This is a genomic window from Brevundimonas sp., assembly GCF_030656255.1.
Classification (GTDB): Bacteria; Pseudomonadota; Alphaproteobacteria; order Caulobacterales; family Caulobacteraceae; genus Brevundimonas.
The window spans coordinates 1-44,410 of the sequence record NZ_JAUSOE010000029.1; the positions used below are offsets into that span (position 1 = coordinate 1).

The window sequence follows — 44,410 nt, forward strand, 5'->3', positions numbered from 1 at the left end:
TCTTCGCCACCACCGAGATCCGCAAGGTGCCGGTGACCATCCTGAGCCGCTGCCAGAGGTTCGACCTGCGCCGGGTCGAGCCCGAGATCCTGGTCGATCACTTGGGCCGGATCGCCGAGCGCGAGGGCATGAAGATCGAGCAGGACGCCCTGGCCCTGATCTCGCGCGCCGCCGAAGGCTCGGTCCGGGACGGCCTGTCCCTGCTGGACCAGGCCCTGGTCCAGGCCGAGCGCGGTCAGATGGTGAAGACCGAGACCGTGCGCGACATGCTGGGCCTGGCCGACCGCAGCCAGACCATCGCCCTGTTCGAGTCCGTCATGGCCGGCCGCACGCCCGAGGCCCTGGAGAATTTCCGCACGCTTTACGGTTTCGGCGCCGACCCGGTGCAGGTGACCAATGACCTGCTGGAACACTGCCACGCCGCCTCCGTGGCCAAGATGCTGGGTCCGAACGCGACGCGCCTGCCCAACGACCAGGCGCAGAAGCTGGCCGCCCTGGGCGCCGCCATCCCGGCCGCCACCCTGTCGCGCACCTGGCAGATGCTGCTGAAGGCGTTGGACGAGGTGCGGCGCGCGCCCAATCCCGCCGACGCCGTGGAAATGGCCATTGTCCGACTGGCCTACGCCGCCGACCTGCCCGGGCCGGAGGAGGCGCTGAAGCGGCTGCAGTCGGGCGAACCCTTCGGCGGCGGATCGGCCCCGCGCGGCGGCGGTGGTGGTGGAGGCGGCGGAACGTCCGCGCAACTCGCCGCCCGTCCCGTCATGGTCCCCGCCCTGCCCGATCCCCAGTCCTTCGAACAGGTGGTCGCCCTGATCGGCGAGAAACGCGAAGTCGGGCTGCAGATGGACGTCGAACGGTTCGTCAAACCCGTCTCGTTCAAGCCCGGCGCCATCGTCTATGAGAGCGTCGAGGGCGCGCCGGTCGAACTGGCGCGGCGTCTGGCCGGCCGACTGCGGGAATGGACCGGCCGCACCTGGCTGATCGCCGCCAACGGCCAGGGCGGCGGCGAAACCCTGATCGAACGTCAGAAGAAGGATCGGGCCGCCGAGCGCGAGAAGGTCGAGGCCGATCCCTTCATCAAGGCGGTTCTATTGGCCTTCCCCGGCGCCAAGCTGGGCGAGATCAAGACCATCGCCCCCACCGTCGTCACGCCCGAAATCCCCGACGCGTCCGAGGACGACGACGAGGACTGACGGCCGGTCTCTGACTCAGGCGTCGCCGCTCAGCCTTCGATTGAGATCACAGGCCCGGCTTCGGGCGCGACTTGGCGACGCTGCGTCCGACGTCCCTTCAGCCAAGCGCGGATGCGCGACTGGATCCGGTCGTCGACGACGAAGTGGAAGGCGAAGGCGAAGGCGACCGCCGCCAGCACGCCGGCGCCCCACAACGCCCACTGCACCGGCTCGGACAGGGCGAATCGGACGACGGCGACATTGACCACGCCGAACCAGGCGATGCGGACCACCTCGTTGGAAATGAACATGGAGAAGGAGACCATGGCGGCGGTCTCCACCAGTTTCGACGGCTTGCGCACGGGCACGGCGCCGGCGGCCAGGATGATGACCGAGATCATGGCCAGGGAGATCAGGGCGTTCTTGTCGAAATACTGGGCGACCGCCAGGCCGCAGAAGGCGGCCACACCGGCCCAGCCGGCCAGGCGCGGATCAATCCAGACCTTCTGGGCGAACCAGGCCAGGCTCATGCCCAGGAAGAACAGCGGCAGGGCGCGGATGAAGCCGTAGCCCATCGGCATCTGATAGACGGGATAGCCCAGCAGGCTCCAGCACAGCTGATTGGCGACCAGATATGCGCCGATCCCCACACCCAGCGCGGCCCACGGCCCCAGACGCATCAGGCCCCGAATGATCCAGGGGAAGCACAGGTAGCAGCCGATCAGGGCCGAGATCGACCAGGTCGGGGCGTTCCAGCCCAGCCCCCCATGAACGCCGTAGGCCTGCAGCAGCAGCAGCTGGGCCGGCAGCTGGTCCCAGCGGAACCATTCCGGATTGCGGGGCATGAGCCCAACCGTCAGGCTCAGGACCACCAGGGCCGTCAGCGACAGCCCCATGATCAGATGGGCGGGAACCACGCGCAGGAACCGCTTCAGGAAGAAGTCGCCGGGCGACATCCGCCCCTTGTCGACCGCCGCCCCATAGACCCGCATCAGCACATAGCCGGAATCGATCAGGAAGAAGTTGGTCAGCAGAAAACCGCCCCGCTCGAACACCGGATGAAGGGCCTCGGCCAGCGGAACCGGACCGGCCGCCTGGTAGTGATGCAGGATGATCAGAAAGGCCACGATGAAACGCAGCGCGTCCAGCCAGCCGCCGCGCGCGATCGGGGTTGTCTCGTTTCGGGTCGAAAACAGGGTCCACGGCATCGAAAACGCCTCCTACGACCCACAGATCGCAAGAGACGGGCCGGAACGGAGAAACCTCAGCCGCGCACGAGGCGCAGGAATTCCTCGCGGGTGCGGGGGTCGTCGCGGACCACGCCGATCAGGTGGCTGGTCGACAGACTGGCGCCGGGGGCGTTGACGCCGCGCAGGGTCATGCAGCTGTGTTCGGCCTCGATGACCACGCCCACGCCGTGCGGCTTCAGGACGGTCTGGATGGCTTGGGCGATCTCGGAGGTCATCTTCTCCTGGATCTGCAGGCGTCGGGCGAAGCCGCGCACCACGCGCGCCAGTTTGGAAATCCCGACCACACGGTCCGTCGGCAGATAGGCGACATGCGCCTTGCCCACGACCGGCAGCATATGGTGCTCGCAGAAGCTGACGAACCGGATGTCCTTCAGCACGACCAGCTGGTCGTAACCGGCCGTCTCCTCGAAGGTCTTCTCCAGATAGGACAGAGGATCGACCTCGTAGCCCGAAAACAGCTCGCGATAGCTGCGCGCCACCCGCGCCGGGGTCTCCAGCAGGCCCTCGCGGTCGGGATCGTCGCCCGCCCATTCGATCAGGGTGCGGACGGCGGCTTCAGCGTCGGCCTGGGTGAGTTTGGAGGCGGGGGCGTCGGTCATGGCGTCTACATAGCGAGGCGGATGGGAGAATGGGAGGGGGCGACGGCGGCCATCGGTGCGAACCGATTGGTCAATCAGGGAACTTTCACCGTCATGGAGTGTTTTCGAATGGAAGCGGAGCCGCCATGAACTCGACATCAATGCCGGTCCTTGCTGCGGCTCCGGCCGATCCGCTGCGCATACTGGTGGCCGAGGACGAGTTTCTGACTCGCATGCTGGTCTCCGATCACCTCCGCGAAGACGGCTTCGTTGTTCTTGAAGCGGCCAGTGGCGACGAGGCCATAGACATTCTCAAGTCCGGAGCCCTGATCGACCTGGTCTTCACCGACGTGCAGATGCCGGGCTCCCACGATGGGATGGCGCTGCTCGACTTCGTCAAAGGCGCCTGGCCTGAACTTCCGGTCGTGATGACCTCGGGTCATCTGGAGTCGGCTCTAGCCTACGCCGGCGGTGCGGCTGATTTCCTGACCAAGCCGTGCGATCTGGACATCGTCGCCAACGCCATCCGCACGGCGCTGCAGGTTTCGGCTTGAACGATTCCGCCGACGCAAAGATGATCGAGGAGGCGGTGCTGGTGATCGACGGCGACGTGGTCTCGCGCCATGCCATCGCCGACTACCTGCGGCATTGCGGATACGCCGTCGTCGAGGCCGCAAATACCGACGAGGCCATGACGGCCCTGGCGGAACGCTCGCTGGGCATCGACGTCATTCTCTGCGACGTCGCCGCGATCGGCGCGGCGTCGGGCTTCGAACTGGCGCAGTGGGTCAGGGACAATCGCCCGGGGCTGGAAGTCCGGCTGGCCGGCAGCCTGGACGGCGCGGTCAAGACGGCCGCCGACCTGTGCGAGACCGGCCCCCATCTGAGCCGGCCCTATGAACCGGACGCGGTGGTGGACTATATCAAGAAGCTCAGGGCCGCGCGGGACCGTCCCTGAGCGATAGACCTCTCGTCCGCACAGGGCGTCAGGCGGCCAGCCTGATCGGATCGACCCGCAGGGTGACGATGATCCCCTCCTCAGCCCAGTCATAATGGATCGAACCGCGCAGGTGTCCATTCACGCTGCGCTCGATCAGCTTGCTGCCATAACCGGCCAGTTCCATCGGCCCCGGAACCTTCGGCCCGCCGCTTTCCGTCCAGACGATCGTCACCGCCTCGTCATAGGCGGAGCAGGACACGTCGAGCATGCCGGTTTCGACCGAAAGAGCGCCGTATTTCAACGAGTTGGTCGCCAGTTCGTGGACGATCAGGGCGACGATGGTCGTCGCCGCCTCGCCCACGCTCATACGCGGGACCGACACGCGGATGCGACCGCTGAAGGCCGCGAGATCATCGTAGGGCGCGAGCAGGACCGTCAAGAGATCGCCCAGAAGGGCGGACGGCGCCTCCGTCTGTCCCGGAACGGGACGCACCAGGTCGTGAGCGCGGCCCAGGGCGGTCAGCCGCAGGGTAAGTTCGCGCGCCATGTCGTCGACGGTGTTGGTCGATCGTGAGGTGATGGCGGTCAGGCCGGTCGCGATCGCCAGAAGATTCTTGACCCGGTGGCTCATTTCCCCGGCCAGAAGCTCACGCCCCTCTTCGGCCTGTTTGCGTCCCGTGACGTCGATGAAGATGCCGAACATCAGGCGTTCGACCATGCCCGCGTCATCGCCCTGTCCACGGGCCGAGATCCATTTGACGTCATCCCCGATCAGTATCCGGAAATCGATCTCGTAGGCGCCGATGATGGCGCGGGTCGCCGTGAAGGCGGCGCGGACCCTGTTGCGATCGGCTGGGTGGATGCGCGCGGACAGATCTTCGAACCGGACGTCCGTGCCCCTCGGAATCCCCCACAGGTCGTAGGCGTGGTCGTCCATCGCCAGGGCGTCCGTATCGACGTTCCAGGACCATAGGGTGACGCCGGCCGCCTCGACGGCGCGTACCAGGTTCCTCTTTTCCCAAAGAAGGGGCTTGAGCTGTTCGGGCGTCGTCGTCATCACAGGTCCGGGTCACGTCGTGCGCACACTGTCGGCGCGCAATCATGGGCGCTCTTAACGTCCGTAATCGCACTTTTCCATGACGTTCGATTCGCGGCTCAGGTTCGCGCCGCTCAGGGCTCGAACGTTTCGGCCCTATTCCGCACCGGTCCGGCCCGTATCGCTCGCTGTTTCGTCATCGGTTAGCGACCCGTTAACCATCCTCCCGGCATTTTCTGCCCAGTGATTTGCGGGAGCGTGGGCCGATGAACGGCGCGGAAGTTCTGGATGTGGGGCGCGACGCCATCTGGCTGACGATCCAGCTGTGCCTGCCGGTGCTGCTGGTCGGCTTGGTGGTCGGCGTGGTGATCGGCCTGTTCCAGGCCCTGACGCAGATCCAGGAGCAGACCCTGATCTATGCGCCCAAGATCATCGCCATCTTCGTGTCCCTGCTGGTGTTCCTGCCGCTGATGGGCGCCCTGCTGGGCGGGTTCATGCGCCAGATCGCGGCGCGCATCGCGGGCATGTAGTGGAGGCTTACGCCACCGCGGATCAGGTCTGGGCCGGGGGGCTGATCTTCGCCCGCATCGGGGCGATCCTGATGCTGATCCCCGGCTTGGGGGAAACCTATGTGCCGCCGCGCATTCGCCTGTCTTTGGGCCTGCTGATCAGTCTGGCGCTGTGGCCCGTGGTCCGCGACAGCCTGCCGGGCCTGCCCGAAACCCTGGGCGGCATGACCGGCTGGATCATCCGCGAGGTGGTGGTCGGCCTGATGATCGGCATGCTGCTGCGCATGTTCCTGACGGCGCTGATGACGGCGGGCGAGATCGTCTCGCTGCAGACCACCCTCAGCTTCGCCCAGACGGCCAATCCGCTGCAGGCCCAGCAGGGATCGACGGTCGGTTCGTTCCTGCTGCTGTTCGGGGTGACGCTGATCTTCGCCACCGACACACACCACCTGTTCATCGCCGGCATGGTCGGTTCCTACACCCTGATCGCCCCGGCCAACCCCCTGATCATGGGCGACTTCACCGAGATGGCGGTGCGAACCCTGGGCGACAGCTTCCTGCTGGGGGTGCAGCTGTCGGCGCCGGTTCTGGTGTTCGCCCTGATCTTCAATCTGGCCTCGGGCCTGATCGCGCGGGTCATGCCGTCGTTCCAGGTCTATTTCGCCGCCGCGCCGCTGAGCGTCATCCTGGGCCTGTCGATCTTCGCGCTCAGCCTGGGCGCCCTGGGCACCGTCTTCATCGACCGCTACCGCCGCCTCGCCGAGGTGTTCGCGGCCGGCGCCTTCGGAGGAGGGGCGGGTGGCTGACGACACCGATCCCGAGTCTAAAACAGAAGACGCCACCCCTCGAAAACTCGAGGACGCGCGAAAAAAGGGCGACGTCGCCAAATCGCAGGACGTCGGCCAGGTGCTGTCCCTGGCCGGGGCGGCGGCGGTGATCCTGGGGGCCGGGGGCTGGTTCGCGGGGTCGATGGCGCAACAGCTGCTGCCCTTCATCGCCACCCCTCATCAGATGCTCGGCATGCTGGATTCAGGGGCGGGGTCTCAGATCCTGGCCCAGGCCCTGTGGGCCATGACCCCCTTCCTGGGGGCGGTCATGCTGGCGACCATCATCGGCGGGGCGGGCGGACACCTGGCCCAGTCCGGCCTGATCTTCACCGCCGAAAAGCTGAAGCCGAAATGGTCGTCGGTGAACCCTATGTCGGGGTTCAAACGCATCTTCGGACCCGACGGCCTGATGCAGTTCGTCAAGACCTTCCTGAAGCTGATCGCGGTCTGCGTGGTCTGCTGGATGGTGCTGAAGCCGCATGTGCGCGAGTTCGAGAACATGGTCACCCTGAGCCCGGCGGCCCTGCTGCCGCTGGCGCGGGACATGTCCCTGGCCCTGTTCATGGCGGCCATCCTCCTGTTGGGGGCGACCGCGGGAGCCGACTTCGTCTGGCAGAAGATGCGCTTCGCCAAACGGATGCGGATGACCAAGGAAGAACTGAAGGAAGACTACAAACAGTCCGAGGGCGACCCCCACATCAAGGCCAAGCTGAAGCAGATCCGCATGCAGCGCAGCCGCCAGCGGATGATGGCCAATGTGCCCAAGGCCACGGTCATCGTGACCAACCCGACCCACTATTCGGTGGCCCTGCGCTACGAACCCAGCGAGGGCGACGGCGCGCCGGTCTGTGTGGCCAAGGGGGTCGACGCCCTGGCCATGCGGATCCGTGAAGTCGCAAAGGAACACGGCGTGCCGATCGTCGAGAACGTCCCTCTGGCCCGCGCCCTGTACGCCTCGGTCGAGATCGACTCCGTCATTCCCAAGGAACATTTCGAGGCCGCCGCCAAGATCATCGGCTTCGTGTTCCAGTCCCGCAAACGTCGGTAAGACCCCTGTAAGGCTTGGCGCCGGATTTGGGGGTATGATCAGATCACTGATTCGCGAGGCCGCATGACGCCCACCCGACGCCCTTCCTTCGATCTGCTCTCCGCCGCCACGGCGTTTGGCGTCGTCGTGGCCGTCGCGGCCCTGGCCTATCCGGCCTTCAAGGCCAATCCGATGTCGGCGCCGGGCATGATCCTGATCGTCACGGCGGGTCTGATCGCCCTGATCGGCCTGTTCGGTTTCCGCCGCGCCGAGACGGCCAAACCGTCCAGCGACGTGGCCGTGGACATGCTGGACGCCATGGCGGAACCGGCGGCCCTGGTGTGGGAAACAGGTCAGGTCCTGGCCTTCAACGGCGCCTGGGCCCAGTCCAACGGCACGACCACCGCCCTGCCCCGCGGCAAGTCGGCCCAGGCCCTGTACATGGCCTTCGCCCAGGCGCGTCGGGGCGAGCCGGGGCACGCCATCGTCCAGATCGGCGCCCGCGAGGTCGAGGTGGTGATCGGCAAGGCCGGCCCCGATCGGTATCTGATGCGGGTCGCGCCCGAGGCCGTCCTGCCCCTGCCCGTGGCGGCGGCCCCGACGAACGGCGCGGCGGCGGGCGAATCCCGCGCCATGGCCGCCGGCGCACCGTTCGGCTCGGCCGTCATCGACGGCCCCGACCTGTTCGCCGGCCGGGCGCAGGAGGCCAACGCCGCCCTGGCCCTGCTGACCGGCCCTAACGCCGCCCGTGACGCCGCCTTCGGCCATCTGTTCGATCCTATGGGCGTGGCCGAGGCGCGGGTGAAGCTGGCGGCCGGGTCGTCCGGCCCCATCGAACTGGTCGCCCGCGCCTATCCCGATAAGATGCTGCACCTCTATGTGGCGCCCGAGGGCGACCAGAAACGCATCTGGCTGTTCGACGTCTCGGCCCAGAAGTCGATGGAGCTGCAGCTGTCGCAGGCCCAGAAGATGCAGGCCGTGGGCCAACTGGCCGGGGGCGTGGCGCACGATTTCAACAATCTGCTGACGGCCATCCAGCTTCAGCTGTCGGGCCTGCTGGAGCGGCACCCGGTCGGCGATCCCTCGTATGAGGGGCTGAACGAGATCCGCCAGACCGCCATCCGCGCCGCCGACCTGGTGCGCAAGCTGCTGGCCTTCTCGCGCAAATCGACCGTCCGGCGCGAACGTCTGGACTTGGGCGAACTGGTCGGCGAGTTCGCCATCCTGCTGCGTCGCCTGCTGCGCGAGGACGTACGGCTGGAGACCGACTATGGCCGCGATCTGCCGGTGGTCCTGGCGGACAAGAGCCAGCTTGAGACCGCCGTCATGAACCTGGCCGTCAACGCCCGCGACGCAATGCGCGGCGTGGTCGAGCCCGGCGACGCGGTCGTCACCATCACGACCCGCCGCCTGACCGGCGACGAGGCCCGCCACCTGGGCTGGATCGACGCCCCGACCGACGAGGTCGCCCTGATCGAGGTGTCCGACACCGGCCCCGGCGTGCCGCCCGAACTGGTGGACAAGATCTTCGAACCCTTCTTCACCACCAAGGCGGTGAACGAGGGCACGGGCATGGGCTTGGCCACCGTCTACGGCATCGCGCAACAGGCCGGCGGCCATATCTCGGTCAGCAATATCGAGGGCCCCCACGGCATGAGCATGGGCGCCGCCTTCCGCATCTTTCTGCCTGCGGCGGGCGAGGCGGAACTGGCCGAGGTTCAGCCGGTCGAGGTCAAGGTCAAGGCGCCGCGCGACCTGTCGGGCGCCGGCCGCATCCTGTTCGTCGAGGACGAGGACGCCGTGCGCGGCATCGCCGCCCGCCTGCTGCGCCAGCGCGGCTATGAGGTGATCGAGGCCGCCGACGGCGAGGAAGCCCTGATCCTGGCCGAGGAATACGCCGGTCAGATCGACATGATGATCTCCGACGTCATCATGCCCGGCCTGGACGGCCCGTCCCTGCTGAAGAAGGCGCGCAAATACCTGGGCGACGCCCCGGTCATGTTCATCTCGGGCTATGCCGAAAGCGACTTCTCGGACCTGCTCCAGGACGAGGTCGGGGTCTCCTTCCTGCCCAAGCCGCTGGACATCAAGACCCTGGCGGAACGGGTGAAACAGGAACTGCACGCGGGCTGAACGGCCGCTGAGGTCGCCCTGCGACGGTCGGCGGGCTTGCCAGACCGGACGGGGCGCCGGCCAATGGCCTTTCTGATTCCAGAGAGGGTTCCGTCATGTTCGATCGCCGCCGCCTGATGTTGTCCGTCGCCGGGGCGGGACTGGTCTCAGCCCTGCCGGCCTTCGCCCAGACGCCGACCGACGCCGATGCGCGGCTGGACGCCTTGCTGACCCGTTGGTTCGACGAAAATATCGACGAAAGCCCGGAAAGCGCCACCAGCCTGGGCCTCGACAAGGGCGACCGGGCCGGACTGGCCGCCCGCCTGTCGCAGCGCGGTCCCGCCGATGTGGCGCGTGACAAGGCAAAGGCCGTCGAACAATGGCGCGTGCTTCAGGCCTTCCCCAAGGGCGAACTGAGCCCCGCGTCGCTGATCACCTATGAGATCGCCGCCTTCAGTGCGGAAACCGGGGCGGCGGGCGCGACCTTCGACTACGGCAATGTCGGGGGCGGCGGGCGCCAGGGGCCTTATGTCGTGACCCAGATGTCCGGCGCCTATTTCAACGTGCCGGATTTCCTGGAGAACCAGCACCGGATCGAGACGACGGCGGACGCCGAGGCCTTCTTGTCCCGGGTCGAGGCCTTCGGCGTGGTGCTGGACCAGGAAACCGAACGGGTCCGCGCGGACGGGGACCGGGACATCGTCCTGTCGACCGTGTTGATGCAGAAGACGCTGCGTCAGTTGGACGCCCTATCCGGCCAGTCGGGTGCGGACATGGCCTTCGTCAAGGCGCTGGGCCGCAAGACCAGCGAGAAGGGGATCGCCGGCGACTGGAGCGCCCGCGCCGCCGCCCTGGTCGAGGCCAAGGTCAAGCCGGCCCTGGCCCGTCAGGCCGAGACGCTGAAGGCGCAGCAAGCCAAGGCGTCGCAAGACGTCGGCGTCTGGCGTTTCCCGCGCGGCGACGAACTCTACGCCCAGAACCTCAAGACCTATACGACCACCGATCTGTCGGGCGCCGAGATCCACCGGATGGGTCTGAAACAGGTGGCCGAGATCAGCGCCGAGATCGACGCCATATTGAAGGCCCAGGGCATGACCCAGGGCACGGTCGGCGAGCGGATCGCCGCCCTCAACGCCGATCCCGCCCAGCTGTGGCCCAACACCGACGCGGCCAAGATCGAACTGATCGCTTCGCTGAACGCCCAGGTCGAGGCCTTGCAGCCGCTGCTGCCCCGCGTGTTCGGCCATCTGCCGAAATCCAGGGTCGAGGTCCGCCGCGTGCCCCCGTCGATCGAGGTCGGGGCGCCGGGCGGCTATTACCAGGCGCCCACGCTGGATGGGTCGCGACCGGGGGCCTATTACATCAACCTGCGCGACACGGCGAACTGGCCCAAATTCGCCCTGCCGACCCTGACCTATCACGAGGCGTCGCCGGGCCATCACCTGCAGGTCGCCCTGGCCAGAGAGATGGTCAGCCTGCCGATCTATCGCCGCGCCGGCGGCTTCTCGGCCTTCAACGAGGGTTGGGCGCTGTACGCCGAAGGCGTCGCCGCCAATGATCTGGACGTCTATGCCGACAATCCGCTGGGCCGGGTCGGATTTCTGGGATCCTACCTGTTCCGGGCCGTGCGCCTGGTGGTCGACACCGGCCTGCACCATGAGCGCTGGAGCCGCCAGCAGGCCATCGACTATATGGCCGCGTCAGGCGCAAAGCCGGGCGACGCCTCGGCCAGCGAGATCGACCGCTATTGCGTGATGCCGGGCCAAGCCTGTTCCTACAAGATCGGCCACACCGTCATCGCCGGTCTGCGCCGGGAAGCCGAGGCGCGTCCGGGTTTCGACCTCAAGGCCTTCCACGACAAGGTCCTGGCCAACGGCTCGGTCCCCCTGTCGGTGCTGCAGAAGATCATGACAGCCTGACCGGCCGCCCCTTCCGCACAGGGGCGCGTTCAGGCGGCTCGGCGGACGGCGGAGGGGGATTTTACATACAGGCCCTTGCGGCCGTTGACGGGGCGGAAGGCGACGGTCTCGCCTTCCAACCGCTCATCCACGCCCAGGAACAGGCAGCCGTCATCGACCAGACGGCGTTCCAGCCCGTCCAGCACGCGGGCGCGGCGCGACGGCTCCATGTCTCCGAGCACGTAGCGGCAGAAGATGACGTCGAAACGGGCCTCGTCGGTCGGCTCGTCCAGCAGGTTGGCGCGTCCGAAACGGACGGTGTCGGCCAGTTCGTCGCGGACCCGCCAGTTATCCTCGACCGGTTCGAACCAGCGCAGCATGGTCTTGGCGGTCAGACCGCGCTGGATCTCGAAACCGGTATAGAGGCCCGAACGCGCCTTCTCGATCGCACGCTGCGACAGGTCGGTGGCCGTAAGATCCAGCGGCACGCCGATGTCCAGCCCCGCCATGGCGATCGACCAGGCCTCCTGTCCCGTCGAACATCCGGCGGACCAGACCTTCACCCGACCGTTCGGGCGGGCGCGCGACAAGGCCGGCAGAAGCTCCTTCTCCAACACGGCGAACGGCGCGCGGTCGCGGCGGAACCAGGTCTCGGCGTTCAGCAGGGCCTCGATCACAGCCCAGCCCAGGGAGGCGACCGGATTGGCCCACAGGTTCGTCAGCAAGGCCTCGACATTGGCGTAGCCTTCACGGCGCGCGATCGGTCCCAGCCGGTGTTCGGCCAGGTGAATGCGATCCCGCGCCAGCCGATAGCCGGCGCGGGTGGCCAATAGTCCCTGAAGCTTGTCGAAGTCCTCGGGTGTCATGCCGCGATCGCGCCGACCTCCATCAGCTTGGACTGAAGAATCTCGCCGTCAAAAGGTTTCATAACATAGTCGTCGGCGCCGGCGGCCAGGGCCTCGGCGATCCGTTCTGGACGGGTCTCGATGGTGCAGAACAACACCTTCGGAACATCACCACCGGGCGAGGCACGCAGGCGGCGCAGGAAGGTCAGCCCGTCCATCACCGGCATGTTCCAGTCGATCAGCAGCACATCGGGCATGACGCCTGAACAATAGGCCAGGGCTTCGGCCCCGTCCGCAGCCTCGTCGACCTCGTAACCGAGGCCCTCTAAGATCCGGCGGGCGACCTTACGAATGATCCGGCTATCATCGACGATGAGGCAGGTTTTGAAATCCAAGACGGGCTCCCCGGCGCCGGACCTCCAGCAGAAGTCGCGCGTCGTAGCAGCATCGCCCGATTCCAGTTAACGAGTCGTTGGGAAACGCCTCAGACGGGCATTCGCGCGACCATCACGACGCGGCCGTCCTCAACCGTCACATGCAGCGAGCCGCCAGCCTCGACGACCGTCAGCCACAGCCAGTAGGGCTGAATCCATTGTCCCGCCAGCCCTTCAATCAGACGCTCGCCGGCCAGGCCAGTGACCGCCTCGGGTTTCAGCCGGGCGCGAGCGCCCTCGGCGAATCCCTCGATGAACAGGGCGCCGTTCTCGACGTGCGACTGGATCACCGCATTGCCGCCCATCGGCAGGGCGCCGACGGTCAGATAGGCCAGATTGGTCAGGGCGCGCGCCTGGGGCTTGGAAAACTCGCCCTCATGGATGCGCCAGTCCAGCGAGGCGCGCCCGCCCTCGGTCAGACCCGCGACCAGGGACTGAAGCTCGCGGGCGGTGAACCGTTCGCTGGTCGTCGCCGCGCCGAAGGCGACGCGGGCGAAATGGACCAGGGCGACCATCTTGCGGGCGCTCTGTTCGATCAGGGACAGGGCGTCCTCGCGCATGTCCTGGGCCGAAGGATCGCGCATCAGATCCAGGCCCGAGACGATCGCCCCCGAGGGACTGATGAAGTCGTGGCACAGTTTGGCGGCGACGTAGGTGGCCAGTTCGATTCCGTCGACAGGCAGGTCCAGCGGGGCTTTGGCGGCGTCGGTCGAATTCATGGAGGCCAGCATACTCTCGTCGGCGTTCAGGTCACAGTTCATGTCGTGTGCGAGGCTGACGTGATTTGCCGGTTCATGGAACCGCCGCAATGGTCTATCGAGCCCATAATGACGACCTCCCCCACGAACACCCTAGCCCTCGACCTCGAGTCCGGCGCCCTGTCCCTGGCGATCGCCCAGGTCGCCGAAGACGCCGCACGCCTGATCCTGCCCTACTGGCGCAGCGACACGGCGGTCGAGACCAAGTCGGACGACAGTCCGGTGACCCAGGCCGACCGCGCCGCCGAGGCCCTGATTCTGGAGCGGCTCGCCGCCCTCTATCCCGGCGTCCAGACAGTGGCCGAAGAGGCCGTGGCCGCGAACGGCGCCCCGGATTCGGCCGACGACTGGTTCTGGCTGATCGACCCGCTGGACGGCACCAAGGGATTCGTGCGCGGCGGCGAGGCCTTCACCGTCAACATCGCCCTGATGCACGCCGGCTATCCGGTCGCAGGCGTGGTCACCGCCCCGGCGACGGCGACGACCTGGCGCACGGACACCCCCGGCGGCGGCGCCTTCCGTCGTCAGTACGGCGAGCAGCAGGAGGGCGAGGCCCACGCCGGCGCCGAATGGCGGCCGATCAAGGTCCGCGACCGTCCTCAGGAGGGCATGGCCCTGCTGAGCCACAGCGTCACCGACGAAGAGGCTGCGCGCCTGGCCGCGCGCCACGGCTGCACCCGCTGGCAGGGCACGGATTCGTCGCTGAAATTCTGTCTGATCGCCGAGGGCCGGTTCGACGCCTATCCGCGCTCGGGCCCGACCTCGGAATGGGATACGGCGGCCGGTCAGGCCGTGCTGGAAGCCGCGGGCGGCCGCGTCCTGGCCGACGACGGCCAGCGCCTGGCCTACGGCAAGCCCAAATTCCTCAACGGGCCCTTCGTCGCCATGGGCGGCTGAGGCTTAAACCTAAAGCCCCGCCTTCCACAGCAGCATCCCGGCCCGGTCGGCCAGGGCCGGCACGCCCAGTTCGCGCGCGGTCAGGACGGCTTCGTTCAGGATCAGGTGCAAATGGGTCGGCGCGGGGCCGCCCAGGCGGTGGCGGGCCAGGGCCAGTTCGGCCAGACCGATCTGGTCGGCGGCCCAGTCCAGCGGCGTGGCCGCGGCGAGGCGGTGGCGCAGACGGGCCTCCAGAAGCTCCAGCCCTGTCAGGTCGCGCACGGCCTCGGCCAGGGCGATTTCGCGCGATACCCGGCGTTCGCGCACCAGGGCGCCGATGATGAGGCCGCGCCCCTGGGTCAGGGCCTCGGCCTGATTCAACAGCATCAGGGGCGTGGCGTCGTCGCCGGCGCGCAGCACCTGAATGACGGCCCAGTCCAGCGGGCTGTGGTCGGGCGTGAACTGGTCGCCGGCGGCGTCGAACATCATCCGACCCTGGGCCTGGGCCTCGGTATGACCGGCGACGGCGGCCAGGGCCGACAGACCCGCGCCGCACAGGGCCAGGGCGCGGGCGCGCGTCAGGGGGCGATAGTCGGGCGAGGCGTTCTCGACCAGGGCGCCCAGATCGCGGCCGGCCTGGTCCAGCAGACGCGCATCCCGCTTGATCACCCCGGTCTCCAGCGCGAGTCCCGCCCGATCCAGCCGCAGTTCGACGTCGTTCGCGCCCGCCTCGTGCTGGGCCAGGTCCATCAGGGCGGCGGCGTCCATCAGGGCGGCGGGGTCGCCTGACAGACGGGCCTTGCGCGTCTTGAGCCGGGCATGGATCGAGGACAGCTCGCCCGCGACATGAGCCCGGCGCGGCCGCCCCACGGCGTCGAGCGCGGTCAGGGCGCGGTCCAGGTGAATGGGGTCGCCGCACAGGTCGAAGCGCAGCATCAGGGCCTGGGCCTTGTCGATCGCGGCCCGCGCCGTCTGGTCTTCGCCCACGGCGGCGCGCACCAGGCTGTCTGCGCAACGGTCGGCGCGGTCCAGGCTGTCGACGGCGCCGCTGCGGCGGGCGTGTTCGCGCCACAGGGCGGCGGCGCGGCTCTCGGTCTCGAACGGGCGGGCGCAGGAGACACGACCCGCGTCGGTGGTTTCGCGGCGCGCCTCGGCCGCCAGCAGATCGACGCCGATCAGCTCGACCCAGCCCAGGTCCTCGCTCTCACGGGCCTGGGCGAACAGCTTGCGTAGGTCTCGGCCGAACTCGAACATGCGATGGACGCCTCTAAATCCCGCTTCGGGACGACCGGTGCGTCCCCCTGGGGTTCCAATGCAAACGCGACGCCGCCAAGGGGGTTCAGCCTGGCCTTAAGGATGATTTTCTCAGTTCAGGTCGGGCGTCTTCTGACGGCAGCGCTGCAGGGCGGTGCGGGCGGCCGGCGCATCGGCGTTCAGCTGACGCACGGCCTCGATCCGGGCGCGGGTCTGATCGGCCTCGGCCGCGCGCGATGGCTTGCCGGCGGCGGTCGCGGCCTGCATGGCCGCCAGGGACCAGAACAGGGCGGCGTCGTACAGGCGTCTGCCCTCCGCGCTCTCGCCGCCTTCCAGTTCGGATGCGGCCTGGGTCAGGCCGGCGCAGCGCACCGCTTCCTCGTAGGAGACGAGGCCGACGTTCGGCGCGTGCTGCATCAGCAGGCTGGCGATGGTCAACAGGACCAACATGGGAAGGCTCCATAGACGTCCCCCCGGACATCGAAGACATCAGATCACGTTCCGACGCCGGGGAGAAGGTCGAACCCGGGCGGGAATTGGACAGGATTGCGAATAACTGCCGCGTCGGGATGAAACCCTGTATGCTGCTCTGCAGCAAACGGCCGGGACCCGGTTTCCGGTCTCGGCAAGACCCGCAATGGATCGTCATGCTCTACGCCTTTCATGAACTCGCCTATCAGTCGGCCCTGCCGTTTCGGGTCGGCGCCCAGATGGCCCGACGCTTCTGGACCTCGCCCTTCAATCCCGCAGCGGACACAGCGGTCGGGCGCACCGCCTACGCCTCGGCCGAACTGTTCGAGAGCGTCACCCGGCGCTACGGCAAGCCGGACTGGAAGCTGGAGACGATCGACATCGGCGGCAAGCCGGTGCGCACCGTCGAACAGGTCATCTGGCAGAGCCCCTGGTGCCGCCTGGTCCGGTTCGCCCGCAATATCGGCGACCTGAAGCGCGCCGGAAAGCCGCCGTCCGGTCCCGCCGTCCTGATCGTCGCTCCCCTGTCGGGCCACTACGCCACCCTGTTGCGTGGCACGGTCGAGGCCTTTCTTCAGGACCACGACGTCTATGTCACCGACTGGGTCAACGCCCGACAGGTGCCGGTGCTGGAAGGCCGGTTCGACTTCTTCGACTATATCGACCACGTCCGCCTGATGCTGGCCGAGATCGGCGGCCGGGCCCATGTGGTCGGCGTCTGCCAGCCCGGCCCGCCCGTCCTGGCCGCCGGGGCCGTGATGGCCGAGGACGGGGATGAGAACCGCCCCCTGTCCATGACCTTCATGGGCTCGCCCATCGACGCGCGCCTGTCGCCGACCGTGACCAACCAGTTGGCGGAGGAAAAGCCCTTCACCTGGTTCCGGTCGAACATGATCCACACCGTCCCCCTGCCCTATGCCGGCTTCGGGCGACGGGTCTATCCGGGCTTCGTCCAGCTCTACAGCTTCATGTCGATGAACGAGACGCGCCACCGCGACGCCCACTGGGACTATTTCAACAGCCTGATCGACGGCGACGGCGACGGGGTCGACAAGCACGAGGAGTTCTACGACGAATATCTGTCGGTGCTGGACCTGACCGAGGAGTTCTACCTCCAGACCATCGACATCGTCTTCCAGCAGCATCTGCTGGCGCGCGGCCTCTTGGAGCATCGCGGCCGCAAGGTGGACCTGACCAAGATCACCGACATCGGCCTGATGACGGTCGAGGGCGAGAAGGACGACATTTCCGGAGTCGGCCAGACCCAGGCGGCCCATGGCCTGTGCCCCAACATCCCCGAAGACCGGCGAGTGCTGTACGTCCAGCCGAGCGTAGGCCATTACGGGGTCTTCAACGGTCGTCGCTTCCGTGACGAGATCTATCCCCGCGTCCGCGATTTCATCGCCCAGAACGAGGCCCTCGGTGGCGTATCGCAACGGTCAGCGTCTGCCGCTTGACGACAAGGGTCCGAACTCAGGTTCAGGTCCCGTCCTGAGACTGTCGGTCAATCCCCGCGCCCGACGCCTGTCGGTGCGGATCGACGCACGCGCGGGCGAGGCCGTGGTCATCGCCCCGACCGAACGCGGCCTGGTTCAGGCCGTCGCCTTCGCCCGCACCAAGGGGGTGTGGATCTCCGAACGGCTGGCGGTGCGACCCAAGGGCCGCCCGCTGGAGCCCGGCCAGGTCCTCTCCCTGCGCGGCCGCCCAGTCCGGCTGGAGGCGACGCCGGGGGCCGGCGCGGCCCGCCTGGTCGAGGAGGGAACCGTTATCCGCTCGGGCGGCGAGGGCGAGGCCTATGCCCGCCGGGTCGAGAACCTGCTGAAGCGCGAGGCGCGCAGCACCCTGTTGGAGCGCACCGACCACCATCTGCGCGCCCTGGGCCAGGCGCCGGTCACGGTGTCCATCGCCGACACCAGATCCCGCTGGGGCTCGTGCAGCCCGCACAACCGCACCATCCGCTATTCCTGGCGGGTCATCATGGCCCCGCCCCCGGTCATCGACTATCTGGCCGCCCACGAGGTCGCCCACCTGGTCCACGCCGACCACAGCCCGGCCTACTGGTCGGTCGTCGAACGCCTGGTCGGCGACCACAAGCCCTGGCGCAAATGGCTGAAGGACTACGGCGCGGCGCTTCACGCCGTGGGGCGATAGCCAGACTTAGAAGAACAGCGGGTCGCTGCGTTTCTCGGCCGGCAAACGGCCTTCCAGCTGTTGGTCCGGCGTGTCGCGCGGGGCGGGCTGGGGCGAGGTGGGACGGACGACCGGCGGTCTCGACGCCGGCTGAGACGGTTGCTGGGCCGGCTGTTCCACATAGGGATCGCCCAGGCTCGGATCGACCGGTTCGACCGGCGTCCCGCCTTCACCCAGGCCGCCCTGGTCCAGACCGGACATCAGATCGCCGACGGGATCGGGCGCGGTCCAGCCTTCGGGCATGGGGGGGCCGTTGGGGATGCGGGGCGCATTCAGACGCGGCAGGGCCGCCTCCATAAAGCCCTTCCAGATGGCGGCGGGCGAAGAGCCGCCGGTCACGCCGCGCATGGCGGTGTTGTCGTCCTTGCCGACCCAGACGGCGGTGACGAAGCCGCCGGTGTAGCCCACGAACCAGGCGTCCTTGTAGTCCGATGTCGTGCCCGACTTGCCGGCCAGGTCGCGCCCGGCGATGGCCGCGCTGCGTCCCGTGCCCGAGGTCATGACCCCGCGCAGCATCTCGTTCATGTAATACAGCGACGGATTATTGATCGCCTGGCCGTTCTGGCCGCTGGCGCGCTGATAGATGACCCGCCCCTGGGGGGTGCGGATGCGGCTGATGCCATAGGCCTCGACCCGGCGGCCGCCGTTCGAGAAGGCGTCATAGGCGGTGGCCATCTCCAGCGGCGACACCTCGACGGCGCCCAGCGCCATGGCCGGCTCAAGGCCGATCCGGCTTTCGATGCCCAGGCGACGGGCGGCGCGGGCCACGCTGTCGCGCCCGATCTGGTCGGCGACATAGGCGGCCACCGTATTGGTCGACTGGGCCACGGCCTGGGCCAGGGTCATGTTGCCGCTGAAGGTGTTGGAATAGTTCTTGGGCGACCAGTTTCCGATGGTGATCGGCTGATCGACCACCGGGGTCTGGGGCGTATAGCCGGCCTCGACCGCCGCCAGATAGACGAAGGGCTTGAAGGCCGAACCCGCCTGGCGACGGGCGTCGACGGCGCGGTTGAACTGGCTGTCGGCATAGGAGCCGCCGCCGATCATGGCCCGCACCCGGCCGTCGCCGTCCAGAGCGACCAGGGCCGCCTGGTCCACGCCCTTGCCCTCGTCACGGTCCAGAATGCGGCGCACCGACCGTTCGGCGGCGGTCTGCAAGGTCAGGTCCAAGGTGGTCTCGACCACCATGTCCTCGGTCGGTTCGCCGACCAGGCCGCGGATCGACTTGTCCAGCCAGTCGATGAAATACTGGGCGTGCTGGGTCGCCAGGGTGCGCGAGACGATGATCGGCTGGGTCACGGCCTCCTCGCGCTGGGCGGCGGTGATGACCCCGGCCTCTTCCATCTCGTTCAGCACGACGGTGGCGCGGGTGGCGGCCCGCTCGCTCTCGGACACGGGCGAATAGCGCGACGGCGCCTTCAGCAGCCCGGCCAGCAACGCGGCCTCGCCCACGGTCAAATCCTTGGCCGACTTGTCGAAATAGCGTTGCGACGCCGCCTCGATCCCATAGGCGCCGGCGCCGAAATAGACCCGGTTAAGATACAGGGCCAGGATCTCCTTCTTGGAGAACTTCATTTCCAGCCAGACCGCCAGCATCAGCTCCTGCACCTTGCGGCGCAGGTTCTGGTCGGGCGTCAGGAACAGGTTCTTGGCCAGCTGCTGCGTCAGGGTCGAACCGCCCTGGACCACCCGGCCGGCGCGCATATTGGTCACCGCCGCCCGCATCATGCCGATCGGGTCGAAACCGGGGTGGTGATAGAAGCGCCGGTCCTCGATGGCGATGAAGGCCGCCGGCACATAGTCGGGCAGGGCGTCCAGATCGGCAGGCGGCGCCATCTGGGTGCCCCGCGTCGCGATCAGGGCGCCGTTACGGTCCAGATAGGTGATCGAGGGCTGACGATCGACATTGTACAGGCTGGACGTGTCGGGCAGGCCGCGCGCGAATACGGCGAAGAAGACCACCAGGAAGATCAACCCCCAGACGGCCAGCACCGCGCCCCAGTAGAGCGCCTTCTGCAACGGCGTCCGGGCCGGCTTTGCGCCGCCCTGCTGCCCGCCCCCGTACCCTGGACCCGCCATGACTTTCCTTCAGATGCCGCGTTCAGCGGGATTAAGCTCTACGGACATGTATCGCGTATGAACCGCCGCCGAAACGGCTCCGCCGGTATCACGCGACCGTGAGCGGCTATTTCGCCGAAAGAAAGGCGCGTCGCGCCAGCCAGACCCCGGTCTCGGCGCCGTCGGCCTCCATGGTCAAGCCCGCCGCCGCCAGCATGGCGCGATAGTCGGTCGGGTCCAGACTGCCATGATAAAGCGGTTCGCCGCGCCATTCGCCGATGGTCTCGCCATGGGCGGGGCCGCTGGTGAACATCAACCGGCCGCCTTCGCCGACCTGTCGGGCCAGGGCCGGCAAGACACGCTGCTGATCCGCGGGCGTCAGGTGGAACAGGCTGTGCCAGGCCAGGACGCCGTCGAATGCGCCGTCCGGCGGCGGGTCGCGCATGTCGGCGGTCTCCCAGACGCCGCCCGGCAGGGTTTCCCGTGCATGAGCGATCAGGGCCGACGAGGAATCACGCCCCAAGACTCTGAACCCCCGCTCCAGCAGAGCCGCGCCGATTGGCCAGCCCGAGCCGCATCCTACGTCCAGAATGGACGCGCCCGGCGGCAGGTCGGCGACGAAACGATCCAGCCATTTCGCCTCGTCCAGCCCGCGCGACCCGGAATACAGGGCCGCGCCGCGATCCCTGATCCAGTCGGCCGCCCTGTCCTCGTACAGGCCGACGATCCGATCCGCCGCCGGATGGCTCATCGCGCCAGGAAGGCGTCCAGTTCGCCGTAGAAGGCCTGGGCCTGGTCGAACATGATGAAATGGGCGCTGTCGTCGATCCGCTTCAGCGTCACGCCCGGCAGGCCGGCGAAGGACATCTGATAGACGGCGTCGGTGATCTGGGGCGTCATGCGCGGGTCGTTGAACTTGACGTACAGCACCTCGGTCGGGGCTGTGATCTTCGCCAGTTCGGGCCGCAGATCGGTCGTCACCAGTTCGCGGAAGGCGGCGGCCGAGACCTTCTGGTCGCTGCCGCGCATGTCTTCCAGCGCCTCTTCGCGGCGGCTCTCGGTATTGATCATGCCGGTGATGGCCGTGGTCGCCTGGGCGACATAGGCCTCGCGCGGGCTGTTGGCCTGGGCGGCCCAGATCTGGTCCGCGACCGGAACTACCGCCTCGGCCGTGGTTCCGGGCGGGCCGAACATGGCGCCCATGAAGGGGATCATATCCACCACCATCAGCTTGCCGACACTGTCCGGATGCCGGGCCGCCAGCATCAGGCCGATAGTCCCGCCCATCGAATGACCGACGACGGCGGGCTTGATCAGCCCCTGCTCGCGGATGTAGCGGGCGATTTCCTCCGCCACCGGGGCTGCGACCGGCGTCGGGGTTGCGCCTTGAGCATTGGCTTCAGCCGGTGCGCCGGCGAAGCCCTGGACATGGATGCGATGGACGCGCCAGCCGACGCCGTCCTGAGCCGTCAGGTGATCCACCGTCCCCTGCCAGATCTCGGGCGAGGAGCTGAGGCCGGGGATCAGAATGATGTCGCGCCCGTCCATGTCGCCGTCGATACGGACATGGATGCGGTCGGAGGCGAAGTTCGCATGCTGATGGCCGTGCGCATGCCCCTGTTCAGAATGAACCCCGTGCCCGTCCTGGGCCCGAGCCTGAGTTTGGGCGGCGGAGGCGGCGAACAGCATGGCGGCGAAACCTAGGACGCGAAACATGGCGAAACTCCCCTGTGAGACGGTCCTTATGCCGCCTCTACTTTGTTTTGTAAAGTTCTCTACAGACTGCGAGAGGACAGACCCCGCGTCCCTCTGTTAGAAGGCGCTCATGAAGCCCGCAGACGCTCCTCCCGTCCAGCCCCCGCAAGCCGAAGCCGCCCCGTCCAAGGCGGGCGCCAGTCCGTTCGGCAAGGGATTCGTCACCGACGCCTGGCATTTCGTCGCCCTGTCGCGCGACGTCGCCCCAGCCGGTTTGAAACGCTACGAGATCATGGGAGAGCCGGTTCTGGTCGGCCGCACCCGCGCGGGCGCCGTCTATGCGATGCGCGACATCTGCCCCCACCGCGCCGCGCCGCTGTCAGCCGGGAAACTGGTGGAGAAGCCCGGCGAGGGCGAGACCATCGAATGCCCCTATCACGGCTGGCGTTTCCGGCCCGACGGCGTCTGCGCCGCCATTCCGTCCCTGGTCGAGGATCAGGCGTTCGAGGCGAACCGCATCCAGGTCCGGTCCTATCCGGTGCGTGAAAGCCAGGGGATGGTCTTCGTCTGGATGGCGTCGGACGCCCGCAATCCGACGGCGCCGGACCACGAGCCGCCGGTCTTCCCCGGCGTGGTTGGCGGCGAGGCCAAACTGGTCGAGGCCATGGAGTTCGACAGCCATATCGACCACGCCGTTGTCGGCCTGATGGACCCGGCCCACGGCCCCTATGTCCACCAGCAATGGTGGTGGCGGTCCGAACATTCGATGCACGAAAAGGCCAAGGCCTTCGCACCCGCCGAGTTCGGCTGGGCCATGGTGCGTCACGCCCCCTCGTCGAATAGCCGCCTTTACAAGATCCTGGGCGGCGCCCCCGCGACCGAGATCACCTTCCGCCTGCCGGGCTTCCGCTGGGAACATATCCAGGTCGGCGAGAAACAGGTCCTGGCCCTGACCTGCCTGACCCCGATCAGCGAGACCAAGACCCGCATCACCCAGATCTTCTGGTCGGACCACTGGGTCTTCGACCTGGCCAAGCCCTTCCTGCGCATGGGGATGGTCGCCTTCCTGAAACAGGACGGCGGCATGGTGAATCTGCAGAACGAGGGCCTGCGCTACGATCCCGCCCTGATCTGGATCGACGACGCCGACAAACAGGCCAAATGGTACCAGCAGCTGAAGCGCGAATGGGCGAAGAGCCGCGCCGAAGGACGGCCGTTCGTCAACCCGATCCAGCCGACGACGCTGCGGTGGAAGAGCTGACTCCGAGAGGTCGGATGAGGGGTCGGCAGATGCACGACGACCCTGTCCGACCCAACATCTAACAACCCCTCATCCGGCCCTTCGGGCCACCTTCTCCCGCAAGGGGAGAAGGAAGAGGTCTACAGCCTCAACCCGGCTTCACCGGCCAGATCGGCCAGTTTCACCATCGGGCGCGGGCCCCAGTGGGCGATGACTTCGGACGCGGCCAGCGAGCCCAGTTTCCCGGCCTCTTCCAGCGTCAGACCGCGCGCCAGGCCCAGCAGGAAGCCGGCGGCGTACTGGTCGCCGGCGCCCGTGGTGTCGATCACCTTGGCGACCGGATAGGCGGCGACCACGACGCGCTCCTCGCCACGGATCACGACCGAGCCGTGCTCGCCGCGCGTGACGGCGGCGATCTCGACGATGGCGGCCAGTTTCGATGCCGCCGCGTCAAAATCATCGGTCTCGAACAGGGCGCCCAGTTCGGCCTCGTTGGCCAGGACGATGTCGGCGGACTGTTCGATGAAGCTCAGCAGTTCGGCGCGCCAGCGGGCCACGACGAAGGTGTCGGACAGGGTGATGGCCACCTTGCGGCCGGCCTTGTGTGCGGCGGCGGCGGCGCGTTCGAAGGCGGCGCGGGCCGGGGCCGGGTCGAACAGATAGCCTTCCAGATAGACGATCTGGCTGGCGCCGATCAGGGCCTCGTCGATGTCGTCCGCGTACAGCTGATTGGCGGCGCCCAGGAAGGTGGCCATGGTCCGCGCCCCGTCCGACAGGACGTTGATCAGGCAGCGGCCGGTGCCGAAGCCGTTGTCGGCCCCTCCGGCCAGAACCGGGGTGTCGAAATGGACGCCGGCGGCGCGGATATCGTGGCTGAACACCTCGCCCAGGACATCGTCGGCCACCTTGCCGATATAGGCCGCGCGCCCGCCGAACGAGCCGACGCCCGCCACGGTGTTGCCGGCCGATCCGCCCGAGGCCTCGACCCCCGGCGCCATGGCGTCATACAGGGCGGCGCTGCGTTCGGCGTCGACCAGTTGCATGGAGTTGGGGGCCAGGTCCTGGGCCGTCAGGAAGGCGGCGTCACAGGGGCTGAGCACGTCGACGATGGCGTTGCCGACAGCGCAGACGTCATATTGGGCGGTGTTCTGGGTCATGGTCGCGCCTTAGCGGTTGAAGGGCCGAACGTCACCTGAAAACATATAAGGAAGCCCTTATATGCGTCGGCGGGTTGCCATACGGAGGCGTCATGACCCAGATCGCCGTCCTGATCCCCGACCCCGCCGACAAGACCTACGCCGGTCGCTGGCCCGAGGTCCTGACCCGGCTGACGGCGACGCTGGAAGGAACCGGCGCCACGGTCGTGGCCACGCCCTGGACCGAGCATGTCGAGGACGCGTCCGGCCTTGCGGCCTACGATCTGATCCTGCCCGTCATCGCCTGGGGGTATCACCGCGACCACGCCCGCTGGCTGAAGGCCTGCGCCACCTGGACCGGGGCCGGCCTGCCGGTCGCCAATCCGGCGGCGGTGCTGGGCTGGAACTCGGACAAGACCTATCTGGCCCGGCTGGCGGACAAGGGCGTGCCCATTCCGCCGACCCGCTGGAGCGAGGCTATCACTCAGGACCAGGTGGATGCGGCTTTTGCGGAAACCGAAGCCCCAGTGCTGATCGTCAAGCCGACGGTTTCGGCCGGCGCCTTCCGCACCCTGCGTCTCACGCCCGGCCAAGCTCTGACCGATGCGCCGGAAGGCCCGGCGATGATCCAGCCCTATCTGAAATCCATCGAGACCGAGGGCGAGACCTCTCTGCTCTTCTTCGGCGGCCGGTTCAGCCATGCGGTCAACAAGCGGCCGGTCCCCGGCGACTTCCGCATCCAGGTGCAGTTCGGCGGCCTCTATACGGCGGTGACGCCGGACGCCGAAGCCCTGGCCCTGGCGCGACAGGTGCTGGCCGCCGTCAATGAGCGGCTGCTCTACGCCCGCATCGACCTGGCCCGCGACGACGCGGGCGCCTGGGTGCTGATGGAGGCCGAACTGATCGAACCCGACTTCTATCTGGACCACGATCCGGCGGCCGGCGCGGGCTTCGCCCGCGCCGTCAGCGAACGGCTGGGCGGCTAGAAGCCCGCCTGGCGCGATCGGGCCGGGGCCCGGTCGGCCGCGAAGGCTGCGATCCGGGCGTGAGCCTCGCGGATCGGCGCCGGCGCGCGGTCGGCGCCGTCTTCGCTGACCTGGAACCGTCCGACCAGTTGCGTCAGGTCCGACGCCTCGCGGCTCAGGCTCAGGCTGGCGGCGGTCGATTCCTCTACCATGGCGGCGTTTTGCTGGGTGACCTGATCCATTTCGTTCACCGCCGTATTGACCTCGGCCAGGGCCAGAGCCTGTTCCTGGGTCGAGGCGCGGATTTCGCCCATCAGATGGGTGATGTCATTGATGCGGACGGCGATGCCCGACAAGGCCTCGCCCGACTCCCGCACCAGCACGACCCCGCTCTTCACCTGGGCGCTGCTGGTCGAGATCAGGGTCTTGATCTCGCGGGCCGAGTCCGCTGACCGCTGGGCCAGGGCCCGCACTTCGGAGGCCACCACGGCAAATCCGCGACCGGCCTCGCCCGCACGCGCCGCCTCGACGCCCGCGTTCAGAGCCAGAAGATTGGTCTGGAAAGCGATTTCGTCGATCACCCCGATGATCTGGCCGATCTGGTTCGAGGACGCCTCGATCTCGCCCATGGCCGTAACGGCGCGCTGAACAACGGCGCCGCCGGTCTCGGCCTGGGTGCGGGTCTGGCTCACGACCACATCGGCGGCCTGGGCGTTCTCGGCCGCCTTGCGGACGGTGGCGGTGATCTCGTCGAGGGCGGCGGCGGTCTGTTCCAGGCCGGCGGCCTGACGTTCGGTGCGACGCGACAGGTCCTCGGCTGCGCTGCTGATCTCATTGGCGCCGGACTGCATGGATCCCGCGTTGCCGCGAATGACGGCGACCGCCTCGTCCAGGGCCGCCATGGCGCGATTGAAGTCCTCGCGCAGAATGGCGTAGTCGCCGGGGAAGGTTTCGGCGATGCGATAGGACAGGTCGCCGGCCGCCATGGCCGACAGGCCGCGCCCCGTGGCCTGGACGACCGAAGCCTGAACCTCGGCCGCCACACGATCGGCCTCGGCGCGGCGCTCGCGCTCGACCTCCGCCGCCGTGACGTCGGTCGCGAACTTGACCACCTTGTAGGGCTTGCCGTCGGCGCCGAAGATCGGATTGTAGCTGGCCTCGATCACCGCACGGGCGCCGCCCTTGCCGTAGCGGACGAACTTGTCAGCGATGAATTCGCCCGCGTTCAGCCGTCTCCAGAAGTCCGTGTAAGCGGGCGAGGCGGCCTCGGCGGGGTCCATCAGCATGCGGTGATGGCGGCCCTTAACCTCGGCCAGCTCATAGCCGATCACCGCGGGGAAGTTCGGATTGGCCGTGATGATGGTGCCGTCCAGCTCGAACTCGATTACCGCCTGCGACCGCTGAACCGCCGCCATCATGCTGCGCAGCTCGGCGGCCTCCACCGCTTCGGGGGAGGGTCGGGTCTGGAAGAAGGATTTCATGACAGTCGTTCTACGCGAGTAGTTGATGGCCTTAAGCTTGGCATCAAATCGTTACGACACGGCGCCCATATATTTAGCTTCGGCAAGCATCCAAATACAGGCGTTATCCGTATTGTGATTAAGCGCGGCATAGCGCGATAAGCGATCAATCGATCCCGAACATCTCCGTTCAAGGACCTGTCATTGTTACAGTTGCTCTCTACAGGATTTTCATCCCGTCAGATCCTGCAACTTCAAATCGCCTTCGCCGTAACCTTGACGTCGCGTCGCTTTCAGACTGCGGCCGCCGAAGTCCGACGCGCCTGCGGGCAAGAATCAGCGCGGACCAGTCTGCTCTACTTCCTTGAGCAGTCCCCCAAAGGTCTGACACAGACCGAACTGGCTGGGCGTCTCGAGATCTCTGGCCCCAGCCTGACCCGGCAGTTGGACAAGCTGGAAAGTCTGGGCTTCGTCAGCCGTCGCCGCATGATCGGGGACGGTCGGGTTCGTCTGATCATGATCGAGCCGGCCGGGCGCGAAGCCTTGCAGGCGCTGGACGTCCTCGCCTCCGAAATGCGGGACCGCATATTTGCGGATATTCCACTGGCGGATCTGGAAACGACCCTGCGGGTGTTGGACACCCTGGCCGCCCGGCTGGCCGCAGACCCCGTCGCGGTTGTTAAACGGTCCTAGCCCGCCTCCCCCAGCGCCATCAGCCCCGCTCGGGACGGGCACAGGTCGGCGATGACACAGGCCAGGCATTTCGGCTTTCGCGCCGTGCAGGTGTAGCGGCCGTGCAGGATCAGCCAGTGGTGCGCCTTGGGCAGCCATTGGTCGGGCACGACCTTGAACAGCTGGGCCTCCACCTTGTCCGGCGTGCCCGCATTGGCCAGGCCCAGCCGGTGCGAGACGCGGAACACATGGGTGTCCACGGCGATGGCGGCCTCGATGCCCAGTTCGTTCAGCACCACCGAAGCGGTCTTGCGCCCCACGCCGGGCAGGGCCTGAAGGTCGGTCCGGTTCAGCGGAATCTCGCCGCCATGCTTCTCCAGCACTAGGCGGGACAGGGCGATGACGTTCCGGGCCTTGCCGCGATACAGGCCGATGGAGGCGATATAGGAGACCAGACCTTCCTCCCCCAGCGCCAGCATCGTCTCCGGCGTATCGGCGACCTGGAACAGCCGGTCGGTGGCCTTGTTGACCGCGACGTCGGTGGCCTGGGCCGACAAGGCGACGGCGACCACCAGGGTGAAGGGGTTGGAGAAGTTCAGCTCGGTCTTCGGCTCGGGCATGATCCCGGACAGCCGCTCGAAAATGGTCTCGACCCGGTCCTCGTCCGGCGGCCAGCGCAGCACGGGCACGGAGGCGCCGGTCATCACCGCAGGGCGTTTCGGGCCGGGTTTGAGCGGCTTGGCGGCGGGTTTTCGGGCCTTAGTCGGCTTCATGCCTCGCTGTCGCCGTCGTCGCGGCGCGGGTCAAGACCCAGGCTCCTCAGGGCCGCATCCGCCGCCCGTTCGCCCTCCATCCAGGCGCCGTGGGCCGTGCCGTAATAGACCGGCGCCGTCGCCTCTCCCGCCAGGAAGATCCGGTCCTCGACCGCGATCCGTAACTTGGCCCGGTCCCCCGCATGGCCCGGCAGGGCGTGGGAATAGGCGCCGCGCGACCAGGGATCGACGCCCCAATTCGACACGGCCACGGCCTCCAGCCGCCGCCGCATATTCGACCCCAGGGCCGCGACCAGTTCGGACACGGCGAAATCGACCAGGGCGGCGGGCCCCTCCGCCTCCAGCCCCCAGGCCAGTCCGGCCCCGAAATAGGCCTCGATCATCGGCCGCCCGAACGGCCGCAGATGATAGCCGCCGGTCTCGGCCGTGTCGGTACGCGTCCATAACTGGGTGTCGGGCTGAAAGTCCCCCGCGCCCCGCACCGTCATATGCACCTTGGACGCCAGCCCCAGGGGCACGCCCGCCGTCGCCTCCAGCCAGGCCGGAACCGGCGGGTCGATCCGCACCGCCTCGGTCGCGATCAGGCTGTTGGGAACCGTCAGGATCACGACCCGCGCCGTCAGCTCGCCCCGGCTGGTCTCCAGCCGCAACAGGGGGCCGGACCGGTCGATCCGACGCACGGCGCAATCGCGCACCACCGCGTCCGACACGGCCTCGCCCAGGCGGGCGATCAACCGGCCATAGCCCTCCCGGACCCGCCAGTTCACCCCGGTGTCGCCGTAGGCGTCATAGTCCAGGCTCGACACCTCGGCGAACCGCGCCCCGTTCAGCGCGCCCGAAATGGCGTCCATCCGGGCGTTCCAACGGCAGTCGGGTTCGAAGAAATCGGAGGCGGGCCGGTCTTCGCCCCGCCCGGCTGCTTCCGTCACGCGCTGATCGAAAGCGGAGAAGGCCTCGCCGAACTCCGCCAGGTCAGCGCGCGTGATCTCGTGATCGAAGGCTTGGGTCCGCCACGGCGGCGGGGTCTGGTCCAGCGTCAGCCCCTCGGCCTCGACCCGCCCGGCCAAAACATTGTCGTCGGCCGAGTGCAGCCAGCCGCACCCCATGTCGAGACCCTCGCCCTCGACCCGCGCCGTCCAGGCGCGGCCGCCGACCCTGTCGCGGGCTTCCAGCACCAGAACCGACAGGCCGGGCCGGATCAGCCGGCGCGCGGCGGCGATCCCGGCGGCGCCCGCGCCGACGATCACCACATCGACCTCGGACGGCAGCGGATTCGAGGCTCGGGCGTGGTCGTTCATGAGGCGGGGGCATACACGAAAACCACGCGTGATTGGGCATCTGTCGATTGGACATTGATTTTTGGACGGCGACGTCCATTTTAGCCCCGCTTCAAAACGCCGCACCCTCCCCCCGGATGTCCCATGTCGCCTGAACTGAAGAAACGCCTGCCGCTGTTCGCTGCGGTCCTCGTCGGCCTCGCCCTGATCGCGGGCGGGATCGTCTGGTGGATGAACGGCCAGCGGTGGGAGAGCACCGACAACGCCTTCGTCCAGGCCGACACCACCCTGATCAGCCCGCAACTGGCCGGCCGCGTGACCGAGGTTCTGGTCGGCGACAACCAGAGGGTCGAGGCCGGTCAGGTCCTGGTCAAGCTGGACGACGGCGATCAGCGCGCCGAACTGGCCCGCGCCGAGGCCAATCTCCAGGCCGCGCTCGCCGCCGTCGGCAATGTGGACGCCCAGTCCGCGCAGGAACAGGCCGCCATCGCCGCCCGCGCCGCCGCCGTGACCCAGGCCCGCGCCCAGGCCGGACTGGCCCGCGCCGAGGTCGACCGCTACGGCAAGCTGGCCCAGCAGGGCTGGGTCTCGCAGCAGCGGATTCAGACCGAACGCGCCTCGGCCGCCACCGCCGACGCCAGCGTGCAACAGGCCCAGGCCGCCCTGGTCGCCGAACAGCGCACCGCCGGTGTGCTGGGCTCGACCCGCGAACAGAGCGTCGCCGCCGTCGAACAGGCCCGCGCCGGGGTCGAGACCGCCCGCATCGCCCTGGAACGCACCGTCATCCGCGCCCCCATCGCCGGCGTCGTCGGCGCCCGCAGCGTTCGCCCCGGCCAGTATGTCAACGCCGGGACCCAGCTGCTGTCCATCGTGCCCCTGACCCAGACCTATGTCGTGGCCAACTTCAAGGAGACCCAGCTGGACCGGATGCGTCTGGGCCAGACGGTCGAGATCTCCGCCGACGCCTTCCCCGGTCGCAAGATCGAGGGCCGGATCGACAGTTTCGCCCCCGCAACCGGCTCTGAATTCGCCCTGATCCCGGTCGAGAACGCCACCGGCAACTTCACCAAGATCACCCAGCGCGTCCCCGTGCGCATCGTCGTCGGCGGCGCCGACCGCGGCCTGGCCCTGCGTCCCGGCCTGTCGGTGGACGTCAAGGTCGATCTGAAGAGCGACGGCGGCCAGAGCTTCGCCGAGGCCTCCATCGGGGCGCCCCGCCCGTGACCACAGCCAACCCGCCCACGGCTGGAGGCGGGGCTGGGGGCGGGGTCACGCCGCAGAACCCCGTCGCCGGCCATCCAGAGATCAACTGGACCATGCTGCTGCTCGGCTTCGCCGGCATGGTGGTGGGCCAGTTCATGGCCATCCTTGACATCCAGATCGTCGCCGCTTCCCTGCCCCAGATCCAGGCCGGGGTCGGCGCCTCGGCCGATGAGATCAGCTGGATCCAGACCGCCTATCTGATCCCTGAAGTGGTGATGATCCCCCTGTCCGGCTTCCTGTCGCGACTGTGGGGCACACAGAAGGTCTTCCTGGCCTCCTGCGCCGGCTTCGTCCTGATGAGCATCGCCACCGGCCTGTCGAACTCCATCGACACGATGATCCTGTTCCGGGCCATCCAGGGCTTTGTCGGCGGGGCCATGATCCCGACCGTCTTCGCCGTGGCCTTCACCGCCTTCCCGCCGGACAAGCGGGTCACGGCCAGCGTGGTCATGGGGCTGATCGTCACCCTGGCCCCGACCGTCGGCCCGACCCTGGGCGGGCATTTGACCGACTGGCTCAGCTGGCGCTGGCTGTTCTTCATCAATGTCGCGCCGGGCCTCTTGGTCCTGTTCCTGGTCGGCCGCTACGGGAACTTCGACAAGGGCGATCCGTCCCTGGCCAAGGGGTTCGACTGGTGGGGCCTGGGCTTCATGGCGACCTTCCTGATGAGCATGCAATATGTGCTGGAGGAAGGCTCCAAGAACGACTGGTTCGACGACACCCACATCCTGTTGCTGTCGGTGGTCGCCGCCGTGGCCGGGCCGATCTTCATCTGGCGGTCCCTGGCCTATCGCCAGCCGATCGTCGAGCTGCGCGCCTTCGCCAACCGCAACTTCCTGGTCGGCTTCATCATGACCTTCATCGTCGGCTTCGCCCTGTACGGCGGCACCTTCCTGTTGCCGTTGTTCCTGGGTCGGGTGCTGGACTATTCGTCGTCCCAGGTGGGCACCACCATGGTCGTCTCCGGCCTGGCCATGTTCGCCACCGCCCCCTTCGCCGGGCGGCTGGTGCGCCAGATGGACGCGCGGATCCTGATGTTCGGCGGCTTCATGCTGTGCGCCTGGGGCATGTGGGAGGCGCGGGTCGTCACCGACGACTGGGGCTTCTGGGAGTTCGCCTCGGTCCAGGCCTTCCGCGGCGTCGGCGTCATGCTGGCCATGATCGCCTCGCAGCAGGTGACCATGGCCACCCTGCCGCCGCATATGGTCAAGAACGCCTCGGGCCTGGTGAACCTGGCGCGCAACGTCGGCGGCGCCTTCGGCCTGGCCATTCTGAACACCAGCCTGACCACCAACACCGCCGTCCATATGGGCGAGTTGACCAGCGGCATCGCCCAGGGCGACCAAGCCATGCGTCAGATGATAGCCGGCATGGCCCAGCGGTTCGCCGGCACCATCGACCCGGCCGCCTCGGCGATGAAGGCCGTCTATGGCCTGTTGCAGAAACAGGCCACCACCATGGCCTTCGGCGACGCCTTCGCCCTCTTGGGCATCATGTGCGCCGGCGCCGCCTTCGTCACCCTGCTGGCCCAGCCGGTGAAGGCCCAGCCGGGCGCGCCGCCGTCGGACGTCCACTGATGGCGCGCCGCCAGGGTCAGGTCGATGAGAAGAAGAGCGAGGCCATTCTCGACGCCGCCGCCGCCCTGTTCGCCGAAAAGGGCATGACCGCCTCAATGGAGGAGATCGCCCGCGTCGCCGGGGTGTCGAAACAGACCCTGTACAACCGTTTCGCCTCCAAGCTGGAGATCGCCAAGGCCATGGCGAACCAGCGCTCGGACGCGGTCGCCGCCCCGCTGAAGGGAACGGGCGAACCGGTCGCAGTGCTGGAAGCCCTGGCCGTCGGCCTCCTGGACCGAGTCTGCCATCCGGACAAGGTCGGGTCGATGCGCGGCGTGGTCCTGATGTCCGCCGACGCCCCCGAGATCGCCCAGGCCGTCTATGAGGCCGGGCCCCTGCGCAGCCTGAAACTGCTGTCGGCCTGGCTGGCGGACCAGACCCGCGCGGGCCGGCTGGACGTGCCCGATCCAGACGAGGCGGCAGAGATGTTCACCGGCCTGGTGCTGGGCCACGGCCATCTGCGGGCCATGCTGAACGTGCCGCAAATCGATGCGGCGCATCGCGCTCGCCGGGCTCGTGAGGCCGCCAGGGTCTTCGTCGCGGCCTATGCGCCTAGGCGTATGGGGCGGTTCGCGCTAGGTGAGACGGGTGCGTAAAGGAGTTCGCCCATGCTGATCCACCTGTCGTCCTGGCCCGAGATCGACGCCCAGATCGCGTCGAGCCGGCCCCTGTCCAAGACGGTCGTGGTCCCCATCGGCTCCAATGAGCAGCACGGGCCGACGGGCCTTCTGGGCACCGACTGGCTGTGCCCCGAGATCATCGCCCACGAGGCCGAGCGTTCGGACGCCGCCCTGATGGTCGCCCCCACCTTCAACATCGGCATGGCCCAGCATCACCTGGCCTTCGCCGGCACCATCAGCTTGCGGCCCTCCACCTTCATGGCCGCCATCACCGACTGGGTCTCGTCGCTGAGCCGGCACGGGTTCGAGCGGATCTATTTCCTCAACGGCCACGGCGGAAACGTCGCCACCATCGAGGCGACCTTCTCGGAAATCTACGCCGAATGGAGCTTCGTCGAGGAGGCGCCGCCCTTCGTTCTCAAACTCAAGAACTGGTGGGACCTGCCGGGCGTCCAGGGCCTGTGCAACTCGATCTTCCCGACCGGCCACGGCATGCACGCCACCCCGTCCGAGATCGCCGTGACCCAGGCCGCCTATCCCGACCGGATCAAGACCGCCGAGTACTCGCCCCAGATCGCGCCCAGCGGCCCTATCCGCGACGCCCTGGATTATCGCGCCCGCTTCCCCGACGGCCGCATCGGCTCCGACCCGGCCCAGGCCAGCCCCGAAAAGGGCCGCCGCATCATCGACCTGGCCGTCCCTGCCCTGCTGTCCGACGTCGCGGCCTTCGCCGCCGAAGTCCGGCCGGGAGACGCGTCCTGACCCGCAAGGCCTGCGCGCCCGCCGCCCCTACCCCGGCCATTCTGGGCGCCGAGACATTGGCGGCTTCGGCCGAGGTGATCGCGGCCCGCACCGCGCTGATGGTCAAGGGACTGACGGATCCGGCCGGTCAGGACCCGGTCGAGCTGTCGCTGATGAGCTCGGAAAAGACGCAGGCCATGGCCGCGTCCGCCGGCGCCCTGGCGGCCAACGCCGGGGCCATGGGCGAGCGCCTGGGCCGCGACGCTCTGGACGAGGGCGCGCGAGCGATGCAGGCGGCGACCGAGGTGGCGGGCGCCCGCACCCCGGCCGAAGCCGCCCAGGCCCAGTTCCGCTACGCTATGGGCTGGTGGAGCCGCGCCGCCGGTCAGGCCCTGACCCTTAACGGGGAACTCACCAAGGCCCAGACCGAGGCCTTGACCCCGATCCACAAGACCGCCGTCGCCAATGCGACCCGGCTGAGGAAACGCTAGGACAGGAACAAGGTGATGACCGTAGCGCAGGAAGAACCGATTGCGCCCCGCCTCACGCTCCTGGCCCTGTTCCTGAAATTCCTGCACTTCGGCGTCCTGGCGTTCGGCGGGCCCGTGGCGCAGATCGCCATGATCCGACGACAGCTGGTGGAGCGGGAGGGCTGGATTTCAGGCGCGCGATTCAACCGCCTGCTGGCGGTGATGCAGGCGCTTCCCGGTCCAGAGGCGCACGAGCTTTGCGTTCACATGGGGATGCTGTCGCGCGGCCGCATAGGGGGTGTTCTGGCGGGGCTGGGGTTCATGGCGCCGGGCTTTGTCCTGATGATGCTGGCGGCATGGGCTTATGACATCCTGGTGGCCGGTCGCACCGTCTGGGCCGGCGCCCTGCTGGGCGTGCAGATCGTCGTGGTGGCGCTCATCATCAGGGCGGTGCAGCGGATCGGGCGGCACGTCCTGGAGGACCGACTTCTGTGGTTGATCGCAGGCCTGGGGTTTGCGTCCAGCCTCATCGGCGCGCCGTTCTGGATACCGCTCGTCGCGGGAGGCCTGATCTACGGGTTCAGCGATCGGCCCTGGATCGCCTTGGGCGTCGGCGTCATCGCCGTTGCCCTGTCCGTGGCCCTGCACACAGCCGGCATGACGGCGGCGATCCCGGTCAACGCCCCCATCACGGAAGCCGGAACCCTTGATCTGTTTGTCGCAGGCCTGAAGGGCGGGCTGCTGACGTTCGGCGGGGCCTATACCGCCATTCCCTATGTTCGCGCCGACACCGTGGGGCGGGGATGGCTGTCCGACGGCGCCTTCCTCGACGGCGTCGCCCTGGCGGGAGTCCTGCCGGCGCCCCTGGTGATCTTCGGGACATTCGCCGGCTATGTCGCCGGGGGCTGGACCGGCGCCCTGGCGGTGACGGCGGGCATCTTCCTGCCGGCCTTCGCCTTTTCCCTGATCCTGTTCGAACGGTTGGAGGCCGTGGTGGACAATCCGGCGCTGCATCGCGTTTTAGCGGGGATCGCAGCGGCCGTCGTCGGGATCATTGGCGCGACCGGCCTCCAGCTGACGGGGTCGACACTTGAGCGTGCGCCGATCCTCTGGGTCGCCGTCCTTGTTTTCCTAGCAGCCGTGGCGGCGGTCTGGCTGGCGAAGGGAAGATGGACGCCGCCGCTTCTTATCGTGGGCGGCGCCCTCGCCGGGAGATTGGTCTTCGGCTGACGTCCACCGGGCGGGAGGGGCGCCGCTCAGGCCGTCTCTACCACCTTGAGGCGGGGTTTCTTGAGCTTGGAGGCCTTGGCCGGGCGAACCGCCTTCTTGGCGGCCTTGTCGGCCCTCTTGGCTTCCTTCTCGGCCATCTTCAGCGCCTTCTTGGCGGCCTTGGCCTCGGCCTTGGCGGCGTCGGGGGCGGCGTCGGCGGCGGCGGCCAGTTCGGCCAGCTGGACCAGGAAGGTCTCGCGCTGGCCCTTGGGCAGCAGGCCCATGATCCGCTTGTCGGCGGCCTCGACCAGGGGACGGGCGGCTTCGAGCCGGGCCGCGCCCTCCGTGGACAGACGAACCGCCTTGGCGCGGGCGTCCAGGGTGGAGCGTTCACGCTCCAGCAGCCCCTTGGCGGTCATGCGGGTGACCAAGTCGGCCAGGGTCGAGCGGTCGATGCCGGTCATCCGCACCAGTTCGGTTTGGGTCAGGCCGGCCTTCAGCGAGGCGGCCTCAAGAACCGCGAACTGGCGCTGGGTCAGGCCGTCGGCGCCCATTTCCTCGGAATAGATGTCCAGGGCCAGTTGCAGCGCGCGGTGCATCAGGTGACTGGGCGAGGTGGCCAGAGGACCGACCTTGCGCAACGCCTTGCCAGACTTGACCATATCGACCGTCCCCCGATTGTCTTTCATCCGCATGCGTACCAGCCGCGTTTTAAGATTTGACGCGACACGTATGTCACTTCCGCGACATTTTGTCTGTAGGCTCCCGTGGTTCCGTCAAGTCCGCGCTAAAGTCCCGTGTCGGGAGAAATGGGGCCGGGCTCCTCGTCCTTGGTCATGTTCTTCATGATCAGCGGCACCTGAGACAGGCCGAAAACCGAGGCGGCGATCCAGAGGACGCCCCGGAAACTGGTCCAGACGTCGTTCGGATTGGGCGCATCGCGGCCCAGGGCGTGCCAGAGGGCGGTCACGGCGGCGGGGCTGCGGAAGATCTCGTTCAGGATCGCCACCGTCAGGAAATACAGGCCATAGCGCACAGTCAGCGTCCGCCAGGCGGCGTCATTGACCTTGATGGCCGAGCCGAGCAGGGCCTTGAACGGATATTTCTTCAGCGGGATCGAGCCAAGCAGGACGACGGCCAGAAGCCCGTTCTGCACCGTCAGCTTCAGCTTCACATACAGGTCGTCGTGGGTGAAGACGGTCAGCAGACCGAACACCAGGGCGAACAGGCCGGTGATCAGCGGCAAGGGGGCGAACCGCCGCTCGACCGCATAGCCGACCCCCAGGGCCAGGGCCGAGGCGCCGACCAGCACCCAGGTCGCCAGGATCATGTCGCGGCTGACGAAATAGCTGATCATGAAGGCGGCCAGGGCGCCGAAATCGACGGCCTGGCGGATCCACTGGCGGTTCTTCTTCGGTTCGGGAGAAGCGGTCGTGTCGGTCATGTCAGTCTTCCAGTCCCACCAGCGAGCGGGAGAAGGCGCGGGCGTCGAAGGGTTGCAGGTCGTCGATCCCCTCGCCCACGCCGATCAGCATCAGAGGCGCGTCGGACGCCTGGGCCACGGGCACCAGCACCCCGCCGCGCGCCGTGCCGTCCAGCTTGGTCATGACGATGCCGGTGACGAAGGCGGTGCGGCCGAAGATCTGTTCCTGGGCCAGGGCGTTGCGCCCGACCGTGGCGTCCAGCACCAGAAGCGTGTCGTGTGGCGCGTCCGGATCGATCTTCTTCAGCACGCGCACGATCTTGAGCAGTTCGTCCATCAGGGCCGACTTGTTCTGCAGTCGGCCGGCCGTATCGACCAGGACGACGTCGAACCCCTCGGCCCGCGCCTTGGCGTAGGCGTCGAAGACCAGGCCGGCGGCGTCGGCGCCGTCGCGGCGGCTCTCGAACTCGGCGCCCGCCCGGTCGGCCCAGACCTTCAGCTGTTCGCGGGCGGCGGCGCGGAAGGTGTCGCCGGCGACGATCATGACCTTGGCGCCCTTGGCCGTCAGGTCGGCGGCGATCTTGCCCAGGGTCGTGGTCTTGCCCGAGCCGTTCACCCCGACGAACAGGACCACATAGGGTTTGGGTCCGCTCAGCGGGTCGAAGGTCGCCTGGCGCGGCGACAGTTCGGCGGCGACGGCCTCGGCCAGGGCCTCCTTGACCTCACGCTCCTGGGCGTCCTTGCCGAACTTCAGCGCGCGGAAGCGTTCGACGATCCGGGCCGAGGCGGCGGGGCCGAGATCGCTCTCCAGCAGATGCTCCTCCAGCTGCTCCAGCGCCGCCTCGGACAGAGGTTCCTTGACGAAGCTGGCGACGACCTGGTCGGTCATCTGTTTGGAGGAGCGCGAGAGCCCCGCGGACAGGCGCTGGAACCAGCCCTTTTTCGGCGTATCGGTCATGGGATGGCTTTAGCGAGGGCGGAGGCTGGCGTCATCCGCATTCGCATACAGGCGGCGGACTGCGTCATCGGGCGCCGGGGCGGGGATTTCAGACTCTCGGCTGAAAAACATAGTCTGAATAGTATGAATTGTCTGAAATCCGCCCGCTCCGCCGTGCTCGCTCTCTGGACCGCAGACTATGAGGCCGCCGGGAGGCCCGGCTGGGAAAAGACCCCAAGAATTCGACAAGGCCCTGAATTCATTGGCCGAGGACCAGCGTCATTGTGACAGTCGGCGGAGGTGGCGCGGCACCGAGACGGCAGAAACCGCCGCTTGCGGCGCCCGAACGACAAATATACATTACATATACGAATCATATAGTCCGGAGTCAGGCCTTGGGCATCGTCAATATCGAGGACGCGCTGCACGAACAGCTGCGTCGCGCCAGCAAGGCCTCCTATCGGTCCATCAACGCCCAGGCGGCCTTCTGGATAAGGATCGGCCTGTTGTGCGAGACCAATCCGGGCCTGACCTTTCAGGACCTGGTGGCGCGCGAGCTGAAGGCGGCGGGCGTGGACGCGACGGCCCTTATGGACGCCCCGACCCTGGCGGACGCGACGGCATGACCAAGACCCCCGCCGAGGTCGAGTTGATGGCGGAGGCCGGGCGCCGGCTGGCCTCGGTCTTCACCCATCTGGACGGGCTGGCGCTGGCCGGCATGACCACGATGGAGATCAATGACCGCGTCGAAGCCTTCATCGTCGATGAACTTCAGGCCAGGCCCGCCAGCAAGGGCCAGTACGGCTATGGTTTCGTGCTGAACAGCTCGCGCAATCAGGTCGTCTGCCACGGCGTGCCGTCGGCGGACGAGGTGCTGAAAAGCGGCGATATCGTCAATCTGGACATCACCCTGGAGAAGGACGGCTTCATCGCCGATTCCAGCAAGACCTATCTGATCGGGACCGTGGGGCCCCAGGCGCGGCGGCTGGTCCGCACCACCTATGAAGCGATGTGGAAGGGTATTCAGGCCGTGCGGCCGGGAGCGAAGCTGGGCGACATCGGCTTCGCCATCGAACGGCACGCCAAGAAGGCCGGCTATTCCGTCGTGCGCGAATACTGCGGCCACGGCATAGGGCGCGAAATGCACGAGGACCCTCAGGTGCTGCATTTCGGCAGGGCGGGCACGGGCGTGACCCTGCGCGAGGGCATGGTCTTCACCATCGAACCCATGCTGAACCAGGGACGCCGAACGGTGCGGACCGAGGACGACGGCTGGACCGTGGTGACGGCAGACGGAATGCTGTCGGCCCAGTTCGAACATACGGTGGCGGTGACGGGCGACGGGGCAAGGGTGCTGACGCTGAGACCGGACGAGATGCGGGTGGCGGCCTAGAGTGAAATCGTCACTTTCGATGCTCAGTTGCGCCCCCGCATGCTAGGGGTGGGGTGAAAGACGCTCAGACGCGTCTGAACCCGAGGCTTGATGCTCAAACTGGGCGTCGCGACGGGATCGGAAAGGGAGGCCCATGGCTCCCGCATCTCAAGATACAGACCTCGGCTCCGCCCTGGCCCTGGCGGTCATTTCAGTGTCCAGCGCACCGCTGCTGCTGATGGACGAGGCGTTCGACGTCGTCGCCGCCAGCCAGTCCTTCCTGCTGGAATTCGGGCTGGACGCCGACGCAGTGGTCGGGCGGTCGATCTTCGACCTGGGCGGAGGCGAATGGAACCTGCCCCGGCTGCGGTCCCTGCTGGGCGCGGTCGGTTCCGGCGGGGCGGACGTGCCCGACTATCAGTTGGAGATGCCGTTCCGGGCCGCCGCCGCACGCAGTCTGAAGCTGAACGCCAAGCGCCTGGTCTTTTCCGACACCCAGCCCGTGCGCCTGTTGCTGACCATCGTGGACGTCACCGCCGCAAAGGCGGCCCAGAAGAAGATGGACGACCTGGTGCGGCAGAAGGAGATTCTGCTGCAGGAGGTTCAGCACCGCGTCGCCAACAGCCTGCAGATCATCGCCAGCGTGCTGCTGCAGACCGCGCGGAAGACGGAATCGATCAAAAGCCGCGCCCATCTGACCGAGGCGCACAACCGCGTCATGTCGGTGGCCGAGGTCCAGCGCCAGCTGTCCTTGAACAAGGTCGGCGAGGTCGCGCTGAAACCCTATCTGGCGCAGTTGTGCGGCAGTATCGGCGCCTCAATGATCGCGGACCATGACCTGGTGCGGATCGATGTCAGCGGCGACGCCAGCGCCCTGGAAGCCGAGGTCTCGGTCAGCATCGGTCTGGTCGTCACCGAACTGGTGATCAACGCCCTGAAACACGCCTTCCCGAACGGGCGAAAGGGCGTGGTCAACGTAGACTTCCAGTCGCGGTCCGAGGATTGGGATCTGACGATCTCCGACGACGGCGTCGGCATGCCCAAGAACCCCGCCGATTCAGAAGCCGGACTGGGAACGGCCATCATCAAGGCCCTGGCTACCCAGTTGGAGGCGTCGATCACCGTCAAGGACCTGGCGCCCGGCACGGAAGTCTCGGTGCTGCATCGCCAGACCGCCGGTGAGATCGCGGCCGTGCCTGCGGTCTAGGCGCGCCGACAGGCGGCGACGCGCGCAGGGGATTCTCTCCTGTCGTCATTCCGGCCTATATGGAGGCTGACGACCGGCGCGCGCCGGGATGAACGGACGACCCGATGGCCGAGCCCCTGCCCTTCCATTCCCCCAAGACCCACGGCTTCGTGCGGGTGGCGGCGGCGACGCCCGTCAGCCACGTGGGCGACCCCAGGGCCAACGCCGAGGAGCACCTGGTCCTGATCCGTCAGGCGGCCGATCAGGGTGTGGACCTGATGGTGTTTCCGGAACTGTCCCTGTCGGCCTACGCCATCGACGACCTGCATATGCAGGCGGCCCTGCTGGACGAGGTGGAACGCCAGATCGCGGTCATCGCCCAGGCGACGGGCGAGCATGATCTGGTCGCCGTGGTCGGGGCGCCGATCCGCAACGGCGACGCCCTGTATAACTGCGCCGTGGTGATGGGCGCGGGCGAAGTGTTGGGCGTCGTGCCCAAGACCTATCTGCCCAACTACCGGGAATACTATGAGAAACGCTGGTTTGCGCCGGCGACGGCGCGCGCCGAGGACGTGATCCAGCTAAATGGCGAGACCATCGATTTCGCGCCGGGGCTGCTGTTCGAGGCAGTGAACAGGCCGGGGTTCGTCTTCGCGGTCGAGATTTGCGAGGACTATTGGGCGCCCCTGCCCCCCTCGACGCGGGCGGCGCTTGCGGGGGCGCGGATCCTGCTGAACCTGTCGGCGTCCAACATCGTCATCGGCAAGGCCGACGAGCGCGCCATGCTCAGCGCCAGCCATTCGGCCCGCACCCTGTCGGCCTATGTCTTCACCGCCTCGGGCTGGGGCGAGAGCACCACCGACCTGGCCTGGGACGGTCAGGCGACCATCCACGAACTGGGATCGAAGCTGGCCGAGGGCGAACGGTTCGCCCTGGAGAACCATCTGACCCTCGCCGACGTCGATGTGGACCGGATCGGCCTGGATCGCCTGAGAAACGGCACCTTCGCCGAATGCGCCCGGGTCGAGGGTGAGCCGGCGACGGTCGTGCCCTTCATGGCGCGCGAAGACGCGGTCGAGAGCGAGCTGATCCGCCCGCTGGACCGTTTCCCCTTCGTGCCGGACGACGCCGGGCGGCTGGATCAGGACTGCTACGAGGCCTTCAACATCCAGGTCCAGGGCCTGATGCGCCGGATGACGGCGACCAATGGCGAACGTCTGGTCATCGGGGTGTCGGGCGGGCTGGATTCGACCCAGGCCCTGCTGGTCGCCTGCCGCGCCTTCGACCGGCTGAACCTGCCGCGGACCAACATCCTGGCCTATACGATGCCGGGCTTCGCGACCTCGGACGGGACCAAGTCCAACGCCTGGGCCCTGATGACGGCCCTGGGGGTCACCGGGGCCGAGATCGACATCCGCCCCGCCGCCGAACAGATGTTCAAGGACATCGGCCACCCCTATGCGGCGGGCGAACCGGTCCACGACATCACCTTCGAGAATGTGCAGGCAGGCCTACGGACCGACTATCTGTTCCGGCTGGCCAACCAGAACCAGGCCTTCGTCCTGGGCACGGGCGACCTGTCGGAACTGGCCCTGGGCTGGGCCACCTATGGCGTCGGCGACCATATGAGCCACTACAACGTCAACAGCGGGGTGGCGAAGACCCTGATCCGCCACCTGATCCGCTGGGTCGCGGCGCGCGAACTGGTCGGCGCCGAGGCGACCCCGACCCTGCACGCCATTCTGGACACCGAGATTTCACCCGAACTGGTACCGGCCAAGGACGGGGTCATCCAGTCTACCGAAGGCACGGTAGGCCCCTATGCGCTGAACGACTTCTTCCTGTTCTACATCAGCCGCTTCGGCCTGAAGCCGTCCAAGGTCGCCTTCCTGGCGCACCAGGCCTGGAGCGACGCCGGCGCTGGGCATTGGCCCGCGAACACGCCCGAGGACGAAAAGGTCGAATACGACCTGGCGACCATCAAGGCGTGGCTGAGGAAATTCCTGATCCGCTTCTTCCAGACCGCCCAGTTCAAACGCTCGGCCCTGCCGAACGGACCCAAGGTCGTGACCGGCGGCTCCCTGTCCCCGCGCGGCGACTGGCGCGCGCCATCGGACGGCAGTGCGCGGGTCTGGCTGGACGAACTGGACGCCAACGTCCCCGACGCCTGACGGCGTCGGTTCCCTGTTTGGGCTATCGCGCTTCGCGCGACTTGAGCCCGCGAAATCGCTCATATCCACATTCGAATTGCGGATATTGCGTGACGCATGGGGTCCGCGCCGCTAGAAGCTTCGCCATGACCGAAGACGTGACCAAAGACTCGAACGGCAACATCCTGGCCGACGGCGACAGCGTGACCCTGATCAAGGATCTGAAGGTCAAGGGCTCGGGCGGGGTGACGCTGAAGCGCGGCACCCTGGTCAAGAACATCCGTCTGACCGGCGACACCGACGAGATCGAAGCCAATGTGGACAAGGTGCGCGGCCTGGTCCTGCGCGTCGAGTTCGTGAAGAAGGCCTGACGGCCCCCTCTTCCCAAATGGGACGTCAGCCGCCATCTAGCGGCCATGACCGACACTCTCGACGCTCCCGTTTCGACCGCCGCACCCCAGAATTCTGGTGGCAAGATCCCCGTCACCGTCCTGACCGGCTATCTCGGCGCGGGCAAGACCACCCTGCTGAACCGGATCCTGACCGAGGATCACGGCAAACGTTACGCCGTCATCGTCAATGAGTTCGGCGAGATCGGCATCGATAACGACCTGGTGGTCGGCGCCGACGAGGACGTGTTCGAGATGAACAACGGCTGCGTCTGCTGCACCGTGCGCGGCGACCTGATCCGCGTGGTCGCCGGCCTGATGAAGCGCCAACGTCCCGGCAAGCCCGCCTTCGACGCGATCATCGTCGAGACCACGGGCCTAGCCGACCCCGGCCCGGTGGCCCAGACCTTCTTCGTCGACGAGGACGTCAAGGCCAAGACCCAGCTGGACAGCGTCACCACCCTGGTGGACGCCAAACATGTGATGGCGCGGCTGGACGATTCAAAAGAGGCCCGCGAACAGGTGGCCTTCGCCGACCGCATCATCCTGAACAAGGTCGATCTGGCGACCACGGAAGAGCTGGACGAGGTCGAGGCCCGGCTGCGGTCGCTGAACCCCCTGGCCCCCATCGTCCGGGCCGAGCGGTCGAACGTGCCGCTGGACCAGGTGCTGGGCCTGCACGCCTTCGACCTGGAGCGGATCCTGGAGGTCCAGCCGGACTTCGCCAACCCGCCGCACGGCGCGGACGGCCATGTGCATAACGAACACTGCGGCCACGACCACCATCATCATGACCATGACCACGGGCATGATCATCACGACCACGACCATGGCCACGATCACGCCCATGGCGCGCGCGGCCACGCCCACCAGGACGACATCAAGGGCATCTCCCTGTCGCTGGACCGGCCGATGGACGGGGCCAAGTTCACCGCCTGGCTGGATCGGCTGCTGGGCGAGCAGGGTCAGAACATCCTGCGCGCCAAGGGCATCATCGACGTCCAGGGCGAGAACCGCCGCCTGGTCTTCCAGGCCGTCCACATGATCCTGGAGGGCGACCTTCAGCGCGAATGGGGCGAGAGCGAACGCCGCTGGAGCCGCGCCGTCTTCATCGGCCGCGAACTGGACGAGGCCGCGCTGCGGGCCGGGTTCGAGGCCTGCGCGGCCTGATATCGCAATAAAAAAGGCCGGTGGATCGCTCCGCCGGCCTTTCTATCAGGCAGCCGGTTCGGCTCAGCCCTTCTCGAACAGCTTGTTCCAGCGGCGCTTGTCGCGGGCCTTCCAGGCGCCGCGGTGATAGGCGTCGGAGCCGATCAAGGGGACGACGGTGGTGGCTTCGGCGAAGACCATCTGTTCGTGGGTGGTCTGGACCTTGCCCCAGGAGGCGGCCTCTTTCAGCGTCGAGGAGGAACAGGCGCCGTCGCGGACGTCGGCGACGGTGATCTGGACGGCGTACTGGTGCATCGGCACCTCCTTGCCGAGGATCTCGGCGCAGACGACCGTGTCCTGGGCGAAGTTCTTCGGCGCGCCGCCGCCGATCATCAGCAGGCCCGTCGTCCCCGCCTTGATCTTCACCCGGGT

The 44,410-nt window shown here is 67.6% G+C and carries 44 protein-coding genes and 1 pseudogene; 26 read left to right on the top strand and 19 right to left on the bottom strand.

Features of this window, described 5'->3' with window-relative positions:
• Nucleotides 1-1,193 (top strand): annotated as a pseudogene (locus tag Q7J26_RS02890) (DNA polymerase III subunit gamma/tau); the annotation flags it as partial.
• A 29-nt stretch (nt 1,194-1,222) separates the two neighbouring features.
• Here Q7J26_RS02890 and Q7J26_RS02895 read toward each other — a convergent pair.
• Nucleotides 1,223-2,380: an acyltransferase gene (locus Q7J26_RS02895; RefSeq protein ID WP_304935014.1), complete on the bottom strand. Its 1,158-nt coding sequence runs from the start codon at nt 2,378-2,380 to the stop codon at nt 1,223-1,225.
• A gap of 56 nt (nt 2,381-2,436) precedes the next feature.
• On the bottom strand, nt 2,437-3,021 hold the full coding sequence (gene folE / locus Q7J26_RS02900) for a GTP cyclohydrolase I FolE (protein ID WP_304935015.1): 585 nt from the start codon (nt 3,019-3,021) through the stop codon (nt 2,437-2,439).
• Nucleotides 3,022-3,146: 125 nt separating this feature from the next.
• Here folE and Q7J26_RS02905 point away from each other — a divergent pair, with 125 nt between their 5' ends.
• Nucleotides 3,147-3,554, top strand: coding sequence for a response regulator (locus tag Q7J26_RS02905; protein WP_304935016.1), 408 nt, complete (start codon nt 3,147-3,149; stop codon nt 3,552-3,554).
• Nucleotides 3,551-3,958 (top strand): response regulator, encoded by a 408-nt coding sequence (locus tag Q7J26_RS02910; protein WP_304935017.1) that lies wholly within the window; start codon nt 3,551-3,553, stop codon nt 3,956-3,958. The genes Q7J26_RS02905 and Q7J26_RS02910 overlap by 4 nt, the downstream gene beginning before the upstream one ends.
• Nucleotides 3,959-3,986: 28 nt before the next feature.
• Here Q7J26_RS02910 and Q7J26_RS02915 read toward each other — a convergent pair whose 3' ends face one another.
• Nucleotides 3,987-4,997: a sensor histidine kinase gene (locus tag Q7J26_RS02915; protein ID WP_304935018.1), complete on the bottom strand. Its 1,011-nt coding sequence runs from the start codon at nt 4,995-4,997 to the stop codon at nt 3,987-3,989.
• A 245-nt stretch (nt 4,998-5,242) separates the two neighbouring features.
• On the opposite strand from Q7J26_RS02915, the gene fliQ reads away from it, so the two are divergent.
• The 5 genes from fliQ to Q7J26_RS02940 all read left to right on the top strand — a co-directional run bounded on the left by fliQ (nt 5,243) and on the right by Q7J26_RS02940 (nt 11,370).
• Complete coding sequence (gene fliQ, locus Q7J26_RS02920; protein ID WP_304935019.1) at nt 5,243-5,506, top strand: flagellar biosynthesis protein FliQ; 264 nt, start codon at nt 5,243-5,245, stop codon at nt 5,504-5,506.
• Nucleotides 5,506-6,291, top strand: a complete 786-nt coding sequence (gene fliR, locus Q7J26_RS02925) for a flagellar biosynthetic protein FliR (RefSeq protein WP_304935020.1) — start codon at nt 5,506-5,508, stop codon at nt 6,289-6,291. Before fliQ ends, fliR begins: the two co-directional genes overlap by 1 nt.
• On the top strand, nt 6,284-7,360 hold the full coding sequence (flhB, locus tag Q7J26_RS02930; RefSeq protein WP_304935021.1) for a flagellar biosynthesis protein FlhB: 1,077 nt from the start codon (nt 6,284-6,286) through the stop codon (nt 7,358-7,360). The genes fliR and flhB overlap by 8 nt, the downstream gene beginning before the upstream one ends.
• 63 nt (nt 7,361-7,423) lie before the next feature.
• Nucleotides 7,424-9,472, top strand: a complete 2,049-nt coding sequence (gene cckA, locus Q7J26_RS02935) for a cell cycle histidine kinase CckA (RefSeq protein ID WP_304935022.1) — start codon at nt 7,424-7,426, stop codon at nt 9,470-9,472.
• Nucleotides 9,473-9,567: 95 nt separating this feature from the next.
• Nucleotides 9,568-11,370, top strand: a complete 1,803-nt coding sequence (locus Q7J26_RS02940; RefSeq protein ID WP_304935023.1) for a DUF885 family protein — start codon at nt 9,568-9,570, stop codon at nt 11,368-11,370.
• Between the two features lie 29 nt (nt 11,371-11,399).
• Here the strand turns inward: Q7J26_RS02940 and Q7J26_RS02945 are convergent, their stop codons facing one another.
• The 3 genes from Q7J26_RS02945 to chpT all read right to left on the bottom strand — a co-directional run bounded on the left by Q7J26_RS02945 (nt 11,400) and on the right by chpT (nt 13,389).
• Nucleotides 11,400-12,215 (bottom strand): protein-glutamate O-methyltransferase CheR, encoded by an 816-nt coding sequence (locus tag Q7J26_RS02945; protein WP_304935024.1) that lies wholly within the window; start codon nt 12,213-12,215, stop codon nt 11,400-11,402.
• Complete coding sequence (locus tag Q7J26_RS02950; RefSeq protein WP_304935025.1) at nt 12,212-12,589, bottom strand: response regulator; 378 nt, start codon at nt 12,587-12,589, stop codon at nt 12,212-12,214. The genes Q7J26_RS02945 and Q7J26_RS02950 overlap by 4 nt, the downstream gene beginning before the upstream one ends.
• An 89-nt stretch (nt 12,590-12,678) precedes the next feature.
• Nucleotides 12,679-13,389: a histidine phosphotransferase ChpT gene (gene chpT / locus Q7J26_RS02955; protein WP_304935026.1), complete on the bottom strand. Its 711-nt coding sequence runs from the start codon at nt 13,387-13,389 to the stop codon at nt 12,679-12,681.
• Between the two features lie 66 nt (nt 13,390-13,455).
• Here chpT and cysQ point away from each other — a divergent pair, with 66 nt between their 5' ends.
• Nucleotides 13,456-14,283, top strand: a complete 828-nt coding sequence (gene cysQ / locus Q7J26_RS02960) for a 3'(2'),5'-bisphosphate nucleotidase CysQ (RefSeq protein WP_304935027.1) — start codon at nt 13,456-13,458, stop codon at nt 14,281-14,283.
• Nucleotides 14,284-14,292: 9 nt separating this feature from the next.
• Here the strand turns inward: cysQ and Q7J26_RS02965 are convergent, their stop codons facing one another.
• Together Q7J26_RS02965 and Q7J26_RS02970 are read right to left on the bottom strand one after the other, a co-directional pair.
• Nucleotides 14,293-15,516, bottom strand: a complete 1,224-nt coding sequence (locus Q7J26_RS02965; RefSeq protein ID WP_304935028.1) for a hypothetical protein — start codon at nt 15,514-15,516, stop codon at nt 14,293-14,295.
• A gap of 111 nt (nt 15,517-15,627) precedes the next feature.
• On the bottom strand, nt 15,628-15,966 hold the full coding sequence (locus tag Q7J26_RS02970; RefSeq protein WP_304935029.1) for a hypothetical protein: 339 nt from the start codon (nt 15,964-15,966) through the stop codon (nt 15,628-15,630).
• A 197-nt stretch (nt 15,967-16,163) separates the two neighbouring features.
• Between Q7J26_RS02970 and Q7J26_RS02975 the strand changes: the two genes are divergently transcribed.
• Nucleotides 16,164-17,444, top strand: coding sequence for a polyhydroxyalkanoate depolymerase (locus tag Q7J26_RS02975; RefSeq protein ID WP_304935030.1), 1,281 nt, complete (start codon nt 16,164-16,166; stop codon nt 17,442-17,444).
• Nucleotides 17,410-18,138 carry a M48 family metallopeptidase gene (locus tag Q7J26_RS02980; RefSeq protein ID WP_304935031.1) on the top strand — a complete coding sequence of 243 codons (729 nt, stop codon included), beginning with the start codon at nt 17,410-17,412 and terminating at the stop codon, nt 18,136-18,138. The genes Q7J26_RS02975 and Q7J26_RS02980 overlap by 35 nt, the downstream gene beginning before the upstream one ends.
• Before the next feature lie 6 nt (nt 18,139-18,144).
• Here the strand turns inward: Q7J26_RS02980 and Q7J26_RS02985 are convergent, their stop codons facing one another.
• The 3 genes from Q7J26_RS02985 to Q7J26_RS02995 all read right to left on the bottom strand — a co-directional run bounded on the left by Q7J26_RS02985 (nt 18,145) and on the right by Q7J26_RS02995 (nt 21,951).
• Nucleotides 18,145-20,256, bottom strand: coding sequence for a transglycosylase domain-containing protein (locus Q7J26_RS02985; protein WP_304935032.1), 2,112 nt, complete (start codon nt 20,254-20,256; stop codon nt 18,145-18,147).
• 106 nt (nt 20,257-20,362) lie between these two features.
• Nucleotides 20,363-20,986, bottom strand: coding sequence for a trans-aconitate 2-methyltransferase (locus Q7J26_RS02990; RefSeq protein WP_304935033.1), 624 nt, complete (start codon nt 20,984-20,986; stop codon nt 20,363-20,365).
• Nucleotides 20,983-21,951: an alpha/beta fold hydrolase gene (locus tag Q7J26_RS02995; protein ID WP_304935034.1), complete on the bottom strand. Its 969-nt coding sequence runs from the start codon at nt 21,949-21,951 to the stop codon at nt 20,983-20,985. Before Q7J26_RS02995 ends, Q7J26_RS02990 begins: the two co-directional genes overlap by 4 nt.
• A 109-nt stretch (nt 21,952-22,060) precedes the next feature.
• Between Q7J26_RS02995 and Q7J26_RS03000 the strand changes: the two genes are divergently transcribed.
• The gene (locus Q7J26_RS03000; protein ID WP_304935035.1) at nt 22,061-23,191 is read left to right on the top strand and encodes an aromatic ring-hydroxylating dioxygenase subunit alpha; all 1,131 of its coding nucleotides are present in this window, start codon (nt 22,061-22,063) and stop codon (nt 23,189-23,191) included.
• 119 nt (nt 23,192-23,310) lie between these two features.
• Here the strand turns inward: Q7J26_RS03000 and Q7J26_RS03005 are convergent, their stop codons facing one another.
• On the bottom strand, nt 23,311-24,327 hold the full coding sequence (locus Q7J26_RS03005; protein ID WP_304935036.1) for an adenosine kinase: 1,017 nt from the start codon (nt 24,325-24,327) through the stop codon (nt 23,311-23,313).
• A gap of 92 nt (nt 24,328-24,419) precedes the next feature.
• On the opposite strand from Q7J26_RS03005, the gene Q7J26_RS03010 reads away from it, so the two are divergent.
• On the top strand, nt 24,420-25,292 hold the full coding sequence (locus Q7J26_RS03010; RefSeq protein WP_304935037.1) for a RimK family alpha-L-glutamate ligase: 873 nt from the start codon (nt 24,420-24,422) through the stop codon (nt 25,290-25,292).
• Here Q7J26_RS03010 and Q7J26_RS03015 read toward each other — a convergent pair.
• Nucleotides 25,289-26,752 carry a methyl-accepting chemotaxis protein gene (locus tag Q7J26_RS03015; RefSeq protein ID WP_304935038.1) on the bottom strand — a complete coding sequence of 488 codons (1,464 nt, stop codon included), beginning with the start codon at nt 26,750-26,752 and terminating at the stop codon, nt 25,289-25,291. The two genes, Q7J26_RS03010 and Q7J26_RS03015, sit on opposite strands and share 4 nt — an antisense overlap.
• 255 nt (nt 26,753-27,007) lie before the next feature.
• Between Q7J26_RS03015 and Q7J26_RS03020 the strand changes: the two genes are divergently transcribed.
• Complete coding sequence (locus tag Q7J26_RS03020) at nt 27,008-27,424, top strand: MarR family winged helix-turn-helix transcriptional regulator (protein WP_304935039.1); 417 nt, start codon at nt 27,008-27,010, stop codon at nt 27,422-27,424.
• Here the strand turns inward: Q7J26_RS03020 and nth are convergent.
• Nucleotides 27,421-28,176: an endonuclease III gene (gene nth / locus Q7J26_RS03025; RefSeq protein WP_370651901.1), complete on the bottom strand. Its 756-nt coding sequence runs from the start codon at nt 28,174-28,176 to the stop codon at nt 27,421-27,423. The genes Q7J26_RS03020 and nth overlap by 4 nt on opposite strands.
• On the bottom strand, nt 28,173-29,474 hold the full coding sequence (locus Q7J26_RS03030; protein WP_304935040.1) for an NAD(P)/FAD-dependent oxidoreductase: 1,302 nt from the start codon (nt 29,472-29,474) through the stop codon (nt 28,173-28,175). The genes nth and Q7J26_RS03030 overlap by 4 nt, the downstream gene beginning before the upstream one ends.
• A 123-nt stretch (nt 29,475-29,597) precedes the next feature.
• On the opposite strand from Q7J26_RS03030, the gene Q7J26_RS03035 reads away from it, so the two are divergent.
• From Q7J26_RS03035 to chrA, 6 genes are read left to right on the top strand one after another with little or no spacing between them, the layout of a single operon-like run.
• Nucleotides 29,598-30,677, top strand: a complete 1,080-nt coding sequence (locus Q7J26_RS03035; RefSeq protein WP_304935041.1) for an HlyD family secretion protein — start codon at nt 29,598-29,600, stop codon at nt 30,675-30,677.
• Nucleotides 30,674-32,293 (top strand): DHA2 family efflux MFS transporter permease subunit, encoded by a 1,620-nt coding sequence (locus tag Q7J26_RS03040; protein ID WP_370651902.1) that lies wholly within the window; start codon nt 30,674-30,676, stop codon nt 32,291-32,293. Before Q7J26_RS03035 ends, Q7J26_RS03040 begins: the two co-directional genes overlap by 4 nt.
• Nucleotides 32,293-32,928, top strand: a complete 636-nt coding sequence (locus tag Q7J26_RS03045; protein WP_304935042.1) for a TetR/AcrR family transcriptional regulator — start codon at nt 32,293-32,295, stop codon at nt 32,926-32,928. Before Q7J26_RS03040 ends, Q7J26_RS03045 begins: the two co-directional genes overlap by 1 nt.
• A gap of 12 nt (nt 32,929-32,940) precedes the next feature.
• Entirely contained in the window at nt 32,941-33,714 is a 774-nt protein-coding gene (locus Q7J26_RS03050) for a creatininase family protein (RefSeq protein WP_304935043.1), read from the top strand.
• A 56-nt stretch (nt 33,715-33,770) separates the two neighbouring features.
• Nucleotides 33,771-34,184, top strand: a complete 414-nt coding sequence (locus Q7J26_RS03055; protein WP_304935044.1) for a phasin — start codon at nt 33,771-33,773, stop codon at nt 34,182-34,184.
• A gap of 15 nt (nt 34,185-34,199) precedes the next feature.
• Nucleotides 34,200-35,393 carry a chromate efflux transporter gene (gene chrA, locus Q7J26_RS03060; RefSeq protein WP_304935045.1) on the top strand — a complete coding sequence of 398 codons (1,194 nt, stop codon included), beginning with the start codon at nt 34,200-34,202 and terminating at the stop codon, nt 35,391-35,393.
• 26 nt (nt 35,394-35,419) lie between these two features.
• On the opposite strand, the gene Q7J26_RS03065 is transcribed toward chrA, so the two are convergent.
• The 3 genes from Q7J26_RS03065 to ftsY all read right to left on the bottom strand — a co-directional run bounded on the left by Q7J26_RS03065 (nt 35,420) and on the right by ftsY (nt 37,753).
• On the bottom strand, nt 35,420-36,034 hold the full coding sequence (locus Q7J26_RS03065) for a MarR family winged helix-turn-helix transcriptional regulator (RefSeq protein ID WP_304935046.1): 615 nt from the start codon (nt 36,032-36,034) through the stop codon (nt 35,420-35,422).
• Nucleotides 36,035-36,159: 125 nt separating this feature from the next.
• Entirely contained in the window at nt 36,160-36,816 is a 657-nt protein-coding gene (locus tag Q7J26_RS03070; RefSeq protein ID WP_304935047.1) for an inner membrane-spanning protein YciB, read from the bottom strand.
• 1 nt (nt 36,817) lies between these two features.
• Nucleotides 36,818-37,753 carry a signal recognition particle-docking protein FtsY gene (gene ftsY, locus Q7J26_RS03075; protein WP_304935048.1) on the bottom strand — a complete coding sequence of 312 codons (936 nt, stop codon included), beginning with the start codon at nt 37,751-37,753 and terminating at the stop codon, nt 36,818-36,820.
• A 374-nt stretch (nt 37,754-38,127) separates the two neighbouring features.
• On the opposite strand from ftsY, the gene Q7J26_RS03080 reads away from it, so the two are divergent.
• From Q7J26_RS03080 to Q7J26_RS03105, 6 genes are all read left to right on the top strand, one after another.
• Nucleotides 38,128-38,358, top strand: a complete 231-nt coding sequence (locus tag Q7J26_RS03080) for a ParD-like family protein (RefSeq protein WP_304935049.1) — start codon at nt 38,128-38,130, stop codon at nt 38,356-38,358.
• A complete protein-coding gene (gene map, locus Q7J26_RS03085; protein ID WP_304935050.1) occupies nt 38,355-39,125 on the top strand; it encodes a type I methionyl aminopeptidase in 771 nt (256 codons plus the stop codon). The genes Q7J26_RS03080 and map overlap by 4 nt, the downstream gene beginning before the upstream one ends.
• Before the next feature lie 133 nt (nt 39,126-39,258).
• Entirely contained in the window at nt 39,259-40,311 is a 1,053-nt protein-coding gene (locus Q7J26_RS03090) for a sensor histidine kinase (RefSeq protein WP_304935051.1), read from the top strand.
• 104 nt (nt 40,312-40,415) lie between these two features.
• Nucleotides 40,416-42,461, top strand: a complete 2,046-nt coding sequence (locus tag Q7J26_RS03095; protein WP_304935052.1) for an NAD(+) synthase — start codon at nt 40,416-40,418, stop codon at nt 42,459-42,461.
• Between the two features lie 125 nt (nt 42,462-42,586).
• Nucleotides 42,587-42,811: an alkylphosphonate utilization protein gene (locus Q7J26_RS03100; RefSeq protein WP_008263608.1), complete on the top strand. Its 225-nt coding sequence runs from the start codon at nt 42,587-42,589 to the stop codon at nt 42,809-42,811.
• Nucleotides 42,812-42,856: 45 nt separating this feature from the next.
• Nucleotides 42,857-43,999: a GTP-binding protein gene (locus tag Q7J26_RS03105; protein WP_304935053.1), complete on the top strand. Its 1,143-nt coding sequence runs from the start codon at nt 42,857-42,859 to the stop codon at nt 43,997-43,999.
• Between the two features lie 63 nt (nt 44,000-44,062).
• On the opposite strand, the gene Q7J26_RS03110 is transcribed toward Q7J26_RS03105, so the two are convergent.
• On the bottom strand, nt 44,063-44,410 hold a 348-nt coding region (locus tag Q7J26_RS03110), incomplete at its 5' end, for a deoxyhypusine synthase family protein (protein WP_304935054.1).

Bases quoted from the DNA above. Each gene is read 5' to 3' on its own strand.
- Q7J26_RS03045 (WP_304935042.1), top strand. From the start codon at position 32,293: ATGGCGCGCCGCCAGGGTCAGGTCGATGAGAAGAAGAGCGAGGCCATT.
- chpT (WP_304935026.1), bottom strand. From the start codon at position 13,389: ATGAACTGTGACCTGAACGCCGACGAGAGTATGCTGGCCTCCATGAAT.
- Q7J26_RS02975 (WP_304935030.1), top strand. From the start codon at position 16,164: ATGCTCTACGCCTTTCATGAACTCGCCTATCAGTCGGCCCTGCCGTTT.
- Q7J26_RS03090 (WP_304935051.1), top strand. From the start codon at position 39,259: ATGGCTCCCGCATCTCAAGATACAGACCTCGGCTCCGCCCTGGCCCTG.
- Q7J26_RS03065 (WP_304935046.1), bottom strand. From the start codon at position 36,034: ATGGTCAAGTCTGGCAAGGCGTTGCGCAAGGTCGGTCCTCTGGCCACC.
- Q7J26_RS03035 (WP_304935041.1), top strand. From the start codon at position 29,598: ATGTCGCCTGAACTGAAGAAACGCCTGCCGCTGTTCGCTGCGGTCCTC.
- Q7J26_RS03095 (WP_304935052.1), top strand. From the start codon at position 40,416: ATGGCCGAGCCCCTGCCCTTCCATTCCCCCAAGACCCACGGCTTCGTG.
- Q7J26_RS02965 (WP_304935028.1), bottom strand. From the start codon at position 15,516: ATGTTCGAGTTCGGCCGAGACCTACGCAAGCTGTTCGCCCAGGCCCGT.
- Q7J26_RS02970 (WP_304935029.1), bottom strand. From the start codon at position 15,966: ATGTTGGTCCTGTTGACCATCGCCAGCCTGCTGATGCAGCACGCGCCG.
- Q7J26_RS03050 (WP_304935043.1), top strand. From the start codon at position 32,941: ATGCTGATCCACCTGTCGTCCTGGCCCGAGATCGACGCCCAGATCGCG.
- Q7J26_RS03105 (WP_304935053.1), top strand. From the start codon at position 42,857: ATGACCGACACTCTCGACGCTCCCGTTTCGACCGCCGCACCCCAGAAT.
- cysQ (WP_304935027.1), top strand. From the start codon at position 13,456: ATGACGACCTCCCCCACGAACACCCTAGCCCTCGACCTCGAGTCCGGC.
- Q7J26_RS02940 (WP_304935023.1), top strand. From the start codon at position 9,568: ATGTTCGATCGCCGCCGCCTGATGTTGTCCGTCGCCGGGGCGGGACTG.
- cckA (WP_304935022.1), top strand. From the start codon at position 7,424: ATGACGCCCACCCGACGCCCTTCCTTCGATCTGCTCTCCGCCGCCACG.
- Q7J26_RS02915 (WP_304935018.1), bottom strand. From the start codon at position 4,997: ATGACGACGACGCCCGAACAGCTCAAGCCCCTTCTTTGGGAAAAGAGG.
- Q7J26_RS02995 (WP_304935034.1), bottom strand. From the start codon at position 21,951: ATGTTTCGCGTCCTAGGTTTCGCCGCCATGCTGTTCGCCGCCTCCGCC.
- map (WP_304935050.1), top strand. From the start codon at position 38,355: ATGACCAAGACCCCCGCCGAGGTCGAGTTGATGGCGGAGGCCGGGCGC.
- Q7J26_RS02905 (WP_304935016.1), top strand. From the start codon at position 3,147: ATGAACTCGACATCAATGCCGGTCCTTGCTGCGGCTCCGGCCGATCCG.
- Q7J26_RS02985 (WP_304935032.1), bottom strand. From the start codon at position 20,256: ATGGCGGGTCCAGGGTACGGGGGCGGGCAGCAGGGCGGCGCAAAGCCG.
- Q7J26_RS03070 (WP_304935047.1), bottom strand. From the start codon at position 36,816: ATGACCGACACGACCGCTTCTCCCGAACCGAAGAAGAACCGCCAGTGG.
- Q7J26_RS02895 (WP_304935014.1), bottom strand. From the start codon at position 2,380: ATGCCGTGGACCCTGTTTTCGACCCGAAACGAGACAACCCCGATCGCG.
- chrA (WP_304935045.1), top strand. From the start codon at position 34,200: ATGACCGTAGCGCAGGAAGAACCGATTGCGCCCCGCCTCACGCTCCTG.
- Q7J26_RS03005 (WP_304935036.1), bottom strand. From the start codon at position 24,327: ATGACCCAGAACACCGCCCAATATGACGTCTGCGCTGTCGGCAACGCC.
- folE (WP_304935015.1), bottom strand. From the start codon at position 3,021: ATGACCGACGCCCCCGCCTCCAAACTCACCCAGGCCGACGCTGAAGCC.
- ftsY (WP_304935048.1), bottom strand. From the start codon at position 37,753: ATGACCGATACGCCGAAAAAGGGCTGGTTCCAGCGCCTGTCCGCGGGG.
- Q7J26_RS03015 (WP_304935038.1), bottom strand. From the start codon at position 26,752: ATGAAATCCTTCTTCCAGACCCGACCCTCCCCCGAAGCGGTGGAGGCC.
- fliQ (WP_304935019.1), top strand. From the start codon at position 5,243: ATGAACGGCGCGGAAGTTCTGGATGTGGGGCGCGACGCCATCTGGCTG.
- Q7J26_RS03010 (WP_304935037.1), top strand. From the start codon at position 24,420: ATGACCCAGATCGCCGTCCTGATCCCCGACCCCGCCGACAAGACCTAC.
- Q7J26_RS02990 (WP_304935033.1), bottom strand. From the start codon at position 20,986: ATGAGCCATCCGGCGGCGGATCGGATCGTCGGCCTGTACGAGGACAGG.
- Q7J26_RS02945 (WP_304935024.1), bottom strand. From the start codon at position 12,215: ATGACACCCGAGGACTTCGACAAGCTTCAGGGACTATTGGCCACCCGC.
- Q7J26_RS03000 (WP_304935035.1), top strand. From the start codon at position 22,061: ATGAAGCCCGCAGACGCTCCTCCCGTCCAGCCCCCGCAAGCCGAAGCC.
- Q7J26_RS03100 (WP_008263608.1), top strand. From the start codon at position 42,587: ATGACCGAAGACGTGACCAAAGACTCGAACGGCAACATCCTGGCCGAC.
- nth (WP_370651901.1), bottom strand. From the start codon at position 28,176: ATGAAGCCGACTAAGGCCCGAAAACCCGCCGCCAAGCCGCTCAAACCC.
- Q7J26_RS03030 (WP_304935040.1), bottom strand. From the start codon at position 29,474: ATGAACGACCACGCCCGAGCCTCGAATCCGCTGCCGTCCGAGGTCGAT.